General features: G+C 61.8%; 28 protein-coding genes and 1 pseudogene. 13 read left to right on the plus strand and 16 right to left on the minus strand.

Annotated features, from left to right (window positions below; all coding sequences use genetic code 11):
* Positions 1-15: 15 nt before the first annotated feature.
* The 9 genes from sucC to LNV09_RS06450 form a co-directional block, all read right to left on the minus strand.
* Positions 16-1,176 (minus strand): ADP-forming succinate--CoA ligase subunit beta, encoded by a 1,161-nt coding sequence (sucC, locus tag LNV09_RS06410; protein WP_263556251.1) that lies wholly within the window; start codon positions 1,174-1,176, stop codon positions 16-18.
* A gap of 22 nt (positions 1,177-1,198) precedes the next feature.
* Positions 1,199-1,801, minus strand: a complete 603-nt coding sequence (locus LNV09_RS06415; protein WP_263556252.1) for a DUF2889 domain-containing protein — start codon at positions 1,799-1,801, stop codon at positions 1,199-1,201.
* Between the two features lie 171 nt (positions 1,802-1,972).
* On the minus strand, positions 1,973-2,455 hold the full coding sequence (gene recX / locus LNV09_RS06420; protein ID WP_263556253.1) for a recombination regulator RecX: 483 nt from the start codon (positions 2,453-2,455) through the stop codon (positions 1,973-1,975).
* A gap of 56 nt (positions 2,456-2,511) precedes the next feature.
* A complete protein-coding gene (locus LNV09_RS06425) occupies positions 2,512-2,985 on the minus strand; it encodes a nuclear transport factor 2-like protein (protein ID WP_263556254.1) in 474 nt (157 codons plus the stop codon).
* Positions 2,986-3,005: 20 nt separating this feature from the next.
* Positions 3,006-4,052: a recombinase RecA gene (recA, locus tag LNV09_RS06430; protein WP_263535852.1), complete on the minus strand. Its 1,047-nt coding sequence runs from the start codon at positions 4,050-4,052 to the stop codon at positions 3,006-3,008.
* 150 nt (positions 4,053-4,202) lie between these two features.
* Positions 4,203-5,855, minus strand: a complete 1,653-nt coding sequence (malQ, locus tag LNV09_RS06435; protein WP_263556255.1) for a 4-alpha-glucanotransferase — start codon at positions 5,853-5,855, stop codon at positions 4,203-4,205.
* The gene (gene glgX / locus LNV09_RS06440; RefSeq protein ID WP_263556256.1) at positions 5,738-7,840 is read right to left on the minus strand and encodes a glycogen debranching protein GlgX; all 2,103 of its coding nucleotides are present in this window, start codon (positions 7,838-7,840) and stop codon (positions 5,738-5,740) included. The genes malQ and glgX overlap by 118 nt, the downstream gene beginning before the upstream one ends.
* Before the next feature lie 6 nt (positions 7,841-7,846).
* Positions 7,847-10,039, minus strand: coding sequence for a 1,4-alpha-glucan branching protein GlgB (gene glgB, locus LNV09_RS06445; protein WP_263556257.1), 2,193 nt, complete (start codon positions 10,037-10,039; stop codon positions 7,847-7,849).
* Positions 10,040-10,044: 5 nt separating this feature from the next.
* Positions 10,045-12,501: a glycogen/starch/alpha-glucan phosphorylase gene (locus tag LNV09_RS06450; RefSeq protein WP_263556258.1), complete on the minus strand. Its 2,457-nt coding sequence runs from the start codon at positions 12,499-12,501 to the stop codon at positions 10,045-10,047.
* Positions 12,502-12,830: 329 nt separating this feature from the next.
* Between LNV09_RS06450 and LNV09_RS06455 the strand changes: the two genes are divergently transcribed.
* From LNV09_RS06455 to LNV09_RS06490, 8 genes are read left to right on the plus strand one after another with little or no spacing between them, the layout of a single operon-like run.
* Positions 12,831-13,946 carry an ABC transporter ATP-binding protein gene (locus LNV09_RS06455; RefSeq protein ID WP_263556259.1) on the plus strand — a complete coding sequence of 372 codons (1,116 nt, stop codon included), beginning with the start codon at positions 12,831-12,833 and terminating at the stop codon, positions 13,944-13,946.
* A complete protein-coding gene (malE, locus tag LNV09_RS06460) occupies positions 13,943-15,127 on the plus strand; it encodes a maltose/maltodextrin ABC transporter substrate-binding protein MalE (protein WP_263556260.1) in 1,185 nt (394 codons plus the stop codon). Before LNV09_RS06455 ends, malE begins: the two co-directional genes overlap by 4 nt.
* A gap of 11 nt (positions 15,128-15,138) precedes the next feature.
* Positions 15,139-16,734: a maltose ABC transporter permease MalF gene (malF, locus tag LNV09_RS06465; protein ID WP_263556261.1), complete on the plus strand. Its 1,596-nt coding sequence runs from the start codon at positions 15,139-15,141 to the stop codon at positions 16,732-16,734.
* Positions 16,735-16,738: 4 nt separating this feature from the next.
* Positions 16,739-17,629: a maltose ABC transporter permease MalG gene (gene malG / locus LNV09_RS06470; RefSeq protein WP_263556262.1), complete on the plus strand. Its 891-nt coding sequence runs from the start codon at positions 16,739-16,741 to the stop codon at positions 17,627-17,629.
* 7 nt (positions 17,630-17,636) lie between these two features.
* Positions 17,637-20,027: a glycoside hydrolase family 13 protein gene (locus LNV09_RS06475; RefSeq protein WP_263556263.1), complete on the plus strand. Its 2,391-nt coding sequence runs from the start codon at positions 17,637-17,639 to the stop codon at positions 20,025-20,027.
* A 22-nt stretch (positions 20,028-20,049) separates the two neighbouring features.
* Positions 20,050-20,943, plus strand: coding sequence for an aldo/keto reductase (locus tag LNV09_RS06480; RefSeq protein ID WP_263556264.1), 894 nt, complete (start codon positions 20,050-20,052; stop codon positions 20,941-20,943).
* Positions 20,925-22,547, plus strand: a complete 1,623-nt coding sequence (locus LNV09_RS06485; protein WP_263556265.1) for an alpha-amylase family glycosyl hydrolase — start codon at positions 20,925-20,927, stop codon at positions 22,545-22,547. The genes LNV09_RS06480 and LNV09_RS06485 overlap by 19 nt, the downstream gene beginning before the upstream one ends.
* Positions 22,544-23,443: an alpha/beta hydrolase gene (locus LNV09_RS06490; RefSeq protein ID WP_263556266.1), complete on the plus strand. Its 900-nt coding sequence runs from the start codon at positions 22,544-22,546 to the stop codon at positions 23,441-23,443. The genes LNV09_RS06485 and LNV09_RS06490 overlap by 4 nt, the downstream gene beginning before the upstream one ends.
* 69 nt (positions 23,444-23,512) lie before the next feature.
* On the opposite strand, the gene LNV09_RS06495 is transcribed toward LNV09_RS06490, so the two are convergent.
* The 3 genes from LNV09_RS06495 to glk form a co-directional block, all read right to left on the minus strand.
* Positions 23,513-25,525: a S9 family peptidase gene (locus tag LNV09_RS06495; RefSeq protein ID WP_263556267.1), complete on the minus strand. Its 2,013-nt coding sequence runs from the start codon at positions 25,523-25,525 to the stop codon at positions 23,513-23,515.
* 162 nt (positions 25,526-25,687) lie between these two features.
* On the minus strand, positions 25,688-28,480 hold the full coding sequence (locus tag LNV09_RS06500; protein WP_263556268.1) for a TonB-dependent receptor: 2,793 nt from the start codon (positions 28,478-28,480) through the stop codon (positions 25,688-25,690).
* A 316-nt stretch (positions 28,481-28,796) separates the two neighbouring features.
* The gene (glk, locus tag LNV09_RS06505; protein ID WP_263556269.1) at positions 28,797-29,813 is read right to left on the minus strand and encodes a glucokinase; all 1,017 of its coding nucleotides are present in this window, start codon (positions 29,811-29,813) and stop codon (positions 28,797-28,799) included.
* 484 nt (positions 29,814-30,297) lie between these two features.
* Between glk and LNV09_RS06510 the strand changes: the two genes are divergently transcribed.
* Positions 30,298-32,232, plus strand: coding sequence for a glucokinase (locus tag LNV09_RS06510; RefSeq protein WP_263556270.1), 1,935 nt, complete (start codon positions 30,298-30,300; stop codon positions 32,230-32,232).
* Here LNV09_RS06510 and LNV09_RS06515 read toward each other — a convergent pair.
* Complete coding sequence (locus LNV09_RS06515; RefSeq protein WP_263556271.1) at positions 32,229-33,590, minus strand: MATE family efflux transporter; 1,362 nt, start codon at positions 33,588-33,590, stop codon at positions 32,229-32,231. The two genes, LNV09_RS06510 and LNV09_RS06515, sit on opposite strands and share 4 nt — an antisense overlap.
* A 153-nt stretch (positions 33,591-33,743) precedes the next feature.
* On the opposite strand from LNV09_RS06515, the gene LNV09_RS06520 reads away from it, so the two are divergent.
* Entirely contained in the window at positions 33,744-35,504 is a 1,761-nt protein-coding gene (locus tag LNV09_RS06520) for a helix-turn-helix transcriptional regulator (RefSeq protein ID WP_263556272.1), read from the plus strand.
* A 97-nt stretch (positions 35,505-35,601) separates the two neighbouring features.
* Here the strand turns inward: LNV09_RS06520 and LNV09_RS06525 are convergent, their stop codons facing one another.
* Positions 35,602-36,129, minus strand: a complete 528-nt coding sequence (locus LNV09_RS06525; protein ID WP_263556273.1) for a VOC family protein — start codon at positions 36,127-36,129, stop codon at positions 35,602-35,604.
* A gap of 48 nt (positions 36,130-36,177) precedes the next feature.
* Entirely contained in the window at positions 36,178-36,624 is a 447-nt protein-coding gene (locus tag LNV09_RS06530; protein WP_263556274.1) for a GNAT family N-acetyltransferase, read from the minus strand.
* A 431-nt stretch (positions 36,625-37,055) separates the two neighbouring features.
* Here LNV09_RS06530 and LNV09_RS06535 point away from each other — a divergent pair.
* Positions 37,056-37,793 (plus strand): annotated as a pseudogene (locus tag LNV09_RS06535) (IS3 family transposase); the annotation flags it as partial.
* Positions 37,794-37,874: 81 nt separating this feature from the next.
* Here LNV09_RS06535 and LNV09_RS06540 read toward each other — a convergent pair.
* Positions 37,875-39,629: an amidohydrolase gene (locus LNV09_RS06540; RefSeq protein ID WP_263556275.1), complete on the minus strand. Its 1,755-nt coding sequence runs from the start codon at positions 39,627-39,629 to the stop codon at positions 37,875-37,877.
* Positions 39,630-40,192: 563 nt separating this feature from the next.
* Between LNV09_RS06540 and LNV09_RS06545 the strand changes: the two genes are divergently transcribed.
* Positions 40,193-40,543 (plus strand): DMT family transporter, encoded by a 351-nt coding sequence (locus LNV09_RS06545; RefSeq protein ID WP_263556276.1) that lies wholly within the window; start codon positions 40,193-40,195, stop codon positions 40,541-40,543.
* Positions 40,544-40,545: 2 nt separating this feature from the next.
* On the plus strand, positions 40,546-40,869 hold the full coding sequence (locus LNV09_RS06550) for a DMT family transporter (protein ID WP_263556277.1): 324 nt from the start codon (positions 40,546-40,548) through the stop codon (positions 40,867-40,869).
* Positions 40,870-41,111: the final 242 nt, after the last annotated feature.

The following is a 41,111-nucleotide window of genomic DNA, read 5'->3' on the forward strand; positions in this document are numbered from 1 at the left end:
TGGGCCTAAGCCAGATTAAGCAACGGCGGCGACGATCTTCGTCGCGGCTTCGGCCATCGAATCGGCGGCGATGATGGGCAGGCCGGATTCGGCCAGCATCTTCTTGCCCAGGTCTTCGTTGGTGCCCTTCATGCGCACCACCAGCGGCACGGACAGGTTCACGGCCTTGCAGGCGGTGATCACGCCTTCAGCGATGGTGTCGCACTTCATGATGCCGCCGAAGATATTGACCAGGATGCCCTTGACGTCCGGGTTCTTCAGCATGATCTTGAAGGCTTCGGTAACCTTCTCGGCGGTGGCGCCGCCGCCCACGTCCAGGAAGTTGGCCGGCTCGCCGCCGAACAATTTGATGGTGTCCATGGTGGCCATGGCCAGACCGGCACCGTTCACCAGGCAGCCGATATTGCCGTCCAGCGAGATATAAGCCAAGTCAAACTTGGAAGCTTCGACTTCGGCCGGATCCTCTTCGTCGAGGTCGCGGTAAGCGACGACTTCAGGGTGACGGAACAAGGCGTTGGCGTCGAAATTGAACTTGGCGTCCAGGGCGATCAGATTACCCTTGGAGTCGCAATTCAGCGGGTTGATCTCGACCAGCGACGCGTCGGTCTCCATGAAGCACTTGTAGAGCTTGGCGAAGATGTCGACGGCTTGGTCGATCGAAGCGCCGGTCAGGCCGATAGCGGCAGCGATCTTGCGCGATTGCGCTTCGGTCAGGCCGGCCAGCGGATCGATCATCTCGGTGATGATCTTCTCGGGCGTCGAGTGAGCCACTTCCTCGATGTCCATGCCGCCTTCGCTTGAAGCGATGAAGGCGACCTTCTGCGTGCCGCGGTCGGTGACCAGCGAGACGTAGAGCTCATTCTTGATGTCGGCGCCGTCTTCGATGTAGAGGCGGCGAACCTTCTGGCCGACCGGGCCGGTCTGGTGCGTGACCAGTTGCATGCCCAAGATCTGCTCGGACAAGGCCTTGACGTCTTCCAGCGAGCGACCCAGCTTGACGCCGCCGCCCTTGCCGCGGCCACCTGCGTGGATCTGCGCCTTCACGACCCAAACCGGGCCGCCCAACTTCTGTGCGGCTTCGACCGCTTCTTGCACCGTGAAGGCAGGAATGCCACGCGGCACAGGCACGCCGAATTGGCGCAGGATTTCCTTGGCCTGGTACTCGTGAATCTTCATAGGGGTCTCGCTTTTGGAAAGGTCAGGAAGAGGAGGTGGAAGCGGGCGTCGCAGCGGGCAAGGCCGTCAGGGCCGAGCTGTTGCGAAACCAGCGAGGGTAATAAGTTTGCACCGTTGGCCCGTCATTGCGAAGTGCATGGCAACGATTGAGTTGAAACGGCGCCTGGCCGTCGGCACCGCCTTCGCGCGTGTCGAGCACGACGCCGGCAAAGGCCTGAATCACGGCGGATGGCAACACCTGACACATCTCGGTCAGGTGGGTACAGCCTTTGATGCCCGCCAAGCGTTCTTTGACACCGAGCCTGAAACCCTGCATCAAATTGAGCCCAACCAAGGCAGCGTACGCGTCGCCATGCTGGTCACAAGCGCCGGGGTAGGGCATCCAACTGGTTTGCGAGCCGGCTTCCAGAATATTGGTCTTGTCGTCCACCACCAGACGCAATTGCATTGCGTGGATGGGCTCGCCCGCTAGGCGTGTTCCGCCGGCCACCGCCATATCGCGCGTCTTGGTATCCATCAACTCGGCATCGACGTCGTACAAGCCGTCGGCGCGCGCGAACACCTGCACGTCAATGGCGCGGCGATGCATCAAACGGCGCTCGGCGAAAGGATTGGATAGGGGCATGTCTTGAAAACGGCTTCGCACAAAACACTGCCTGCGGCCCAAATGGTCGGCAGGCAGGGACATGCGCAGGCCGACAATGTAGCATGCTGCGCCGCGGCAAGGCTTGCGCGAAACTGTCAAGACGGGCATAAACCCTGGCTTTTTGCGCGATGTTGTGACGCTGGACCCGCTTCAATCGTCGTCCCAACGCAGCAGTTTTCGGATCGTTTCGGAGCTGAAGCCGCGCGCCATCATGAAACGCATTTGCTTGGCCTTGACCGCCGCGTCGAGCGGCGCATGGGCACCGAATTTGCGCGAGCAGATGATTTTGGCGCGCTCAAGCTCGGCAGCCTTGAGCTCAGCCATTGCCTCGGCACTCAAGCTCAACCCATGTTGGGCCAATTCCTGCTTGATGCGCAAACTGCCGTAACGCGAGGCTCGCGCATGCACCCGGGACTCGACAAAACGCTGATCGCTCAAAAAACCCTGTGCTTGCAGCCAGTCCAGCAACAAGTCGAGTTCGGCCTGGGCTTCCATTACAAGGCTCGGCTCGCCTTCAGCGGCCGGAGCAGCTTTGCGCTGAATGTTCTGTAGCTTGCGGCGAAGCTCGACTCGGCTGTGCTCGCGCTGGGACAGCAGGGAAATGGCGCGCATTTTCAAGGACAGCGGTTTCATTTCTGTTTGTGCAGCGCATGGCGGGCCCGCAGCAAGGCGGGGCCACTTCAGTTCTATCAGGACGCAGCGACTTGCAGCGACAGGCCCTGCCGCTGATCTACTGCCATTGGAATCAAACCCGGCAAGCTGCCGTTCTGCCGCCAAGCCGGCGCAGCCTGCGTATCCGACCAATATTCGTCAATGCTGACGATCAAGTCTCGCTCAATGCCAAAAAAACTATTGGCGTAAAAAGACTGAGTGCCTTGATCAACCCGCACCAGGCTATGCACGCGCCGACGCGGCCGTGCGTCCCCTGACGCTTGTGCCGCAGCGCCCAGCGCATTCAACTCCAGCAGATGAATCGTCCAACCCTCGGGGTAGACGGCATTGACATGGACGATGGCCGCAGCGCCCTCGAAACGCTCAGACGTCGCCCACCATTGGCAACAGGCCTCCGGATGCAGCAAGGCTTGCGCGGCGGCCCATTCACGCGCCTGATACAGCGCCCAAAAGCGCTGCACCAGATTCAAGTCGGCGGCTGGACCGCTCATGCTCGGCGCCTCACGAAGCTTCAAGCAGCGGCGCTACCTGCCAACAGGGGCACGCCCAGCGAGTCGCGCACCTTGTTCTCAATTTCATGCGCAATATCGGGGTTCTCGCGCAGGAATTCGCGCGCATTGTCCTTGCCTTGGCCGATCTTCTCGCCGTTGTAGGCATACCAGGAGCCGGACTTTTCGACCACCTTGGCGATCACGCCCATGTCGATGATCTCGCCTTCGCGGCTGATGCCTTCGCCGTAAAGAATGTCGAATTCGGCGGTCTTGAACGGCGGCGCGACCTTGTTCTTGACCACCTTGACCTTGGTTTCGCTGCCGATCACTTCATCGCCCTTCTTGATCGAGCCGATGCGGCGGATGTCCAAGCGCACCGAGGCGTAGAACTTCAGCGCGTTACCGCCGGTGGTGGTCTCGGGGCTGCCGAACATCACGCCGATCTTCATGCGGATCTGGTTGATGAAGATGACCATGCAATTGGCCTTCTTGATGGTGGCGGTCAGCTTGCGCAGCGCCTGGCTCATCAAACGGGCTTGCAGGCCGGGCAGCGAGTCGCCCATTTCGCCTTCGAGTTCGGCCTTGGGCGTCAGCGCCGCGACCGAGTCGATGACGATCAAGTCAACCGCGCCGGAGCGCACCAACGCGTCGACGATCTCGAGCGCCTGCTCGCCGGTATCGGGCTGGCTGATCAACAGGTCCTGCAGATTGACACCGAGCTTTTGCGCATATTGAATGTCCAGCGCATGCTCGGCATCAATGAAGGCGCAAACGCCGCTGAGCTTTTGCATCTCGGCAATCACCTGCAGCGTGAGCGTGGTCTTGCCCGAGGATTCCGGGCCGTAAATCTCGACCACCCGGCCGCGCGGCAGACCGCCGACTCCCAGCGCGATGTCCAAGCCCAAGGAGCCGGTGGAGACCACCTGAATGTCTTCGATCACCTCGCCATCGGCCAAGCGCATGATGGAGCCCTTGCCAAATTGCTTTTCGATTTGGCTGAGCGCGGCCTGCAAGGCCTTGGCCTTCTCTGGGTTGACGGTGTTGGCGGTTTTGACTGGGGCGTCCATGAAGTTCTCCTGAATGAGCTGGCCGAATTATGGCGCAACCTGAGGTTTTGTACAGTAGTTTTTGAGATTGAAGGCAAAAGGCCAGCAAGTTCATCCATCGTACAAAGCCAGTAGCTCATAGAATGAGCTACATTCAGAAAAACTCCATTCTTAGGCTGGCAATTGCAGCAAGCCAATCGGTGCCCGCCCGGCGGCGGCCGAGATCAGACCCAGCACGCGGGTCGGCTCGGCCCCCAACATCGACCAAGTGAAGCGCCAGCTCCAGTTGCCGCCCAAGACGCCGGGCACATTCATCCGGTGTTCACCGCCCAGCCCCAAGACATCTTGCAGCGGGAACACCGCCATATTGGCGACCGAATTGCAGCAGGCGCGAATCATCGCCCAGTGCACATCCTGCTCGCCGCAAGCCAGATAGGCGCCGGCATAGGCGCGCTCATGCGGCGCGGCCTTGTCCCACCAACCTCGCACGGTGTCGTTGTCATGCGTGCCGGTATAGACCACACAGTTGCGCGGCCACATATGCGGCAAGAACTCATGCGTCGCGTCGCCGCCAAAGCCGAACTGCAAAATCTTCATGCCAGGGAAGCCACAGCCGTCGCGCAGCGCATGCACATCCGGCGTGATGAAGCCCAGGTCTTCCGCCACGATGGGCAAGGCGCCGAGCGCCGCCGCGATGGCGTCGAACAAGGCTTGGCCAGGGCCGGTGATCCATTGGCCTTGCTTCGCATCGGGGCTGGCGGCAGGGATCTCGTAATAGCCGGCAAAGCCACGGAAATGATCGATGCGGAACACATCGGCCTGGCTCAGCGCGCGTTTAACGCGCGCCGTCCACCAGCTGTAGTTATCGGCCGCCATCGCTTCCCAGCGGTAAAGAGGGTTGCCCCAGCGCTGGCCTTCCAGCGACATTGCGTCGGGCGGCACGCCGGCCACGACCGTGGTCTGGAAATTCTCGTCCAGGTGATAAAGCTCGGGGCGCGACCAGCAATCAGCGCTGTCATGCGCGACGAAGATAGGCAGGTCGCCCATGATGGACACGCCCTTGCTATTGGCATAGGCCTTGAGCGCGCCGATCTGGCTGTCAAACGCCCATTGCACAAACTGCCAGAAGCGGTACTCGTCGGCATGGCTGAGCCGCGCTGCGGCCAAGGCCTCAGGCTCGCGCCGCGCCAAGGCCGGCGCCCAGCTCCACCAAGGCAAGCCGTTCAGCGGCGAGCGGATCGCCATGAACAAAGCGTAGTCATCCAGCCAGTCTTGCTGGGCCTCGCACCAGGTGGCAAAGGCTGCACGGTCCTCGGCGCTGGCCTTGGCGAAGAAGCCTGCCGATGCCAAGCGCAGCTGCTGCTCGCGCCAAGGCAGCACGCGGCCGTAATCGACTACTTGTGCGTCAAAGCCGTCGGTCGGCAAATGCAGCGGCGCCAACCAGCCCTTGGCGATCAGCGGCTCGAATGCCACCATCCACTGGCTGCCGGCAAAGGCGGACACGCCTTGGTAAGGCGAGTCGCCGGGGCCTATCGGTGTGGTCGGCAGCAACTGCCAGATGCTCTGGCCGGCGCTATGCAGCCAATCCACAAAGGCAAAAGCATCGGGGCCGAAGTCACCCATGCCATGTGGGCCGGGCAAGGAAGTGATGTGCAGGAGCACGCCGGCGGAGCGTTGATTGAGGTTCATATGGCGTCGTTTCTCAGTCAGTCGTGGCGCAGCAAGAGCAAGCTGCGTCCGGGGATGGTCATTGTCTGACCTGCGTTGAAGATTTGATGATCCGAAGGCAGCAGCACCGCGCCGCTGTCCAGCGCCAAGCGCCAAGCACCACCGCTGAGTTTGAAGGCCAGCTCTTGGGGCTCGGGGTTGAACACCACCATCAGGCGCGGCTGGCTGGCGCCGGCCTCGAACATCTGCGCCGCGAAAGCATGGCTGGAAGCATCAAACCAGTCTTGCTGCTGCATCTCTTGGCCCGCCGGCGTGAACCAGCGCAGGCGTGCAGTGGCGTCGCCAGCGGAGGCAAACCAAGCATCGTGTCGCAGCAAGGGCTCTTGGCGGCGCAGCGCCAACAGTTGCGCGACAAAAGCTTGCGTATCTGCTTCAGCTTCGGCCCAGCTCAGCCAGGTCGTCGCGTTGTCCTGGCAATAGGCATTGTTATTGCCGCCCTGGCTGTTGCCGATCTCGTCCCCGGCGCACAGCATCGGCGTACCCTGGGCCAGCAGCAGCGTGGCCAGCATGGCGCGGCGCACGCGCAAACGCGTGGCGCGAATGGCGGCGTCATCGCTCGGCCCCTCAAACCCAAAGTTGGCGCACAGCTCACCATCACGTCCATCGCGGTTGTTCTCGCCATTCGCATGGTTGTGCTTGGTCGAAAAGCTCACCACATCGGCCAAGACATAACCATCATGCACAGAGACAAAATTGACCGAGGCGCTGGGCCGGCGGCTGCCGTGGTGGAACAGATCGCTTGAGGCCATGAAACGCCGCGCCAACTCGCCGCGGCCGACACTGGGCTTGTCCGAGCGCAACCAATAGCCGCGTACCGCATCGCGGAACTTGTCATTCCAATCCAGGAAACGGCCGGGGAAGCGCCCGACCTGATAGCCCTCATGGCCGGCATCCCAGGGCTCCGAGATCAGATGCACACCGGCCAGCAGCGGGTCTTGGCGCAAGGCGGTAAAGAAAGCCGATTGCGGGTCAAAGCCATGGTGGGTGCGGCCCAGCACCGGTGCCAAATCAAACCGGAAGCCGTCGACGCCCATCTCGCCGACCCAGTAGCGCAGCGAGTCCAGCACCAGCTGCGCGACACGCGGGTGAGCGCAGTTGACGGTATTGCCGCAGGCGCTGACATTCTCATAACGGCTTTTGTCATCGGCGACCAGGCGGTAGTAGCTGCGGTTGTCCAGGCCCCTGAAGCTCAGAGTCGGGCCGAACTCATTGCCTTCGGGCGTGTGGTTGTAGACCACGTCCAGCACCACCTCCAGCCCGGCCGCGTGCAGCTCGCGCACCATCGCACGGAACTCCTCCCGCACGGCGCTCGGGTCGTCCCGGTGCCGGGCCTGCGCCAGACCAGGATCCGGGCTGAAAAAACCCAGGCTGTTATAGCCCCAGTAATTGGGCTTGCCCAGGTCGGCCAGATGCGGCTCATCGATGTGGAAATGGACCGGCAGCAAGGACAAGGTCGTCACGCCCAAGGCCTTGAAATGTGCCAGCGCGACCGGATGCGCCAGGCCGGCATAAGTGCCCTGCAGCTCGGCCGGCAGGCCCGGCAGCTGTTTGGAAAAGCCCTTCACATGGACTTCATACAGAACCAGATCGGCTGTGGCATGGCGGGGTGCATTCAGGCGCGGGCTGCTGGCGGGCTCCAAACCTGGCGCCACCCGCGCCTTCAGCGCTTGCAGCGCGTTGTCGCGCGTATCGAAGGAGCGCGGGCCGTCCGGATGACCCAACTCATAGCCATGCTGCTCGGGGCCCCAATTGAAATGGCCAACGATCTCCAGGGCATAGGGGTCGAGCAGCAGCTTGTTGGCATTGAAGCGATGGCCATGCTCGGGTGCATAAGGCCCATGGGCACGCAGGCCGTAAACAAGACCTGGCCCCAGCTCGGGCAAAAAGCCGTGGAAGACCCCGTCGTCATGGCCGGGAAGCTCATAGCGGCGCAACTCGCGCTGACCCGCCGCGTCAAAGATACACAGCTCGATGCGGGAGGCGGCCTCCGAGAAGACGGCGAAGTTGATGCCGCCGTCTCGCGGCGTGGCGCCCAGCGGCTCATGGCGTCCGGGCAAAAGTGTCAAAGGCAAACTAGGCATATCGTTTCAAACGGGCACAAGAAAGAGGCAAGCCAGCGGAGGCAAGCTCAGCACAATCGACTGCGCCTGACCCTGCGCAGCCACCGGCTCGGTGAGCAGCTGTGCGGCTTGGTTGCCCATATTGCTGCCGCCGTAATGAGCGGAATCGGTGTTCAGGGCTTCAATCCAGCCCGCATAGCCAGCTGGCACGCCGAGGCGATAGCCATGGCGTGGCACCGGGGTGAAGTTGCTCACGACGAGGACAGGTGGTGCAGAAGCGTTTTTACGCATCCAGGCCAGCACCGAATGCTCGGCATCCGCCGCGTCCAGCCACTCGAAGCCGGCAGCCTCGCAGTCAAGCCGGTGCAGCGCCGGCTGCTGGCGGTAAAGGGTATTCAAATCGCGCACCAAGCGCTGCACGCCGGCATGCGCGGGCTGCTCCAGCAAGGCCCAAGGCAACTCGGCATCATGATTCCATTCGCTGCTTTGAGCAAACTCCTGGCCCATGAAGAGCAGCTTCTTGCCCGGATGGCCCCACATAAAACCGTAATAGGCGCGCAGATTGGCGAACTTTTGCCAGACGTCACCGGGCATCTTGTTAAACATCGAGCCCTTGCCATGCACGACCTCGTCATGCGAGATCGGCAGCACGAAGTTCTCGCTGAAGGCATAGACCAGGCCAAACGTCATCTTGTCGTGGTGCCAGCGCCGGTGAACCGGGTCTTCCTGCATGTATTTGAGCGTGTCATTCATCCAGCCCATATTCCATTTGTAGTGGAAGCCCAGGCCGCCGGCCGAGGTCGGCGCCGACACGCCGGGGAAGCTGGTCGACTCCTCGGCGACGGTGATGGCGCCTGGCGCATGCAAGCCTAATTGCTCATTCATGCGGCGCATGAGGGCGATCGCCTCGAAGTTCTCGCGCCCTCCTTCGCTATTCGGAACCCACTCCCCGGCCGGGCGCGAGTAGTCGCGGTAAAGCATGGACGCGACCGCATCGACGCGCAGACCGTCCACACCCCAGCGCTCGGTCCAATACAGCGCATTGCCGATCAGGAATTGGCGCACCTCGTTGCGGCCAAAGTTGTAGATCAGCGTGTTCCAGTCGCGATGGAAGCCCTCGCGCGGGTCGGCATATTCGTACGGCTGCGTGCCATCAAAATTCGCCAAGCCATGCGCGTCGGCGGGGAAATGCGCCGGCACCCAGTCCAGCAGCAGCCCCAGGCCACGCGCATGGCATGCCGCCACAAAACGGGCAAAGCCCTCGGGCGGGCCGAAGCGTGCGCTGGGCGCATACAGGCCCAAGGTCTGATAGCCCCAAGAACCATCAAACGGGTGCTCGCTGATAGGCATCAGCTGCAAATGCGTGAAGCCCATCTCGGCGGCGTAGGCCGGCAACTGCTCGGCCAGCTCATCCCAAGTTGGGAACTGTGCCGCGCCGCGCCGCCAGGAGGCGGCATGCACTTCGTAAATTGAGATCGGCGCCGAGCGCGCATTGGCCGCCGCGCGGTCGGGCGGCAATGCCTTGGGCGCCGCCAAAGCGCTGGCGACGATGCTGGCCGTGTCGGGGCGCAGCTGCGCGGCGCGGGCAAAGGGGTCCGCTTTCAGCGGCAGCAACAGCCCGCCGGCATCCAGCAGCTCGAACTTGTAGAGATCGCCCGCCGCCACATGCGGCACAAAAATCTCCCACACGCCGGCCTCGTGGCGCCGCCGCATCGCGTGGCGCCGGCCGTCCCAGCCGTTGAAGCTGCCGACCACGCTGACGCGGCTGGCATTCGGCGCCCAAACTGCAAAGCGCACGCCGGCGACATCACCCAAGATAAGAGGATGGGCACCCAGCGCCTCGAAGGGCCGCAGGTGCTCGCCGCGCGCCAACAGGCTCAGGTCTTGCTCGGGCAATTGCGGACCGAAGGCATAAGCATCGGCATAGACACCCTCGCTGCCATCGCCCCAGCAGACGCGCAGGCGGTAATCAAAGCGCTTGCGGCGCCGCCCGGCCGGGGCTTCGAACAGCCCGTCCGGATGACGCAGTTTGAGGCTGGCGACCAGCTTGTCGCTGCCGGCCTCCAGCAGGTCCACCGAGCGCGCGCCCGGTAGCAGCGCGCGCAGCCAGAGGCGCCCTCCTGCCTCGGCCATGTCTGCCTCTGCGTGCAGACCCAAGACCGCAAACGGATCGGCATGCCGCCCGCCCAGCAACTGATCGACGTCGCGCTGCGCCAACATCACGTTCAGCCCAGGCTGGCGACCGACCAGACGCGGTCAACGTACTCGGCAATCGTGCGGTCGCTGGAGAAGTCTCCCATGCCGGCCACATTCAGAATCGCCTTGGCGCCCCAGGCTTCGGGCTGCGCATAGAGCGCATCCACTTCCAACTGCTTGTCCACATAGGCGGCAAAGTCCGCCATCAGCAGGTAGTTGTCGCGGCTCAAAAGCATCTCGGTCAAGGCGCGATAACGCTGAGCATCACCGGATGAGAACTCGCCACCGGCGATGCTATCGATGACGCGCTTGAGCTGTGCGTTCTGTTCCATATACAGACGGGGTTCATAGCCCAGCGCCTTGATCTGCGCCACCGCCTCGGTGCGCAGGCCGAAGACGAACATATTCTCCTCACCCATGGCCTGGGCCATCTCGATATTGGCGCCGTCCCAGGTGCCTATCGTCAGCGCGCCATTGAGGGCGAACTTCATATTGCCGGTGCCCGAGGCCTCGGTGCCGGCGGTAGAGATTTGCTCGGACAAGTCGGCCGCCGGGATGATGACCTCGGCCAGGCTAACGCCGTAATTGGGCAGATAGACGAGCTTGAGCTTGTCGCCGACACGCGGGTCGCTATTGACCACGCGCGCCACATCGTGCGCCAGCTGAATGATGGACTTGGCCATCACATAAGCGCTGGCCGCCTTGCCGGCAATGATGACGGTGCGTGGTACCCAGGCGGCGTCAGGATTGGCCAAGATAGCCAGATAGCGCGCCACCACATGCAAGATGTTCAGCAGCTGGCGCTTGTATTCATGGATGCGCTTGATCTGCACATCGAACAGGCTGTTCGGGTCGACCTGCACACCGATTTCGCGGCGAATCAGGTCGGCCAAGCGCTGCTTGTTGGCCAGTTTGACGGCCTGGAACTGCTGGCGGAAGGCGGCATCCGAGGCGGCCGGCGTCAAGGCTCGCAGCTCGGCCAGATCTTGGCGCCAGCCCTTGCCGATACGCGCGTCCAGCAAGGTGGACAGCTGCGGGTTGGCCTGCTGCAACCAGCGGCGCGGCGTCACACCATTGGTGACGTTATGGAAGCGGCCGGGGAAGATGGCGGCATAGTCGGCAAAAATGGTCTGCACCATCAGCTCCGAATGCAGCGCGGCCACGCCGTTGACGCGGTGCGAGGCGACGATGGCCAAGGCCGCCATGCGCACACGCCGCTCGCCACCATTGCGCCCCTCATCGATCAGCGACACGCGCGCCAGCAAGGCGTCGTCGCCAGGGAACTTGGCCCGCACTTCGGCCAGAAAGCGCGCATTGATCTCGTAAATGATTTCCAGATGGCGGGGCAGCAGCGCCTCGAACAGCGGCAACGCCCAGGTCTCCAGCGCCTCGGGCATCAGGGTGTGGTTGGTGTATGACACCGCTTGGCGCGTGATCTTCCAGGCGGCATCCCAGCCCAGGCCATGCTCGTCCAGCAACAAGCGCATCAGCTCGGCCGGGGCCAGCGCCGGGTGGGTGTCGTTCAGATGAACGGCGTTGGCTAGCCCTAAGCCATCCAAGCTGCCCGCTTCGCGCAAATGGCGGGCAATCACGTCTTGCAGCGAGGCGCTGACCAGGAAGGCCTCTTGCTTCAAGCGCAGCTCGCGGCCGGCTTCGCTGCTGTCGTCCGGGTAGAGCACCCAGTTCAGCGCATCGGCGGCGACGCGGTGACGCGCCGCGCCGGCATAGTCACCGGCACAAAAAGCCTTGAAGTCGATGGGCGCTGCGGCCGTCGCATGCCATTGGCGCAGCGTCGAGACGCGCTCGCTGTGGTGCGCCGGCACGATGAAGTCAAAGGCCTGCGCTTCGAGCTGCTCGGCCGGCTGCCAATGGCGCTGGCCGGCTTCATCCACCGTGACCCGGCCGCCGAAGCCAACCGCGTAGCGCACATCGGCGCGCGGCACCTCCCAGGGCTGACCTAGGCGCATCCAGTCATCCGGCGCCTCGACCTGGCGACCGTCTTGAATCGCCTGGGCAAACATGCCGTATTGATAACGCAGACCATAGCCGAAGGAAGGCAGACCCAACTCGGCAAACGAATCCAAAAAGCATGCAGCCAGGCGACCCAGGCCACCATTGCCGAGCGCCGCGTCGGGCTCACGCTCCAGCACATTGCCGAGTTGCTGGCCCTGCGCGGCCACGAGCCGATTCAGCTCGGGCTCCAAGCCCAGGGCGGCCAGCGCGTTCGACAAGGCACGCCCCATCAGGAATTCCATCGACAGGTAATGCACGCGGCGTACCGGATGCGCGGCACCCCGCACCGAGTCGCGCGCGGCGTCCTCAGCCTGCGTGCGCGCCCAGCGCTCGGCCAACAAGCCGCGCGCCGCGGTGGCGGCGGCCCGCATGGCAACGGCCGCTGTGGGCTGGCTGGCCTGCGCCAGTTCAGCGCCGTAGGCCAGTGCAAATTGTTCGTTGAGGGCGGCTTTTTGGACTGCGTTGGAAGTCATAGGGCTGGCGCTCTTTGCGCTGTTGATGCTTGGGGCAATTTTTTGCATGGTCGAATTCATGGCCTTGACAATCGGTCTGGATCGCAGCGGAGCTTGCAGGCTGCGCTGCTTTAGCGAGGCAAGAAGCCCTCGGCGATGGCTGCTTGAACCAAAGTATCGCCTACTCCAAGGATTTTGTGTAGTTTCACTACATAGTGAAAGCCCCAATTTATCACTCACACCTAGGCTTGTCGCCACAAAGTCCTGGCTCCTAGGTAGTTTTGCTGTTGTTAAACTACATCTTGAACGGTATATTGCCTCCAAGATAAGACAAGGCGTGAGACAAAGATATGGCAGATGTTCAACTCAGCGGCGTGGCCAAGGCCTACGGCGAGGTCAAGATCCTGCATGGGATAGACCTGGAAATTCGCGACGGCGAGTTCATGGTGTTTGTCGGCCCCTCGGGCTGCGGCAAATCGACGCTCTTGCGCACCATCGCCGGCCTGGAAGAGATCACCGGCGGCGAGCTGCGCATTGGCGGGCGCGTGGTCAACGAAGTGCCCCCGGCCGAGCGCGGCATTGCGATGGTGTTCCAGAGCTATGCGCTCTACCCGCATATGAATCTGTATGACAACATGGCTTTCGGCCTCAAGTTGGCCAAGGTGCCGCCTGCCGAGATCGAAGCTGCCGTGCGCGGCGCGGCGAAAATTCTGCACATCGAGCATCTGCTGGATCGCAAGCCCAAGGATTTGAGCGGCGGCCAGCGTCAGCGCGTCGCAATTGGCCGCGCGATTGTGCGCAAGCCCGAGGTGTTTTTGTTCGACGAGCCGCTGTCCAATCTCGACGCCGCCTTGCGCGTACGCATGCGCTACGAGTTCGCCAAGCTGCACGAAGAGCTCAAGACGACGATGGTCTATGTGACCCATGATCAGGTCGAGGCAATGACGCTGGCCGATCGCATCGTCGTGCTCAACGCTGGCCGCATCGAGCAGGTCGGAACGCCGCTGGAGTTGTACGAGCATCCGGTCAATCTATTTGTGGCCGGCTTCATCGGCTCGCCGAAGATGAATTTTCTGGAGGCCGAGGTGGTCGCCGCCGATGCTGCGGGCGCCAAGCTGCGCCTGGCCAGCGGCGCGGTGGTCAGCGCGGCGGTCAATGCCGCCAGCGCCAAACCCGGCGACAAGGTCACGCTGGGCCTGCGGCCGGAACACTTTGTGGTTTGCGAAGCGGACACGGTCGCCACCAATGCCATCCAATGCACCGTTACTTTTGTCGAAGCACTCGGCAGCGCCACACACGCCTATTGCGCCTACCCGGGCGTCGAGGATGCACTGACTTGTGAGTTTGACGGCCGCACACGCATACGCGCCGGCCAGGACATTCGCCTGAGCCTGCCGCCCGAGGCCTGCTATGTATTTGACGCGGCGGGCGTGGCCTTGCCACGACTGGGCGGGACGCCGACATGAAAGGCAGCGCCCTCCCACTGCTCGCCTTGCTGTTGAGCGGCGCCGTTCACGCTGGCAGCAATCACAAGCTGCTGGTCTGGATCAATGGCGACAAGGCCTATGGCGGTTTGCAGCAAGTCGGCGATGCCTTCGAGAAAACCTCGGGCGTCAAGGTCGTGGTCGAGCATCCGGTCGACGCGACCGACAAATTCCAGCAAGCCGCCGGCGCCGGAAAAGGCCCGGACATCTTTTGCTGGCCGCATGACCGGGTCGGCGAATGGGCCAAGTCGGGTCTGCTGACGCCCTTGCGCCCGAGCCAAAAAATCTACGATGAAGTCGAAGAAGCAGCCTGGAAGGCCTTTGCCTACCAGGGCAAGATTTGGGGTTACCCGATCGCGATCGAGACCACAGGCCTGATTTACAACAAGGCCTTGGTGCCGACGCCGCCCACCACATTCGAAGAACTGATCGCGCTCGACAAGCAGTTGCAAAAGCAAGGCAAGCACGCAATCTTGTGGGACTACAACAAGAGCTTTTTCACTTGGTCCATCCTCGCCGGCGCCGGCGGGCAAATCTTTGGCCGCGACGCCAAGGGCGAGTTCGATGCCAACCAGGTCAGTGTCAACAATGCCGGCGCGCTGGCCGGCGCAGAGATGATTGCCCGGCTCTTGCGCGAGGGTCATATGCCCAAGGGCGCACGCTATGCCGAGATGGAAAGCGGCTTTGCCAAGGGCGATATCGCGATGATGATCTCCGGCCCCTGGGCCTGGGACAACGCCAAAAAAGCCAAGATCGACTTTGGTGTTGCGCCGATTCCGGCAGTTATTGCCGGCAAGCCGTCCAAGCCTTTTGTCGGCGTACTCGGCTGCATGATTGCCGCACCAAGCACCCAGAAAGACATCGCCCGCGAGTTTCTTGAGAACCATCTGATGCGCCCGGCCGCGCTCAAGGTGCTGGACGCCAATGTGCCTATCGGCGTGCCGGCCAACAAGGCTTTCTACGCCGAGTTGTCGGTCAACCCGCTGATACGCGCCAGCATGGAAAACGCCCGCGTCGGCGAGGCCATCCCGAATATTCCGGAAGTTGGACGTTTCTGGACCGCGATGGACGCAGCGCTTGAGGCCATCACCAACGGCCTGCAAAGCCCCAAGGACGCGCTCGACGGCGCCTCGGCCCGCATGCTGCTGAAGACCGCCAAATAAGTACAAAACACATGAACGCCGCATCCCAACATTCCACAAGCTTGGGCGCACTCAGCGCCTACAGCAAGCTGCCGCCCACCGCGCTGGAGCGCGCGCTGCAGGCCTTGCGCTGGCCGCTCACCGGCGCGGCCATGCTGGCCTCGCTCTACATGGTCTTCATGATCCACGCCGCCGGCCAGACTTGGTGGGCGGTCGGCGCCCTGAGTTTTTTCGCGGCTGCGTTTTACGTCTACGTCAGCAACGCAGGCTTTGCTTACCGCTACTTGTTCCCCGGCATCGCCGGCATGCTGATCTTCATTGCCTTCCCGCTGATTTACACGGCGCAGATCGGCTTCACCAACTACTCCTCAGCGCATCTCTTGAGTGAGCAGCGCGTACGTGAGTACCTGCTCGACCAGCATGAGGCGGTGCAGACGCTGACGCAGCCCTTCACCCTGCATGCGGACGGGGCGGCATTCCGCCTCGTGCTCAGGCAGGCCGACGCCGGCCCGGCCTGGGTGTCGCCGCCGCTGGCCTTGCGCAATACAGGCAAGGAGTTGGCGGTCGAAATGGAAGCCTTCGCCAACCAATCGCTGCAGCCGGCTTTGTCGCTGCGCGAGTTGATCCTGCACCGCGAAGCCTTGATGCAGCTGAAATTGATCTTGCCGGCTTCGGCGGGTCTGATTGAACTGCGTTATCTGGGCCTGCGCGAGTTCGGCCCCATCACACGCAACTGGCAAGCTAACGCCGACGGCAGTCTGACCAGGCTCGCCGACGGCCAAGTCTTCAGCGCCAACCGCGAAATCGGCAATTTTCAAAATGCAAAAGGAGAAGTCCTGCAGCCCGGCTTCAAGGTCGTGGTCGGCTGGCAGAACTACACCCGCATGGTGCTGGACGCCGAGTTCCGCGGGCCCTTCCTGGCGATCTTCAGCTGGACGGTGATCTTCAGCTTGTTGACCGTCGTACTGGCCACGTCCATCGGCATGCTGCTGGCGGTGATGCTGAACTGGGATGACCTCAAAGGCCGCACCACTTACCGAACGCTTTTGTTCCTGCCTTACGCAGTGCCGGGCTTTATTTCCATCCTGGTGTTCAAGGGCTTGTTCAACCAGAACTTCGGCGAGATCAACGCGATTCTGGACGCGCTATTCGGCGTCAAGCCGGCCTGGTTTGCCGACCCGCTGCTGGCCAAGACCATGTTGCTGATCGTCAACGTCTGGCTGGGCTACCCCTACATCATGATTCTGTGCGCCGGCCTGCTGAAGGCGATTCCGGCCGATCTGTACGAGGCCTCGGCGATTGCCGGCGCCGGCCCGCTGACCAATTTTTTCAAGATCACCGCACCGCTGGTCATCAAGCCCTTGGCACCGCTCCTGGTCAGTGCCTTTGCCTTCAACTTCAATAACTTTGTGTTGATCGCGCTGCTGACAGATGGCCGACCCGATTTCTTGAGCACCAAGATCCCGGCCGGGCAGACCGACATTCTGGTGTCCTACACCTACCGCATCGCCTTCAAGGACTCCGGCTCCGACTTCGGCCTCGCGGCCGCGATCTCGACGCTGATCTTCTTCCTGGTGGCGGCGATGTCTTTGATCAATTTACGACTGATGAAGAAAGCGCAGGGATAACCAGATGGCAATCGTACGAGGCAAACAAGCACGTTGGCGAGTCTGGGCGGCTCACGCCTTGATGTGGACGTTCCTAGCCATCACGCTGTTCCCGCTGCTGGCCATCATCAGCATTTCGCTGCGGCCCGGCAACTTCGCCACCGGCAGCATCATCCCGACGCAGATCAGTTTCGAACATTGGTCGTTAGCGCTGGGCATCCCCTACCAGGCGGCCGACGGTAGCCTGGTACAGCCACCCTTCCCGGTGCTCTTGTGGCTATGGAACTCGATCAAGGTCGCCACCATCTCGGCATTCTTGATCGTTGCCATCTCGACCTCGGCAGCCTTCGGTTTTGCGCGCCTGAAGTTCCGCTTCAAGATGCCCATCCTGAACTCAATGCTGCTCTTGCAGATGTTCCCACCTGTCTTGGCACTTGTCGCGATCTATACGATCTTCGAGACGATTGGCAATTTCATCCCCTGGCTGGGCATCGAAACCCATGGCGGCCTGGTGCTGGCTTATCTGGGCGGCGTAGCCACCCATATCTGGACCATCAAGGGCTATTTCGAGACGATCCCGGTCGAGATCGAGGAATGCGCCAAGGTCGACGGCGCCAGCCATTGGCAGGCGTTTCGATTGGTGCTGCTGCCGATGGCGGTGCCGATTCTGATGGTGGTGTTCGTGCTGGCCTTTATCGGCTGCATCATCGAATACCCGGTCGCCTCGGTGCTGCTGCGCGAAGAAAGCCATCTGACGCTGGCGGTGGGCTCCAAATACTTTTTGCATGACCAGCGCTTTTTGTGGGGCGACTTTGCCGCCGCGGCCGTGCTCTCGGGCCTGCCGATCACACTGGTGTTCCTGCTGGCGCAGCGCTGGATCGTCTCGGGCCTGACGGCCGGTGGCGTCAAGGGTTAGGTCGGTGATGCTTCGCCTCACCCTCGCTCTATTTTGCGGGCTGCTGCCGGCATTGGCGCAAGCCGCCGACTGCAAGCCCAGCCCGCTGGGCGAGCGCGAACTGTTTCTGCGCGGCAGCTTCAACAACTGGAGCGCCAGCGACGAGCATCGCTTTGTCTATGTGTGCGATCGCTATGAGCTGTACGCCAAGCTGAGCGGCGAGCAGAGCTTCAAGATCGGTGACGAGGACTGGTCGAGCGACGCGGACTTTGGCGGCAGCGCCGCCGAATTGAAACTCAAGGGTGGCGCGCTCAGCGAGCGCTTTGGCGGCGGCCACAAGCTGCAACTGCGCTTCGCTGAGAACGGCGTGGCCAGCTTGCAGATCAGCCCGTTTTCAGGCGAGCCGCCACAACTGGTCAGCGCGCCTAGCGTCACCGACACCGTGGCGCTGAGCATCCGCTTTGATTCACGCGACGGCCGCGACAAGTCACCGTTCGGCGCCGTCACGCCGGGCAAACCAGTGCGCTACAGCTTCCAAGCCCTACCCGGCATCGAGCAGGCCACGCTGGTGATCGCCAAGCGCCGCCTGGAGGGCAATCAAGAACTGTTGGAATATGGCGAGGCGACGCGCCTGCCGATGACAGCAAGCAAGGTCGGCAAAAGCGACAAAGTGCAGCGCTGGTCTGCCAGCCACAGCTTTGCCGCCCCCGCCATCTACGGCTACCACTTTGAGGTCCAGATCAAAGGCAAGACCTTTGTCTACCAAAACAAGCGTGACCCGGTGTACTGGACGCGTGAAAAAGGCAGCATGGGCCTAGGCTTGGTGGACCCGCTGCCCGAGAACCCCAAGCGCATACGCCGCTATCGCCAAACCGTTTATGCGGCTGACTTCCAGGTGCCGGCCTGGGCGCGCGACGCAGTGTTCTACAACATCTTCCCGGAGCGTTTCCGCAACGGCGATGCGGACAATGACCCGCGCCCGGGCCGCGATCACTACCAGGACAAGGACGTCGAGTTCCACGCCAACTGGCTGGACAAGCCCGCCAAGCCGAACACCCAAGATGGCTCCGACGACACTTACAACAACGACTTCTTCGGCGGCGACCTGGCCGGCATCATTAGTAGGCTCGACTACATCAAGTCGCTGGGTGCCAACGCGATCTATATGACGCCGATTTTTCGGGCCGCCAGCAATCACAAATACGACACCGCCGACTACACCCAAGTCGACCCGGCCTTCGGCACTAACGCCGACTTCAAGCGTCTGACGGTCGAAGCCGCCAAGCGCGGCATCCGCGTGATACCCGACACCTCGCTGAACCATGTCGGCAGCGACTCGCCCTACTTCAACCGTTTCGGCAACTACCCCGCCGGCGGCGCTTTTGATGATGGTGCGCTGAACCCGGCCTCAGGCTACGCCTCCTGGTTCAAGCTCGACGCAGCCCAAGCCAAAGCCGAGGACCAATACCAGGGCTGGGCGGGCGTGAAGGACCTGCCCGAGATCGACAAGGGCTCCAAGGCTTTCCGCGCCTTTGCCTACGGCGCCCCAGGCTCGGTGATGCTGCAATGGCTGGACCTGGGCGCGGCCGGTTGGCGCATGGACGTGGCGCCCTGGGTGCCGGATGACTTCTGGCGCGAATGGCGAGCGGCCATCAAGTCGCACAAGGCGGACGCTTTTCTGATCGCCGAGACCTGGTTCGATGCCAGCAAGTTCTTGCTCGGCGACAGCTTTGATTCGTCCATGAACTACATCTTCCGCAACACCGTGCTGGACTATGCGGCCGGCGGCGATGCGGGCAAGCTCTACCCCAACATCGAGCTGATGCGCGAGGCCTATCCGCCGCAGGCCTTCTTCGCGATGATGAATCTGCTCTCTTCGCATGACCAGGCGCGCGCCTTGCACCATCTGGGCTGGCAGGTCGAGGGCGACCGGGATGCAGAGACCTTGGCCAAACAGCGCCTGCGCTTGGCCAGCTTTATGCAAATGACGCTGCCCGGCGCGCCGGCGATTTACTACGGCGACGAGGTCGGTGTCGGTGGCGGCGAGGACCCGTTCAACCGGGCCACCTACCCCTGGGCCGACCTGGGTGGGCAGCCCGACAATGCGCTGCTGGCCGATATCAGGCGGCTCACGCAGCTGCGCCACCAACACAAGGTGCTGCGCCACGGCAGCTTCAGCGCGCCACTGCATCTGGACGCTCACGTGATCGTGCTGGCCCGCCAGGACGGCAAAACCTGGGCGCTGAGCGCCAGCAATAACGATTCAAAAGCCCAGACCGTCAAGCTCAAGCTAGCGCCGAATTTGCGCGGGTTGCGCTGGAAAGACGCCTTCAGCGGCCGCTGGCTGAAGGCCGACCGCCAGGGCCAGCTGCAAATCACCGTTCCCCCCATGTTTGGCCGCGTGCTGATCAGTCACTGAAAAGAAGATAAAGAAGAATCCCATGCAATTGCGAGACTTCGGCAACACCGGCCTACGCGTCAGCGCTTTGGGTTTCGGCGCCATGCACATCAACGACGAACGAGTCACAGAGGCAGACGCCGGTCGGCTCTTGAACGATGTGCTGGACCTGGGTGTGAACCTGATCGACACCGCGCGCGGCTACGGCCTGTCTGAAGAACGCATAGGCCGCCATATCGCCCACCGGCGCCAAGACTATGTGCTGTCGACCAAGGTCGGTTACGGCATCCCCGGCGTGGCGGACTGGACAGCAGATTGCATTGTGAAAGGTGTAGACGCGGCCCTGCAACGCATGCGCTGCGAGCAAATCGACATCGTGCATCTGCACTCCTGCCCGCTGGAGGTATTGCAGCGAGGCGAGGTGATCGCAGCATTGCTGAGTTGCAGGAAAGCCGGCAAGCTGCGTGTAGCCGCCTATTCGGGCGACAACGCCGAGCTGGACTTTGCATTGAACAGTGGCGCATTTGGCGCGGTGCAGACCTCGATCAGCATTTGCGATCAGGTCAATCTGGCCACACGTCTGCCGCTCGCGGACAAGCGCGGCATCGGCGTTATCGCCAAGCGGCCGCTGGCCGGCGCTGTCTGGCGCCACGCGAAGCGGCCCGACGATTATGCAGAAGGTCTGTACTGGGATCGCTGGCAGGCCATGGGCTTGGCGGCTGACTTGGCTCCAGAAGAAGTCAGTGCGATGGCACTGCGATTCACGGCTTTTCAGCCGGGTATTGCCAGTTGCATCGTCGGCACGTCCAAGCCCGCGCACTTCAAGCAGAACTTGGCAGCCTTGACGATGGGGCCGCTCGGTGCAGAACTGCAGGCAAGGCTGCGGCAAGCGTTCCTAGATCAAAATTCAAGCGGCACATGGGGCGGGCTGATCTGATGCGGCGCGCTGCACTTCTTTCCCCCCTATTGCTGCTCGGCAGCGCATTTTCGGCTCCGATTGCCGCGCCGATTGATCTGAGCCCGGTCCCTCACAAGATGGCGCGGGCGGTCAAGCCTTTGCCCAAGGGCTGGTCCGACGGCGCCGCCTTTATGGAGATCTTCGTGCGTGGCTACCAGGACAGCGACGGCGACGGCATCGGCGATATGCGCGGCCTGATCCAGCGGCTGGACTATTTGCAGGCGCTGGGCATCCAGGGCATTTGGCTGATGCCCATCAGCCCCAGCGCCGACAAAGATCACGGTTACGCCACGACAGACTACCGGGGCGTGGAGCCGCAATATGGCAGTCTGGCCGACTTTGATGAGCTGATGCTGCAGGCGCACAAACGCGGCATCGCCGTGATCATCGACTATGTGCTCAACCACAGCGCGGCCGCCCACCCGCTGTTCCAACAGGCGTTGCTGGGGCCGGAGAACCCTTACCGCGACTGGTTTGTGTGGCAGCAGACGGCACCCGAAGGCTGGGACATCTGGGGCAAGAACCCCTGGTACGCGACCGAGTCAGGATCTGCGCACTACTTTGGCACCTTCGGCCCGCATATGCCGGACTTCAATCTGCGCAATCCGGCCGTCGTCGACTACCACCGCAGCAGCCTGCGCTTTTGGCTCAACCGTGGGTTGGACGGCTTCAGGCTAGACGCCGTGCCGCACATGATTGAAAACGACGCCATCAACTGGAATGACCAGCCCGAGAGCCGGCGGCTGACCCAGGACTTTCAGACGCTGATCAAAAGCTACCCCGATCGCTACACGGTCTGCGAGGCCACCGCCAACCCTAAGGTCTACGCGGCCGCCGAGGTTTGTGGCAGCGCTTTTGCCTTCGGCCTCGAGAGTCAGGTCATCAAGGCCGCACGCGGCGAGTCCGGGGCCATCAAATTCGTGGCCGAGTATTTCTTGAGCGCGCCGCCCAGCATGGCCACCATGCTGGCCAACCACGACATCTTTGCCGGCCAGCGGGTATGGGATCAGCTGGGTGGTGATGAAGCCCGCTACAAGCTGGCCGCCGCTACCTATCTGCTGCAGCCCGGCACACCCTTCATCTATTACGGCGAGGAGATCGGCATGGCAGGTGTGGCAGGCCTGCCCGGCGATGAGCCGCTGCGCGCGCCTATGAGCTGGAGCGCGGGCGGCGGCAAGGGCGGTTTCAGCAGCAGCGACAAACCGTTTCGCTCTCTGGCGCCAAACATCGTCAGCCATAACGCGCAAACCCAGCAGGCCGACCCAGCCTCGATCCTGAACTTTTACAAAGCGATGTTGAAGCTGCGCAAGCAAAACCCGGCGCTGGCTCGCGGCAGCTATGAAGCACCGTACGCGCAGGGCCAGGTCTTGAGTTTTCAGCGGAGGCTGGGCAAGCAAACGAACTTGGTGGTGATCAACTATGGCGCCGAGGCCAGCGAGATCAGCCTCGACAAGCTGCCGGCTCGCGCCAAGCTGATCGCAGCCTACCCAGCCCAGGCCGCAGCTGCGCAATCTGATGCCCTGGGACGCTTGACGCTGCCCGTGGCGCCCTTGTCCGTCAACGTCTACAAAGTCTCTCCATGAACAGCTCTTGGCTCCACGCAACACGCTTGATTTCGTTCGCGCTGGTCCTGTCTTGCACAGGATGCGACGGCAGCGGCATGCTCGCCGCCACGCCAGACAAAGTCGTACCGCCTAAGGCTTCAACTGCGCAGCCCAACGTCTCCCTGCTGCCGCAACTGATCGATATGCCGGGCCTGAACCGGCAGCGCCAGCTGCGCATCTACTTGCCGCCGGGCTATGCAGCATCCGGCGAAAAACGCTACCCGGTGCTTTATATGCACGATGGACAGAACTTGTTCGACGTGGCCACGGCCTATGCTGGCGAATGGCAGGTAGACGAGAGCTTGAATGCCTTGGCCAAAGCGGGCAAGCTGGAGCTGATCGTGGTCGGGATTGATAACGGCCAGGAAAAGCGCATGACCGAGTTGAATCCCTGGCCCGATCCAGACACGAAGCTCGGCGCTCCAGAGGGCGAGGCCTACCTGAATTTCATCGTCAAGGTCGTCAAACCGATGATCGACAGTCAATACCGCACAAAAGCTGAGTCCGCCCACACCGGCATCATGGGTAGCTCGATGGGTGGGCTGATCTCGCACTATGCGGTCACCCAATACCCGGCCGTGTTTGGTGTGGCCGGCATTTTTTCGCCGTCTTACTGGGCCGGTGGCGCAGCGGCGCTTGATCACTTTGCCGCCAAGCCAGCAGCGACGGACGCGCGGCTCTACTTGCTGATGGGCGAGCAAGAAGGCGGCAATATGGTCAGCAATGTAGAGAAGGTCAACGCCGCCTTGCTACGGGGCGGACACCCGCCCGCCAATCTCTCACTGAAAATCACGCCCGGTGCAAGCCACAACGAGGCCTTCTGGGCCAGCGAGTTCGAGCGGGCGGTGTTGTGGATGTTTGCGCCTGGTATTTGAGGTCTCCGAGAGCGGGGGATAGCTCTCACATCACACTGACCAAATTGGCTCCCACTCAAGCAGAAACACTCATTTCGGCGCCAACTGCTGATCCAAAAACTTCAGCGTCCGATTCCAGAAGTCGATCTTGTTGGCCGGCACCCGCCAACCATGCCCTTCGTCCGCATAGACGATGTACTCCACGCCCGGATTGCTGGCCTTGACCGCGCGGCTGAAGGCCTCGCCATGCACCAGCGGCACGCGCTTGTCGGCGCTGCCGTAGGCCAAGAGCAGCGGCTGCTTGATCTTGGCGGCATGGGTCAGCGGTGAGTTTTCCTTCAGGTCGGCGGCGTCTTTGACGCGGTCGCCCAGCAAGGCCGGCATGCCGTGCTTTTTGTAGTCATCCGAGATGTCGTCCCAGTTGACGGTGTGCAGCATGTCCAGATCGGTCACCGCGACCCAGGCCACGCCGGCGCGGAACAGCTCGGGCTCGCGCAGCAGGCCCATCAGCGTCGCGTAGCCGCCATAACTGGCTCCGGCGACGGCTATACGCTGCGGGTCGGCAATGCCCTGCGCAATCGCCCAACGCGTCGCGTCGGCAATATCGGTCTGCATCGCCTTGCCCCATTGGCGCCAACCCGCCTTGTGATGCGCCTCGCCAAAGCCCAAGGTGCCGCGAAATTGCGGTTGCAGCACAGCGTAGCCGCGTGCCGCCAAGAACTGCACCGCTGCGTCCCATTGCCAGCTCGGCCCATGCACAAACGGCCCGCCATGCACCAGCACCACCATGGGCAGGTTCTTCTTGTCCGCCGAGCCGGCAGGCAGCGTCAGCCAGACCGGCAGTTCCAGGCCGTCACGCGCCTTGATGCGGTGCAGGTCCATCGCGGCCATCTGCTGCGGCTTGATGTCGGGCCGCTCGGCGCCCAGCTTGCTGAACTTCTTTGTCGCGCGGTTGTACAGATAAAACAGCTTGGGCTGAACATCGGCAAAAGCCTCGATCATGACCCAGGGCGCATCGCCCGACCAGGGCAGCGAGAGCCGGTTGACCGTGCTCGGCAAGACCTTGTCAATCTGCAGCTGCAGCGCCTGCAATTCGACATCCAGCCATTGCGTGACTTCGGCATCGATGGTGAAGCGCAGACCCAGGACCTTGTCCTGACGCGCAATCACAGTGGCATCGACATCGAACAAGGGCGATGAAGCCAAAGGCTTGGCGGACCACTCTGCCTTTGCTGGGTCCAGCAGCCACATCGCCGCTTTGTCGCTGCCGCCACGTTGCGCGGTGACGTAGAGCTTGCCGTCCGGTCCGACGTGGCGCACTTCCAGCTCACCCCCTTGCGTATAGACATTGAACTCGTTCAAAACGCGCCATTCGCCGCTTTGCGGATCTTTCCAGCGAATCGAGCCCAGCTCGCCCTGGCGGGTTCGCACCACCCTCAGATTGCCCTGCTCATCGGCCCACCAACCGACCGAATGCAGCGGCGCGGCAATCTCTTCGCTGCGCCCGGTCTTGGTGTTGAGCCGCAAAAGCTTGACGAAGCCGACATCTTTTTCGCTATAGGCCTCCGGTCGCAAGACCAGCACCTCGTCACCACGACGCTGACTGTTGCCATTGAGCAGATAGGTATTCCAGGGCTCCAGGCGCGAGTCATTGCCGACCTTGGCCCAGACGCGCTGGCGCTCGACCAGCTGCTTATAGGCCTCGCCGTCATGGTCGACGGCAAACAGCCCCGGTCCGGCATCTTGCTTGCCCTGCGCCGTCTCACGGTCTTCCAAGGTAAAGGCCAGCCGCAAAGGATTAACCCAAACCGCCCGCTGCACATCGGCCGCTTCAGAGCTGTACACGACCTTGGAGCTCATCGTGGCCAGATCCAAGACCGACAACATCACCCGCCCATGCGGCCCTACCACCCGCATCGCCAGGCGCTTGCCGTCGGGTGCCAACTCGGCACCGAGCATTTGCTCGGGGCGAAAGAACGCTTCAGCGTCGGCAATTGCCGGCTTCGTGCCCTGACCATAACTGAGCGGCCAGGCGGATAGTAAGGCGGACGCCAGCAGGCTGCGGCGTTTGAAGTGAAGGGTAGTGGCAGGACGACTGAACATGAAGAATCTCGTTCTCGAAAACAAATTGGCCCCTGCGGGCATTGCATGCCTGCAGGGGCCATTCTCAACACAGAGTCAGGGCGGGCTCAGCCGGGACGCCTGCAAGCGTCCCGTCCTTCGCCAGCCACAAGGCAGCGCGCAGGCACTGCCTTGTCCGCGGGCTCAGAACTTGTAGCTCGCACCCAGCAAGACTGTGCGGCCCCACTTGATGTACTCAAGCGGACGGTCCTTGGTGCCAGCATAGGTCTGGAACGCTGCGTCGGCCAAGTTATTGACTTGCAGCAGCAGACCCAGGCCCTTCAGGCTGCCTTGGTTGAAGCTATAGCCCACTTGCGCATCGGTGATGTTCTCGCCCACCACATAACGCACGGTCCGATTGCCATTGAAGTTGCCGATCTCACCGATGAAGTCGGAGCGACGACGCTGGCTGATGCGGGCTTCGAAGCCTGAGTTCTCGTAATAGAAAGTCATGCTGCTGACGTTCTTGGACAGGCCCGGCAAGGTGATGTTGGCCTCACCGACGGCGCTGACGCTGCCTGGATCGGGCTTGATCTTGATGTCGCTGTTGGTGATCGAGGTGCTGGCAGAGATACCAAAACCGTTCAACATCGGTGCGAATAAGTTGAAAGGCAAGGAGGCCGACAACTCGATACCTTGCAGCTTGCCGCCCTTGCCGTTGAAGGCCGAGCGGTACTGACCAATCTTCTGCGCAGGTGGCGAGCCAACGGGTGGGACATAGCTGGCCACGAAAGGCGAGAAGTCAACTTCGCGGCTGTCTTCGTAGATATAGGTCTTCAAGTCCTTGTGGTAAGCGGCCACGGCAACATAGGCCTTGGTCGCGAAGTACTTTTCATAGGACAAGTCGAAGGCATTGGCCTTCCAAGGATCAAGCTGCGGATTGCCGCCGTTGGCACTTGGCTTGCCGGTCGCCTTGTCGACATTGAAGTCCAGGGCAGCGCGCAGTTGGTCAACGCGCGGGCGTGCGGTCTGCTGAGCCGCACCGAAGCGCACGGTCTGGTCACTGCCCAGGCCGAACACCAGGTTCATCTGTGGCAACACATCGGTGAACTTCTTGCCGGCGCTGAAAGGCTTGACTTGCTGTCCGGCCGGCGCTGTGCCGTCCCAATAGTTGGCGCTGGAGGATTGATCGACGTTCTGCACCTGCACACCGACATTGCCGCGCAGCGTAATGCCGCCCAGGTTGGAATCGATATTGGCCATCGCGTAAGCGGTGCTGGTCTTCTCGTAGACATTCCAGGCCTTGGCGATCAGGTAGTCTTTGTCTTCGACCGGGTTGAAGCTCATGTACTTGGCGACCGAGCCGGGCACGTTCCAGGCCGGGATAGAGCCCAGATTGGAGCCTGCAAAGCTGAGGTCAACCGGCGCGTATTGCAGCTCCGACGAGATGGTGGTTTCGCCTTGCTTGCCGAGAACGATATCGCCTTCGGGCTGGCGCTTCTTCTTTGAGCGGTCGGCATAATTGAAGCCGATATCAAAGTCAGAAAAATAGCTGCTCATCGATTCCGGCGCGGGGATCTTGCCGGCCAGCTTGAAGCTCTTCAACTCGTCTTCGACGCTTGGCGTGCGGCCATAGCCGGAGCCGTAGATACTGTTACGCAAGTACAGCTTGCTCGGGTCCGAATAGTCCCGCGCCGGGTTCATGGTCATGAAGCCGTCGTTCGGGAAGGCCACGGTCAGCACATCCAATTGCTTGGCCGGCACCAACTGGGTGTTGTTCTCAAGGTAGAGCTCTTCGCGCTTGGCCTTGGAGTAGCCGAGGTCGGCCACCATCGAGGCACCGCCGAGCTTGAAGGCATTGTTCCAGCCCAGCGCGTTGATCTTGTCTTCGCGCTTGTTGTACTGACCACGCACCAGCGGATAGACATTGGTGACTACGCCGCCGACCACGGTGTTGGTCGCGTTGACGGTAGACGAAGTCCAATTACAAGCAGGCTTGCAAGGATAGTCGCCGTTGTAGTACAGGTGCGACTCGAACTGGTTCGAGGTGTCTTCTTGCGTCGCCTTGGAGGTGAACATGTCCAGCGTGCTGCTGAAGTCGGCCGAAGGCTTCCATTCCAGTGTGGCCATCAGGCCGTCACGCTTGGTCGAGCCAGTACGGCGCAGGGCCTTGACACCGTCGGTCAGGTAAGCGCCCTTGGCAACGCCGGGCCGCTGGCCGCCGTCCGAAGGGTTGGCGAAGAAGGGTTCGTAAGTACCGGTCTGGTTTTCCTGTACCGGTGTTTCCTGGTGAGCGTAGCCGATTGCCAGACCCACAGTGCGGTTGGCAAATTGGTCGATATAGCTGGCGCTGAGGCGGTTGCCACGGTCGCTCGAGTCGGCTGCAGAGCCGAGCGAGTTCTGCGAGATGCGGCCGTTCAAGGCCACCACCGACTTGCCAAAGTTCAAAGGACGCACGGTCTGCATATCGATCGTGCCGGACAAGCCCTGGCCAACCATGGCTGCGTTCGGTGTCTTGTAGACGACCACGCCGCTCAAGAGTTCGGACGGGTACTGGTCGAACTCGACCGAGCGGTTGTCACCGGTGCTGACCAGCTCGCGGCCGTTCAGCAAGGTGGTGGCGAAGTCGGGCGACAGGCCACGCACGCTGATCACCGAAGCCCGACCGGCCGAGCGCTGGGCCGACAAACCCGGCAAGCGCGAGATCGCCTCGGCGATGCTGTTGTCGGGCAACTTGCCGATGTCTTCGGCGGAGATCGCCTCAACGATCGAATCGGAATTCTTCTTGACCGAAATCGCCGCCTCAATACCGCGACGGATACCGGTCACGGTGACCGTATCCAGCGTGTTGGGCGTGGCCGCCGTGGCTGGCGCCTGCTGGGCAAAGCCAGCCGATGCCAAAGCCAGCAAACCGCAGCCAATGGCCACCGGCTTGAACTTAAAAATCTCGCGCTGCAGTGCGGACATCTGCTTGCGCTTCTCTACGGAAGTACTCATTGATTTGTCTCCTCAAGCGTCAAAAAACAAAGGGGTGGACCCAGACAACTCGGTGTTGTGCGAAGGGATGGAGATCCGAACGTCTCAACCGTGTTTGTACCAAAACTAGATTTATTTCATACAAACGTAAACCCTAGCCGTTGCTTTACTACTACCTATTTACGGCAAACTACAGCAAAAAACAGCGGGTTTACGCCTGTTTTTGCCACTTAATTAGGCAATAAAGCCACTTCAAGACCAATTTAAAACTTTAGTGATGTAGCTTGACTACATGTTTTATGTAGAGGAACTACTTCGATGGGGTACTCAGGCCCGCTCACTCATGCTGCTGCTCAAGCGCCAGCGCCGCACCACTGAGCGCCGCCAAGGTGTCGGTGATCAAGGCGGTCGGGATCGGGGTCAGATAGTCGCGAAAGCGCCCCTTGGCCTCGAAGCGCTCACGAAAGCGCGAAGCAAAAAAGAGCTCACCCAGACGCGGCACGATGCCGCCGCCGATATAAACACCGCCGCGCGCACCCAGGGTCAGCGCAACATTGCCAGCAAAGCCGCCGAGCAAGGCGCAAAACACATCCAGGGTCTCAGCGCAGATCGCGTCTTCGCCGACCAAGCCACGCTCGACGATCAACTCCGCACTGAGTGCCTGGTAGCCAGTTGCACCGCGCACCGCCGCCACCGACTCATGCAAGAGCGGCAAACCGATGCCGGACAGAAAGCGCTCGGCCGACACATGCTCATAGCTGCGCCACATATGCGCAAGCAACTCGCTCTCGAACGCGTCGGCGGGCGCCAAGCTCATATGCCCACCTTCGCCGGGCAGCGCCACCCATTCACCATTGGCAAACACCACGCCGGCCACACCCAAACCGGTACCCGGCCCGATCACCGCAAAGGTGTTGACACCGGCCGATGTGCCCTGACCCGGCACGCCGGTGCTCGCACACCATTGCCGCAATTGCCCCGGCTGCAACTTGGGCAAAGACAGTGCCAGCGCCTCGAAGTCATTCAACACCAGCAAGGATTCCAGCCCCAACGAGCGCTGCACTTCGGCGCGCGAAAAGCTCCAATGACCATTGGTCAGTTCAACACGGTCGGCCACCACCGCCGTGGCCACGGCAAAAGCCGCGCGCCGAGGCGCCACCTCGGCCCCCGCCTGCACCAACAGTGGCCGCAAGCCCTGCAGATAGGCCTGCACCGCCGCCACCGGCCCGGCGTGATCCGACACCGGCATCACCGCAATATGCATCACCTCGGCGCCGCGCGCGGCCACCCAGCCAAAACGCGCATTGCTGCCGCCGATATCGGCCACCAAGCAGGGGTAAGCCCTGGCGCTCATGCCATCCCACTCAAGGACAACAGCACAGATCGACCACAGAAAGTATTTGCTCGCACGATAGCTCTCGACTGGAAAGACCCAAGGCGGCACATGCACACCTCAAGTTGATACTGACCTCAGCGGCAAACAGCCCACCGCCAAGCACTTCATTCATTTCACGAGGCGTAAGGTAACAAAACTACATTCACTGCGCAATAGCGCCTTTCCCGAATCGCTGCGATTCCTAATTTTTCTCCCATGAAACAGAGAGCCAAAGGGTATACCGGCTCGAATCAGCCAGCAAAATCGTGCACCCACTCGTCCCAACTTGATGTAGTCTCGCTACATTCATTCGCAAGCTGCCAGCGCTTGCGCACCCGTCATCGCCGCCCAAGAGCCGGGCATCAAAGGGATAGACCGGCAGCCTCTGGCGTGGTGACAGCCCCATAATGCTGCGCACGCCCACGACCTGTCGCCCTACTTTCACAGCCCCGCGAAATCAGCCATGCCCTCGACCTTTGACAGCCCGCGCCTGATTGCCGACATCGGCGGCACTTACGCCCGTTTCGCGCTTGAAACAAACCCCGGAGAATTCAGCCAGATTGCTTCGCTGCGCTGCGCCGACTACCCCGATTTCCACGCCACGGTCAGCGCCTACCTGGCCAACCTGAGTGGCATGAGTGCGAGCACCCCGATCGAGCATGCGGCAATAGCGATCGCCTACCCGGTCGAAGACGACATGGTGCGCATGACCAATTACCACTGGCAGTTCTCAATTGAAGAAATGCGCCAGCGCCTCAAGCTCGACACCTTGGTGGTGGTGAATGACTTCACCGCCCTGGCGATGGCGCTGCCCAGGCTCAACGCCAATGAGGTGCAGCAGATCGGTGGCGGCCAGGCGCGCATGCCGAGCGTGATCGGCCTGCTCGGTTCCGGCACCGGCCTGGGCCTGTCGGGCCTGATCCCGGCCGCCGACGCCTGGGTGGCGCTGGGCACCGAGGGTGGCCACACCGCCTTTGCGCCGCGCGACGAGCGCGAGATCGCGGTGCTGCGCTATGCGATGAAGCAGTTCGAGCATGTCTCGTTCGAACGCCTGCTGTCCGGACCCGGCCTGGCCTTGATCTATCGCGCCTTGGCCGAGCGTGCCGGCACAGCGGCCGAAGACCTACAAGCACCCGAGATCACGCTGCGCGCACTGGAGCAGCGTGACGCCTTGTGCGAAGAAACGCTGGAGGTCTTCTGCGCCGTCTTGGGCACAGCCGCGGCCGACTTGGCGGTGACGCTGGGCGCTTTTGGCGGCATCTATATCGGCGGCGGCATCGTGCCCAAGCTGGGCGAATATTTCGCGCGCTCCTGCTTCCGGGCGCGCTTCGAGGACAAGGGCCGCTTCACCGCCTATGTGGCGGCGATTCCAACCTTTGTCATCACCGCCGAACACGCCACCTTCAAGGGCGCCTCGGCCATTCTCGAGGCGCAGCTGCGCAATTTGCAGACCACGCCCGGCGCCGGGCTGCTGGGCCAGATCAGGCGCGCGCGCCCGGAGTTGTCGCCGGCCGAGCTGCGCGTGGCCGAACACATCCTGGCGCACCCGCGCTCGGCGCTGAACGACCCGATCGCCACGATTGCGCGCGCCGCCCAAGTCAGCCAGCCGACCGTCATCCGCTTTTGCCGCACGCTGGGCTGCGAGGGTCTGTCCGACTTCAAGCTGCGCCTGGCCTCGGGCCTGACCGGCACCGTGCCGGTCACGCACACGCAGGTCAATCTGGATGACTCGATGCTGGAACTGGGCGCCAAGGTGCTGGGCAACACCGCCTCGGCGATATTGCAGGTGCGCAGCCAACTCAACCGCGACATGATGGCGCGGGCGGTCGAGCTGCTGCTACATGCCGGTCGGATCGAGTTCTACGCGCTGGGCCATTACGGCGTGGTGGCGCAAGACGCCGAGTACAAGTTCCTGCGCTTTGGCATGCCCAGCTCGGCCTACACCGACCCGCGCCTGCAGCTGCTGGCGGCCAATGTCTTGAAGCCCGGCGACGTGGCTGTGGTGATCAGCAATAGCGGCCGCCTGCCCGAGCTGCTGGAGGTGGTGGAGCGCGCGCATCAACGCGGCGCCTTGGTGGTGGCCATCACGGCCGGCCAATCGCCACTCGCGCGCAAGGCCGATGTGACCTTGATCGTCGATCACACCGAAGATGTGGAAACCCATGTGCCCATGGTCAGCCGCATCCTGCACCTGCTGGTGATCGATATCTTGGCAGTGGGCGTGGCAATGCGGCGCAATGCCGACGGCCTGGACCCGCTTGGCAACTCGAGCCTGCTGGAGCTGGACGAGCCCGGCCGCACTGCGGATCAGAGCAGCGGCCAGCCACAGGCCAAACGCACGGCGCCTGGCGTCAGCCTGGCCTCGCCCTTGGCGCGTTTGACTTCACACAGCCGCTAACTGCTCGCCTCACCGGCAGGTGTTTGGGCGGCGCCACGCACGCGCCGGTGCGCCGCGCGGGCGCTGGGCACCCAGGCCTGGGTGGCCCAGCGGCGCCACATCAACAGACCCCTGATCCATTCATCCAAGGCATAGGCGATCCACAAGCCCGGCAAGCCCAGCCCCAAGTGGACGCCCAAAAACCAGCTGCCACCGGCCAAGACAACCAACATCGAAGCCGCGCCGGCGATGACCGGATAACGCGCATCCCCAGCGGCACGCAGCGCATTGATGACGACCAGATTGAAGGTGCGCCCCGGCTCCAGCAGCACGGTCAGCCACAGCAGCGTCACACCCGCCGCGATGATGGCCGGTTCATTGGTGAACCAGCCCATCAGCCAAGGCCCGGCCAAAGCCGCCGCCAACGCGACGACCACGCTGACCACCAGGCCGCGCGCCAGCGCCCGCCGCACCAGGCTATGCGCCGCATGCAGGCGGCCGGCACCGATCAGATGGCCCACCACGATCTCGACTGCGAAGCCGGTGGCGATGCCGAACATCATCACAAAACCCATCAGCTGCAAGGCATAGGCTTGCGTGGCCAAGACCGTGGCGCCCAAGCTGGCCGCCACACTGACGCTGACCACAAAGGCCAGTCGGTAGGCGATGTTCTCGGCCGCACCCGGCAAGCCGATGTGCAAGACCGCTGCCAGCTCCCGCGCGGGCAAGCGCCACCAATCAGACCAGCGTGGCCGCAGCCCCAGGCGCGCACGCCACAACAGCAGATGCAGCGCCAGGCCCAGGGCCCGACTCAGGCCCAGCGCCAAGGCGAAGCCGGTCAAGCCCATCGCAGGCACAAAGCCCCAGCCCAGCATCAAGGGCAGCGCCAGCGCGAGGTGGCACAACTGCATCGCCACCACCACCGCGAGCGCCTCGCGGCTGCGCAGATGGGCGCGCATCACGCTGGACATCGTGGCGTTCCAGGCATCCAACAGCAAGGCCGGCGCCAACACCTGCAAGAACGGCGTCGCCAAGGGCATCACCTCGGCCGGCGCGTTCAGCAAGCGCAACAGCGGCGCGGCGCCGAGCACGGCGGCCAAGGCCGCGATGCCGCCGATCCAGCTGCTGGCACCCAGCACCGCACGCGCGACCGCGTCCGCCGCCGCACGCTGCCCGGCGCCCAGGTTTTGCGTCAGCACCACGCTGACGCCGGCCCCAATCACCCGGAACAAGATGAACAGCGTCGCTGACACCTGCAGGCCCAAAGCGAAGGCGCCTGCCGAGACATCTGAAATCCGCGCCGCCAAGGCCGTGCCGACCAGGCCCAGCGCCATCGATAGCCACAGCTCCATGAACAAGGGCCAGACGATGCTGAGCAAACGGGGCGCCGGTAGTGGGGCTTGAGGGCGTGTGGAACTGGACATCAAAATGCAGGCGGGCGAACAAAACGTAGACTGCGCGGTGCAGCGCTGGCGATTGTTGCGCCAGCGAGCCGCCCCGGCGTCCACCCCCTCAGTTGAGTTTGTTTCGCCATGACCCCATCCGTCCTCCGCCCAGCGCACCCCTTTGTGCTGCCTGCGCTGCCTGCCCCAAGCCTGGTGGAGCAGGTGCAGGCTGCGCAGCTGCTGCTGGGCGCCGTCGACGCCCCGACGCTGGCCGCCTTGCTGACGCAGGCGCCGTCACAAATCGAACAAGCGCTGTTGCTGCTGGCCGCGAGCGGGCCGGCGGTGCTGGACGCAGCCCGCGAGGCGCAGCTCTTGGCCGAGCTGCTGCCGCGCGCGCTGCAACTCTTGCTCAATGCGGAGCAATTCGCGCGCGCCGCCGAGCTGGTGCTCCAGCATGGCCGGCCGGCCCAGCAGCTGGACTTTTTGGAGCAGGCAGGTTGGGCCTTGTTCTACAGCCCTGCCGCCCGCCCGCTGCTGGGTCAGCTGCTGAGCCTGAATGCCTTGCAGCCACGCCTGCAGCAAGGCGACTTGCTGGGCCTGCAACACATCTGGACCATCGAAGTGGCGGGCGAACCCCACCAAGTCGAGCGCCGCTTGCCCGCGTCCGTCGGCTTGAGCGCCGCGCTGCAGGCCACACTGCAGACGCGCATCGCGCAGATGTTTGACCAGGCGCCGCGCGCCATTCAACAAGCGCAGATCGCCATCGATGGCTTCCCCAATGACCTGGTGCTGCCCGCGCTGCTGGCGCGTTACTCGCTAGGCCTGGCCTTGCTTGACGCTGGCCAACCCCAGGCAGCAATAGCACCCTTGAGCGCCGCCCTCAAAGGCGCCAACCGCGACGGTGCAACGCTGCTGCAGATCGATGCGCTGCAGGCCCTGAGCTTGGTGCACGAGGTCCTGGAACTGGCCGCGCCGGCCGAGCTTTATGCCCAAGAGGCGCAGCGCCTGCGCCGCCAGCTTGGCCTGCGCGAGCCGCAGACGATTTGGCCCGAGGACGCCTACAACGCCTTTCCGCAACTGCTGGACCGCGCCACGCAGCAACTGTTTGGCGGCCACCTGAACGCCGCTGCCAGCAGCCTGGCCGATTTGGAGCAGCGCGAGCGCAAGGCCTTTTACTGCTTCAAATGGCGCAACCGCCTGTTGCACGCGCAGAGCTGGTTGGCCTCCCTGCGCCATGACGAGGCGGCGCTGCGGGCCATCGCGGCGGGCTTCAGGCCAGGCGCTTTCGCGGGCTGCTCGCTGTATGAGCTAGAGCTGGCGGTCTTGCAGGCCGGCTGCGCGCTGCTGGCGGCCCAAGCCTTGGCCGATGAGCGCTTGCAATCACTCAAGGCCGAATTGCAGCAACGCACCCTGCCGCAGCTGCAACGCCGCCTGCTTTTGATTGAGGCCTTGGGCGCGGCCCAGGGGGCCGATCTACCGGCGCTGCTGCGATGGTTAGGCAGTGAAGACGAATTGCTGGAAGCCGATGCGCGCTGGCTGGCACCCAAGCTGGTCGGCCCCTTGGCCGCGCTGCTCACCACGCCCAGCATCGTTCACCACCCCCAAGCGCGCAGCCGGGCCACCGACTTGCTGGCCTTGCTGCGCAGTGCGGCCGAGCGGCCAGCGCCCGACCAGCTCGTCGGCGCCAACGAGGCGATGAGTCACGACGGGCCGCCCCCTCAAGGCCTGACTGGGCGCGAATGGCAGGTGCTGCGCCTGATCGGCGAACAACACAGCAACGAACAAATCGCAAGCGCCTTGTTTGTCTCGGTCGCGACGGTCAAAACGCATATCAACCGCGTCTACAGCAAGCTCAATATTGGTTCACGCGAAGAGGCGATACAGCGAGCCCGGCACTTGGGTGATTGAACTGGCTGACGGCTTGAGGGCGGCTTTGTGCCAATTGCTGCCGCCCATCTGGGCATACCCAGTCATTGAACTTTGACCGTAGCTCCATCTAGGCGTTTCATCGCGTGTAGTCATTGCGCTCCTCTATTGCGGTGGACAGGTACTCGATGAATTCAAACTGTAGGTTGTCGGCTTCAATGAAATATGCACTCTTGCGGTGCGGGTGTGAGGCGCCGAGGTGGTCCACGCAGTAGCCCGCGGCCGCTAGGCGCTCGATGACTGTGCTGAGTGAGGGCACGACCAAACCGATGTGTTTGACGCCGACCTGTGATTCCTTCCAATTTAGGCCGCTGCCTTCCCCGCCACTTTGCAGGGCGATGTAGCTGCTCGGCGTGCCGATATGTAGCCAATCAACTTCGCTCCCGAACCAGTGCATCTTTGAGCGCGCGCGAATGCGCCAATTAGGCATGGCGGCAAGCAGGAATTCGGCCGTATCGTCTAAATTTTTGACTGTGACGTTGACATGTTCCAGGTATCCATCGGACATGGTGCGACCTTTCGCGCGCATGGCGTTGTTGTTTATTGAAGGAGGGTTGCGCGCTGGCTGACGCTTGAGGGAGAAGGGCCGCAAGAAAATTAGTTCCAAGCAAGGGCTGCTGCCTGCGTCAACGTCAGCGCCGGCTCGGGCGGCGATCTACGCACCGGCATTCGCCTCATCGAGCTTGGGCCGCCTATAGGCCATGCCGACAGAACGCGGCGCCGTGTTGACGAAGCCGAATTGGGCATACAGTTCTTGCGCCCGGCCATCCGCCATCAGGCTGACATAGCCACTCAAAGGGACCTGGGATTCGATGTATTTCCGGATCTCGGACATGATGAGTTTGCCCAGACCGCGCCCCTGATGTTGCTTCAATACTGCGATATCTACGACCTGAAAGAAGCAGCCCCCGTCGCCGATCACCCTCCCCATGCCGACCGGCTGTGTCCCATGAAAAATCTGCACAGCAAAAAGCGTATTGGGAAGGCCGCGTTCGGCGGCCTCGTCGGTCTTGCCACTGAGACCAGACCCTAGGCGCAGCGCCTGGTAGTTCTGAACTGAGGGAGTTTCATGTACAGCAACGTAGTCATTCGGCAGATTCATGGCAGTTCGAGTAATAAGTTAGCACGCATGGCTGGTAAAAATTGCGCATAGTAAGAGGCGCCATCTGAAGCCTGCGGGGGATGGGAGGAGGGTGCACGCAGCTGTGGGGGCGCAGCCTATCCAAGGGGCGAGGCTTGGAGCGCATCGATCAGTGCTTTGGCCGCCCGGTATTGAGGCGCATGGGGTGTAGGTAGTGTTCGCATAGGCATGAAAATTTGCATTGACATGCGGTCATGATGGAAGTTCAAGTTAACTTGAGGTCAAGTACTATTTTCCATCTGGGGAAAGTACCCTCACCAGTGCGGTCCCGCTCGCTGAGTGTTGGCGCCGACGCCGAATTAAGCGACTTTTGGCAACAGGGGATGCGGATGAAATCTTGGACTACCAGGAGGTAGTTCATGTATTCATACGAAGACCGGATTCGAGCAGTCGAGCTGTACATCAAGCTCGGCAAGCGCATCCAGGCGACCATCCGTCAGTTGGGATACCGCCGAATGCAGGCATCGCTGAACAAGCAGAGCGTCAATATCTCGGAGAAGGTGGTGCAGCGCTTGATGAAGCAGGAGTGCTTGGTCGTCGCGAAACCGAAGCGTCGGCGGTATGGCTCCTACTTGGGTGAGATCAGCCCAGCGCCGGAAAACCTCATCAACCGCGACTTCCAGGCTGCCGCGCCGAACATGAAGTGGCTCACGGACATCACTGAGTTCCACATCCCTGCCGGCAAGGTCTACTTGTCACCCATGATCGACTGCTTCGATGGCATGGTCATCAGCTGGTCCATCGGCACGCGCCCTGATGCGGAACTGGTCAACTCCATGCTGGATACAGCCATCGAGTCTGTCGCATCTAGAAGCGAACGACCTGTCTTGCACTCCGATCGCGGCGCTCACTATCGCTGGCCTGGTTGGCTATCGCGCATTGCCAACGCTGGGCTGACACGCTCGATGTCACGCAAGGCTTGCTGCGCGGACAACGCAGCGTGCGAGGGCTTCTTCGGCCGCCTAAAAACCGAGCTGTTCTACCCTCGCAACTGGCAGTCTGTTTCCATCGAGCAATTCATCCAAACGCTGGATTCGTACATCCGGTGGTACAACGACAAGCGGATCAAGATGTCACTGGGATCTCTCAGCCCGGTCGAGTATCGTCGAAGCCTCGGACTCATTGCTTAACCAGTCCAAGATTTGCGCCGCACCCCCTTCGGCTGAACGGTGGACTGCAGCCAAAGACTCAGGTCGCAGTCCACAAGGTCATCAGCGACCGGCCCCGCTCACCATCACCGCCGTCATGCGGAACATGGCGTCATGCGCGCAGGCATCCTCTGCGCCGCCTCCGGCATTCGCGCGATGCCCGCCGAATGCTGCCAGCAAGGGGGTGATGTCGGGAGCCGCGACTGCGGTCTTGGTGCCGGGCTCCAGGCGGAAGATGGTCTTGCCTTCCTTGATGGTTTCGGTCACCTTGATGTCGGCAATCGTCACAGGATTGACGGCTGTTGGGTCTTTGGACAGCACTGCAAAGTCCGCCAGCTTGCCCACCTCCAGGCTGCCCTTGCTCTTCTCTTCGAAGTGATGATAGGCCGGCCAGATCGTCATCGCCATCAAAGCGGTGATGACGTCCACGCGATGCTCTGGGCCGACGATGCGACCGCTGCCGCGCGCACGGCGCGTGACGGTGGCGTCCAGCACCCGCATCGAATCCGGGAAGGCCACCGGCGCATCGTGGTGGCTGGAGAAAATCATGCCGCGCTTCCTCGCCCAACCGGTAGGCGAGATATTCATGCCGGCCTGCGGACCAACGGTGTGGTCCAAATGCCAGTCACCCCAGTAGAAGGTGTGCATGGGGAACAAGGAAGGAATGACACCCAAGGCCTTGTAGCTGTCGAGTTGATCCTCGCGCAAGAACTGGCCATGGATCAGCACCGGACGCAGTGCTTTTGCTTGAGGGAAGCGGGCCTGGGCTGCTTTGTGTGAAGCGATCAGTAGATCGGAGGCTCGTTCGCCATTGGAGTGCGTGATGATCTGGATGCCGTTTTCGGCAGCCCAGTGCACCGCACCCATCACGTCTTCGGCAGAAGCTGCGGCATACCCCGAATATCCTTCGGGGTAGTTTCCGACCAGTTTGTAATAAGGCTGGTCACGCCAGGCGGTGAAACCCTGCGGGCTGCCGTCAATGGTGAGCTTGGCCCCTGCGACGCGGAAGCGGTTGGTGTAAGTGTTGCTCTGATTGGCTTTGATAAAAGCCCGGTCCACCAGCACATCGGGGTAGGCATTGACGTCATTGGCAAAGCCACCTTCGGCCGCCACCTGCTTCATGATGGCAACAATAGGCGGCGTGGTGCGTCCTTCTTCCGCCGTGGTGTAGCCAAAGCGCGCCCAGAGCTTGGCTCCTTCACGCGCAAAGGTCTTCAAGCCTTCCGGCCCCACCCGGCCCAGTACCACCGGGAGGCCGTTGGAGAACGCGGTTTCTTCAATCGTGCCATTGGGCTCATTGGTGCCGGGCTTGCGCTGAATCACGCCGCCGGCTGGATCTTTGGTGTTGGCGTCATAACCCATCACCTTGAGCATGGCCGAGTTGGCAGTGGCTAGGTGAGCCGACTGGTGCACGATCAGAAGAGGAATGTCTTTGGATACTTCGTCCAGTTCCTCTTTGGTCGGATGGCGCAATTCCTTCAGTTGGGCGTTGTCGTAGCCAAAACCAAGAATGAGCTGCGTCTTCTCGACCGCAGCGGCGTTCTTCTTCACCCATTCACGCAGCGTCTGCTGCAACGAGGCGATGTCCTTGACCTCGCCATCCGGCGGTGCCAGTAGATTGGCGGAGAGGGCCTGTAGACCGCCACCGAAGATATGACCATGGGCGTCAACAAAACCTGGCACCAGCGTCTGGCCCTTCAGGTCCACCAACTGCGTGGTCGGTCCCTTGAACTTCATGACCTCACGGCTCTTGCCCACGGCAATGATCTTGCCGCCCGCCACAGCCACCGCATCGGCGCGCATGGCCTTGTCGTTCATAGTGAGGATAGGGCCACCCGACCAGATGAAGTCGGCGCTTTGCGGGGCCGCCATTGCTGAACCTGAGATCGCAAGAGCCGCCAGGACGGCGGCTGTACGTAGGGCGCCACGGCGCGACGCGAACGGCGCCTTTTGAAAACTTGCTTGATTCACTGATTTGCTCCTTGCCTACAGGGGTGGTTGATCCGCTTGAGGTTTGCCCCAACAAGGTTCACTGGTGAACGATGTGCGGAAGTCAAGCCCAGGGAATTCTTACACAGCAGACTGGCAGTTATGTGCAGGGAAGCTTCGCGAACGATCTGGAAAGAAGCGACGTTATCCAGGCAATAAGGCAGTGAGAAGCGGTACTTCAGTTAAACCTTTATCAGCATTTGTTTTGTCTCTTGCCATGTGATCAATAAATCTCAAAAACACATATACCAGCGCAAGTAATTAATTGCCCAAATGAATTTGGCAAAATACATATAATATTTAACAAATAGAACTACTGATTTTACAAAGTTAATAGCTTGTGGTAAAATGACTCAACTTTATATTTAAAGGAATATACTATAGGTGAACTTATGCTTACTTTTAATAACAGGAATTTGATTGTTGCGTGGCTGTTTTTGTTTTCAGCCATTGCTGCCGAAGTTGCTGGCACCACCCTGATGGCGAATGCTTCGCGCGGTGATAGTTTTCAGGGCTATTTGTTGATGGCCGTGGCCTTGGCGGCGTCCTACTACTTGCTCTCGCAAGCCATTGGACAAATCTCTATAGGCATTGCTTATGCCGTGTGGGAAGGCATCGGACTCGCGTCGCTTTCGCTGGTGAGTGTGCTGGTGTTCGAGGAGGAGTTGTCAGGCAGCGAGATGTTTGGACTTGCTTTGGTCATGATGGGCATCGTGTGCGTAGCACTCGGCGAGGAGTCTTGATTATGCAGACGATGCCAATTATTTTCATTATGGGTTCGGCCTGTAGCGATATTGCCGCCAATATGATGCTTGAGAAGTCCAACGGCTTCAAAAACCGTGCGTGGGGTTTCGGCGCCATTGCCATGCTTTGGCTGGCGTTCCTGATGCTGGGCCAAGCCATCAAGAGCATCGATCTCGCAATAGCCTATGCGATGTGGGGTTCTATCGGCATATTGGGTACGTCCATCTGTGGGCGATTGCTGTTCGGCCACCGACTCAAGCCGATTGCTTGGCTGGGCATTGCACTGGTCATTGCGGCGGTGTTGATCCTGAGCTTAGTCGAGTAGGCAGGCACCGCGCCTTCTTCCGTGACGAGAGCAGAGCTTGGCAACAAGATTTCCCGCAAAGTGTCCTGGCGGTGAGTTGGGCGACTCAAGCCAACGTCGAGCAACGCCGTCCAGGCGATCTTGCTTGATCTCGAAAGCACCGTCTGACACATCTGGATCGGTTGCAAGAAATTTGTGAGACAAGATGAATGCCCGCTTTGGGTGGCGGATTCAACCGGTCAATGCAACACATTGGCTGAAGA

The sequence above is a fragment of the Paucibacter sp. B2R-40 genome, assembly GCF_025717555.1.
GTDB lineage: Bacteria > Pseudomonadota > Gammaproteobacteria > Burkholderiales > Burkholderiaceae_C > Paucibacter_A.

Excerpts from the sequence above, each read along its gene's own strand:
- sucC (WP_263556251.1), bottom strand. The coding sequence starts at position 1,176 with ATGAAGATTCACGAGTACCAGGCCAAGGAAATCCTGCGCCAATTCGGC.
- LNV09_RS06415 (WP_263556252.1), bottom strand. The coding sequence starts at position 1,801 with ATGCCCCTATCCAATCCTTTCGCCGAGCGCCGTTTGATGCATCGCCGC.
- recX (WP_263556253.1), bottom strand. The coding sequence starts at position 2,455 with ATGAAACCGCTGTCCTTGAAAATGCGCGCCATTTCCCTGCTGTCCCAG.
- LNV09_RS06425 (WP_263556254.1), bottom strand. The coding sequence starts at position 2,985 with ATGAGCGGTCCAGCCGCCGACTTGAATCTGGTGCAGCGCTTTTGGGCG.
- recA (WP_263535852.1), bottom strand. The coding sequence starts at position 4,052 with ATGGACGCCCCAGTCAAAACCGCCAACACCGTCAACCCAGAGAAGGCC.
- glgX (WP_263556256.1), bottom strand. The coding sequence starts at position 7,840 with ATGCCTAGTTTGCCTTTGACACTTTTGCCCGGACGCCATGAGCCGCTG.
- glgB (WP_263556257.1), bottom strand. The coding sequence starts at position 10,039 with ATGTTGGCGCAGCGCGACGTCGATCAGTTGCTGGGCGGGCGGCATGCC.
- LNV09_RS06450 (WP_263556258.1), bottom strand. The coding sequence starts at position 12,501 with ATGACTTCCAACGCAGTCCAAAAAGCCGCCCTCAACGAACAATTTGCA.
- LNV09_RS06455 (WP_263556259.1), top strand. The coding sequence starts at position 12,831 with ATGGCAGATGTTCAACTCAGCGGCGTGGCCAAGGCCTACGGCGAGGTC.
- malE (WP_263556260.1), top strand. The coding sequence starts at position 13,943 with ATGAAAGGCAGCGCCCTCCCACTGCTCGCCTTGCTGTTGAGCGGCGCC.
- malF (WP_263556261.1), top strand. The coding sequence starts at position 15,139 with ATGAACGCCGCATCCCAACATTCCACAAGCTTGGGCGCACTCAGCGCC.
- malG (WP_263556262.1), top strand. The coding sequence starts at position 16,739 with ATGGCAATCGTACGAGGCAAACAAGCACGTTGGCGAGTCTGGGCGGCT.
- LNV09_RS06475 (WP_263556263.1), top strand. The coding sequence starts at position 17,637 with ATGCTTCGCCTCACCCTCGCTCTATTTTGCGGGCTGCTGCCGGCATTG.
- LNV09_RS06480 (WP_263556264.1), top strand. The coding sequence starts at position 20,050 with ATGCAATTGCGAGACTTCGGCAACACCGGCCTACGCGTCAGCGCTTTG.
- LNV09_RS06485 (WP_263556265.1), top strand. The coding sequence starts at position 20,925 with ATGGGGCGGGCTGATCTGATGCGGCGCGCTGCACTTCTTTCCCCCCTA.
- LNV09_RS06490 (WP_263556266.1), top strand. The coding sequence starts at position 22,544 with ATGAACAGCTCTTGGCTCCACGCAACACGCTTGATTTCGTTCGCGCTG.
- LNV09_RS06495 (WP_263556267.1), bottom strand. The coding sequence starts at position 25,525 with ATGTTCAGTCGTCCTGCCACTACCCTTCACTTCAAACGCCGCAGCCTG.
- LNV09_RS06500 (WP_263556268.1), bottom strand. The coding sequence starts at position 28,480 with ATGAGTACTTCCGTAGAGAAGCGCAAGCAGATGTCCGCACTGCAGCGC.
- glk (WP_263556269.1), bottom strand. The coding sequence starts at position 29,813 with ATGAGCGCCAGGGCTTACCCCTGCTTGGTGGCCGATATCGGCGGCAGC.
- LNV09_RS06510 (WP_263556270.1), top strand. The coding sequence starts at position 30,298 with ATGCCCTCGACCTTTGACAGCCCGCGCCTGATTGCCGACATCGGCGGC.
- LNV09_RS06520 (WP_263556272.1), top strand. The coding sequence starts at position 33,744 with ATGACCCCATCCGTCCTCCGCCCAGCGCACCCCTTTGTGCTGCCTGCG.
- LNV09_RS06530 (WP_263556274.1), bottom strand. The coding sequence starts at position 36,624 with ATGAATCTGCCGAATGACTACGTTGCTGTACATGAAACTCCCTCAGTT.
- LNV09_RS06540 (WP_263556275.1), bottom strand. The coding sequence starts at position 39,629 with ATGAACGACAAGGCCATGCGCGCCGATGCGGTGGCTGTGGCGGGCGGC.
- LNV09_RS06545 (WP_263556276.1), top strand. The coding sequence starts at position 40,193 with ATGCTTACTTTTAATAACAGGAATTTGATTGTTGCGTGGCTGTTTTTG.
- LNV09_RS06550 (WP_263556277.1), top strand. The coding sequence starts at position 40,546 with ATGCAGACGATGCCAATTATTTTCATTATGGGTTCGGCCTGTAGCGAT.